Source organism: Vibrio hannami (assembly GCF_029589055.1).
GTDB lineage: Bacteria > Pseudomonadota > Gammaproteobacteria > Enterobacterales > Vibrionaceae > Vibrio > Vibrio hannami.
Genome location: NZ_JARQZP010000007.1, coordinates 691,508 through 749,178, shown reverse-complemented (window position 1 = coordinate 749,178; position 57,671 = coordinate 691,508). Strand labels below are relative to the sequence as shown.

Here is a 57,671-nt window from a genome sequence, read left to right as displayed (position 1 = left end):
CGCCAATGAAGAAGAAATCATTCGCCTGATGACTTTGGCCAGCGATCTTAAGTTGCCTATCACTTTCAGAGGATCAGGCACCAGCTTATCAGGGCAAACCATCACCGACTCTATTCTTCTTTCTCTTACTCCTGACTGGAAAGACTATGAAGTTCTAGAAGGCGGTAAGCAGATTCGAATGCAACCTGGTGTGTTGGGTGGAGACGCAAACCGTTATCTTGCTCCTTTTGATTATCAACTCGCTCCTATGCCAGCTTCAATAGATGCGGCGTCTGTTGGTGGTATAGCCATTAACAACGCTGCTGGTATGAACTCGATGGACACCTACGGTGTGATGGAGTCGGCAAGGATTGTGTTCCTGGACGGAACGGTACTTGATACTGGCTCTGAATCAAGCCGTGATGCGTTTAGAAAAAGCCACGCAACCATGATTGCGGAGATTGAAGCGTTATCGAATGATCTGCGCAGTAATGAAGAGCTTGCTAAGAGAATTCTTCGTAAGTACGAAATCAAGAACACCACTGGTTATGGTCTGCGCTCACTGCTCGAGTGGGACGACCCAATCGATATGATTTCTCACCTTTTGATTGGTTCAGAAGGCACCCTTGGATTTATCTCTGAGATAACCCACAACACCATTCGCAAATATCCACTGAAAGCTTCTGCGTTTATTGTATTCCCGGACATACGTACTGCCAGTGTTGCGGTTACACGTTTTAAACTGAACAAAACACCAGTTTCTGCCGCAGAGATGATCGACTACTTTGCAATGAAAGCCGTTCAGCATATGGATGGTGTACCCGATTACATTGCGGACGTACCAGAAGGTGCAACTGCTATTCTGGTGCAGGCCGAAGCGGATGAACAGGAAGAACTAGAAAGCCATATCGCGACTATCTTGTCGGAAATAGACGACCTTGAACTGGTTGTTCCGGCAAGCTTTACCGATAAACCAGAGGAGTACGGTGCCTACTGGAACATCCGTAAAGGTATCTTCCCGGCGGTAGGCGCAACTCGCCCTAAAGGCACAACAGCACTGATTGAAGATGTCGCCTTCCCTATTGAAACCTTGGCTGATGCGCTGTCCGACCTGCAAAATCTGATGCAGGATTATGGCTATGACGACGGGGTTATTTACGGTCACGCTCTGGACGGAAACCTGCACTTTATCTTCTCTCAGGGTTTTGGTAGCTCAGAAGAGATTGCACGATACGAACGCTTTATCGATGACGTATGTGACATAGTAGTAGATAAATACGATGGTTCTCTGAAAGCCGAACATGGCACTGGGCGTAACATGGCTCCATTTGTACAAAAAGAATGGGGTGATGAAGCGTATGCGGCAATGCTGAAAATCAAACAGATTTTCGACCCAGAATGCATACTAAACCCGGATGTAATGATCACCAAAAACGCGAAGCTCCACATTAGCAACCTTAAACCAATGGAAGCGGTTAGCGACATTGTTGACCAGTGTATCGAATGTGGATTCTGTGAGCGCATGTGTCCTTCCCGCAACCTGACACTAAGCCCGAGACAACGTATTATCGGTAAGCGTGAGTTAGCTCTTCTGGATGGTGAAAACCATGATACGTTTGCCGATGAATACGACTATATGGCTATCGATACCTGTGCTGGCTGTGGACTATGTTCAACTGTATGTCCTGTTGGTATCAATACCGGAGACCTTGTCAGACAGCTACGCCATGATCGCCATGCAAGCAAAGAGAATGTATCGAAATGGATTGCAAATCATTTCGGTACGGTCGCCGGAGCTGCAAAAACAGCATTCGGCGTTGCTAACGTAAGCCACGGCATCTTAGGCAGCAAAGCAATGGGCGCGGTCACACGTACAGCCAGAAAGATCTCGGGTAACAAGATAGGTTACTGGAGTCCTGAAATGCCAACCGCTGCACCTAAGATTATTGTTCCTGAGAAGCTAGGCGAGCCTAAATCAGGCTCAGAAGAGAAGCTAAAAGTTGTCTACCTTCCAAGTTGCTCAAGCCGTACTATGGGCCCGGCAAGGGGGGCCGAAGAGCAAACATCTCTGGTAGACAAAACCGAAAGCCTGCTCCGTAAGGCTGGTTTTGAAATTATCTACCCACAGGGGCTAAATGATCAGTGTTGTGGTATGCCATTTAAGAGTAAAGGTATGTTTAATCAGGCAGAAGCAAAAGCCATCGAAACCGTTAAGATGCTTCTGGAGGCGAGTAATTACGGCGAGATTCCTGTCTATTGTGATACCAGCCCGTGTACTATGCAGTTGAAAGATCACCTGGATGCACGCCTGAAACTTTATGAACCAGTAGAGTTTATCCACGAATATATGATGGATAAGCTAGAGTTCAGCCCAACAGACGAGAAGGTCGCACTACACATCACCTGCTCTGCTCGTCGTATGGGATTAGAACAAAAAATCACTGATGTCATGAATGCGTGTAGCAACAATGTGGTTGTGCCAGATCAGATTACATGTTGTGGTTTTGCCGGTGATAAAGGCTTTACTACACCGGAGCTGAATGAATCGGCATTAAGTACCCTGGCAGATCAGGTTGAAGGTTGTAACAGCGGTTACTCCACCAGCCGTACATGTGAAATCGGTCTTAGCCACCACTCCGGTATCGACTATCAATCGATTGTTTATTTGGTTGATCAGTGTACGCAGGCGAAAGCGGACTAAGCACCAAATCAACCATCGACAAAAGAACCAACAAAAAGCCCTCGTCTGTTTCAGGCGAGGGCTTTCTTAGTTTCATAGCAAGCAAGTATGAGCGATATCAGGCAACCTGTTCTTCTTTTTGTTTTTCGCCTTCCACCTTCTTAAACTCACGGGCAAAGTACACCAGTCCGTCTTTGTACTTCGTTACTTCAATATTATCGATTGCGACAAAGAACACAGTATGAGTACCAACCTCTGCGATATCAGAAATATGGCCTTCAAGACTTGCCAAACAACCGGAAAGTACAGGTACACCTTTATCATTTTTCTGCCATGCTGGATTAGCAAAACGCTCTTCCATCGTCATATCTGTCATTCCGGCAAAATCTAAAGACATCTGCTGATGCTCTGCTGCACACACATTGATACACACATGACCGTTAGTTTTCATAATCTCATTGGATGCACTTTTACGGTTCACACAAACCATTACTGTTGCTGGTGAATCCGTTACGGAGCAGACAGCTGTCGCAGTCAGGCCAACCGTGCCAGCTTCGCCACCAGTAGTAATAATATTAACTGCAGCTGCCAGGTTCGCCATTGCATCTCTGAATAAAGGTTGGTTAGACATTTTGTTATCCCTCACTGTTAATGTGATGTTAATTTTCCACATAACAACCACTATTGAACATAGACGAAAAAATGGAACACTTGTACTTTTCATTGACCAATCAAATTTCAAAGAACTATTTAATTTCATAGCCTAAACGTATAGCCATTGCACTTATCAACGCCAAACTTGCACTAAACAAAGTGTGAAATTTTGCATACGGAGGAAATTTTGTGATCAAAGCCTCAATTTAGTTAATAAGTAAACAACTTTATCTCCCAACCTGCAGGAAAATTCCGCATAACCCTCTATTTTTATTACGTTTAAGTCAAATACATGCAAACAAAAAACTGCTGGCATTTAATTAATATGTTAATTATTATACTTAATATCTTAACTAGTTCGTTTGGCTTTTAACCAAATATGTAAACAGGAAGTTAATGACAGAGGAAGGTCACCTTATGCTATCGCCAGAACAAATAGAACATGCAGCGGAACAACTTTATATAGCCGAAAGAGAGCGTTGTCAGATCCCTGCTCTTACTTTGAAGTACCCAGAAATGAACATGGATGACGCATACGCTATCCAGAAGAAATGGGTAGAGCGCAAAATAGAAGAAGGTGCAGAAGTAAAAGGCTATAAGATCGGTTTAACATCCCGAGCGATGCAGATGGCTTCAAACATTGACCAGCCAGATTACGGCGTATTGCTTGATGATATGTTTTATGAAGATGGCGCACAGATCGTTGCAGACGATTTCCTTGATCCACGCATCGAGGTAGAACTGGCTTTTATTCTGAACAAACCACTTCAGGGCGAAGACATCACCATCTTTGATGTGCTAAATGCTACCGATTACGTTGTGCCAGCTTTGGAACTGATTGCTGCTCGCTGTCACCGAACTGACCCGGAAACAGGCTATACGCGTAAGGTATACGACACCATCTCGGACAACGCAGCCAATGGCGGAATCGTTATGGGCGGCCGCCCAATCAAACCAACTGAGCAAGATCTTCGCTGGGCTGGCGCAATGCTCTACCTCAACGGCCAAATAGAAGAAACCGGACTTGCTGCTGGTGTGCTTGGCCATCCTGCGAACGGCATTCGCTGGGTATGTAAGCGTTTTGCCCCTCACGGTATCGGATTAAAACCGGGACAGGTCATTTTAGCTGGGTCATTTACCAGACCAGTTGCAGTAAAAGCTGGCGACACTATTCATGCAGATTTCGGCCCACTGGGCGGAATCTCAGTCAAGTTTGTTTAAGGAGCCAGATATGACGACATTGCCTGAGAACAAGTTCAAAAAAGCACTAAAAGGCGACCAGCCATTATGGGGCTTATGGCTTGGCCTGCCAGACACTACATGCGCAGAAATTTGTGCTGGTGCGGGTTTCGACTGGCTTTTAATCGACGGAGAACACGCGCCGTTTGAGCTAAAAACCACCATGCACCACCTTCAGGCAATGGCTCCATACGATGTCTCTCCTATCGTCAGACCTGAAGACGGCAATGTCGCAACCATTAAGCGATTACTGGATGTCGGTGCTCAAACACTGTTAATCCCTATGGTGAACACAGCAGATCAAGCCAGAGAACTGGTTGGAGCGGTTCGATATCCGCCAGAAGGCATTCGCGGAATGGGCAGCTCTCTAGCCCGTGCTGCTCGCTGGAACAAGGTGCCAGAGTACCTAAAGAGAGCAAACGAAGAGATTTGTCTTCTGGTTCAGGTCGAAACTCTGGAAGCGATGGATAATCTTGAGGAGATTGTTCAGGTCGAGGGAGTGGACGGTGTCTTTATCGGCCCGTCGGATCTTTCAGGTGCAATGGGACACGTTGGCAACCCCGACCACCCGGAAGTCGCTGAGAAGATCGAATGGGGAATGTCGGTGATTAAGAAGTCAGGCAAAGCTTCCGGCATCTTGTCACTGAATCTGGAAAAAGCACAACACTACGCAGAATCTGGAACTAAGTTTGTTGGCGTTGGCGTCGACACTTTACTTCTGAGATTAGGAGCAGAACAGCTGGCGAATAAAGTAAAAAACAAAGGCCAGCAAACTCAGTCAGCATCGAGCGGATATTAACGCCCGCTTTAACAAAATAATTTATAAGCATTCAGGAAGGATTTCTGATGAATACAAACCAATTAGTAAAAGGAAAACTGGTCTGTGTCGCGCTCAACGACAAAGCACAGCTGGAAAACCTGAAAGAAACGTTTAACGAAAAACCGTATCTCAACGCACCAACGCAACCTGTGCTTTATTTTAAAACACACAACACCTGGTCGGTTGATGATGCGGATATTGACCTGCCTTCTGACTTTCAACCTCTTGTTGTTGGTGCCAGTATCGGCGTGGTTATCGGCCAGCGCTGCTGCCGCGTATCAAAAGAGAAAGCTCTTGAATCAGTTAGCGGCCTTACTCTGGTTCATGACTTCTCTCTTCCGGAGACCAGTTACTACCGCCCGGATATCAAAGGCAAATGCCTTGATGGCTCAGCGCCAATTGCACAAAACGCAGTACCATTATCTGATATTTCTTCTGTTAGCAAACTTTCAGTAGAAACTTCAGTGAATGGCACGTCACAACGTAACCTAAAAGTAAGCGACCTTGAGCGAAGCATAGAGCAGCTGATAAGCACCATTTCGCACATTATGACATTAGAAGAAGGTGACGTAATTGCAGTTGGCTTCCCTGGAGAGCGAGTCCCACTGAATCCAGGTGACAAAGTGAGCTCTAACCTTATATGCCTAACAAATAGTCTTCTTACATTAAACAACCAGGTCAAGGGAGAGTAATAATGAAAACAGCACGTGTACTCTTTCAGGAAAAGACTTACGACATCACAATCAACCAGAACAACGAGCTGGTGACAAACGATGGTCAAACCCTAAACGAAAACGAAGTGACCTGGCTTAGCCCGGTTGAGAATCCGGGAACCATTTTTGCTCTGGGTCTTAACTATGCAGACCACGCATCTGAGCTGGCGTTCGAGCCACCAAAAGAGCCACTGGTATTTATCAAAGGAGCCAACACACTAACGGGTCATAAAGAAAACTCGTACCGCCCGGATGATATCGAATTTATGCACTACGAGTGCGAGCTTGTAGCGGTGATTGGTAAAGAAGGCAAAAACATCTCTCGCGAAAATGCGCTGGACTACGTTGAGGGTTACACCATCTGTAACGACTTCGCGATTCGCGATTACCTTGAAAACTACTACCGCCCTAACCTGCGGGTGAAAAGCCGGGATTCACTCTGCCCTATCGGCCCGTGGATTGTATCTAAAGACGAGCTACCAGATATCAGCAACCTGAAGCTGGAAACCAAAGTGAATGGAGAAGTGACTCAGCAAGGTACAACCGCAGATATGATTTTTGATGTGCCGTTTTTAATCGAATATCTGAGCAAAATCATGACACTGAAGCCGGGTGACATGATAGCTACCGGAACGCCGAAAGGGCTTAAAGATATGCAGCCGGGCGATGTGGTTCACTGCTCAATCGAAGGTGTCGGTACTTTGGAAACACACATGGTATCGGAACAAGAATATTACGGAACAGATTATTAACAAAGGATGGGATTATGAGTCAGGAACTTCAGAACAATATTGATAAAGCGTCAACCTACCTTGCCCGTTTTAAGGAAAATACGCTGGGTCATTACATCAATGGCGAATGGACACTAGGCAGCGAAGGTGTCACTTTTGACAATACGTCTCCAACTGACAGCCAGTCTCTTGGGCAAGTAGTAAAAGCAACCAAAGAAGATGTAGATGCAGCATGTCTTGCTGCACAAGCCGCACAAAAAGAATGGGCTGCGATGAGCGGTGCGAAACGCAAAGCAATCCTTCACAAACTTGCGGATAAAATCGAAGCGCGCGCCGAAGAGATCGCAATGGTCGAGTCTTCAGACTGTGGTCAGCCGCTACGCTTTATGCGTCAGGCTGCGGTTCGCGGTGCAGCAAACTTCCGATTCTTTGCAGACAAAGCGCCTGAAGCTCGCAATGGCCTGGCTCTTCAGCAAGATCAGCACACCAACTTTACCGTTCGTTCTCCAATCGGCCCTGTGGCGGTGATTACACCATGGAACACACCTTTCATGCTTTCAACATGGAAGATAGCTCCTGCATTAGCCGCTGGTTGTACTGTGGTTCACAAACCTGCTGAGTTCAGCCCGCTCTCTGCGGCTATCCTTGCGGAATGTGCACAAGAAGCAGGCCTTCCACCGGGTGTGTGGAACATGATTAACGGCTTTGGTGAAGTGGCAGGTAAAGAACTGACTCAGCACGATGCCATCAAAGCAATCGCCTTTGTCGGTGAAACCTTGACAGGCTCAATGATTCAGAAGCAAGCGGCAGACACACTAAAACGCGCTCACTTTGAGCTTGGTGGTAAGAACCCGGTTATCGTATTTGACGATGCCGACTTCGACCGAGCACTGGATGCAGTTGTCTTTATGATATACAGCCTGAACGGCCAACGCTGCACCAGCTCAAGCCGCCTTCTTATTCAGTCTGGCATTAAAGATAAATTTATCGCTGCACTGAAAGAGCGTGTTGCCAATATCAAAGTGGGCCACCCACTAGACCCGGAAACCGAAGTTGGCCCACTGGTACACAAAACTCACTATGAGAAAGTACTTAGCTACGTAACAGCCGCTCAGGAAGATGGCGCAACGGTTGCGGTTGGCGGCGAGAAGATTACCGACCTTTATGACGGTAACTTCCTGACTCCAACTCTGTTTACTGAGGCAGACAACACAATGCGTATCGCTCGTGAAGAGATCTTTGGCCCAGTCCTAACCGCCATAGAGTTCGACACCGAAGAACAGGCAGTAGAAATTGCCAATGACACTGATTATGGCCTTGCCGCTTACATCTGGACGAAAGACACAGGCCGCTCACTAAGAATGGCGCACAGTGTTGAAGCAGGTATGGTTTGGGTGAACTCTGAAAACAACCGTAATCTTCCATCACCATTTGGCGGCGTGAAGATGTCTGGTATTGGCCGTGACGGCGGAGACTGGAGCTTTGATTTCTATATGGAAACCAAGAACGTTTGTATCGCCTTTGATACTCATACGGTTCCTGTCTTAGGTAAGTAGATAAATAGGTAGATAGTAGAAAGAGCCGGGAAAATTAACTCCCTTTCGATCCCGGTTCTTCTTTTTCCAGCCGTATTAAGGAAGAGAAATAAGGAAGTGAGATGCCTCATTTGATTGTTGAATACTCTGCCAATATTGAAGATGAACTGGATGTACCAGAACTGCTGAAAGTCCTGAATGAAACCGCCGTCTCAACTGGTGTGTTTCCACTAGGAGGAATCCGCAGCCGTGCAATCCGCTGTGAACACTTTCGTGTGGCGGAAGGTGATCCGGAAAACGCTTTTATTCATCTCACCACAAAAGTTGGTAATGGCCGCCCTGAAGAGGTTTTAAAACAGGCCGGAGACACCATCTTTGAGGCATTTACCAACTTCCTGGACCCAATTTTTAACAGGCGTTACCTGAGTATCGGTTTTGAACTGACCGAACTGCATCCAACGCTGAATTACAAAAAGAACAATATCCACGAGAAGCTGAAAGCTAAACGTTGAATTAATCTGATAACTGACAAGGAGAGGCACAATGGGTGAACTTGTTGTTGCTGCAAAAATTACACATGTACCTACCATGATTATGTCCGAGGATCCGGAAAGCAAACTTCATGGTTGTCGCCAACATGCCATTGACGGGCATAAAGAGATCGCCAAAATCGCAAGAGAGAAGAATGTCGATACCGTGGTTGTTCTCGACACTCACTGGCTGATAAACGCCGGCTACCACATCAATGCAAATAATCACTTTGAAGGCCTGTTCACCAGTAACGAGTTCCCTCATTTTATTAAAGACCTTCCGTATCAATACGAAGGCAATCCACAACTGGGCAACCTGATTGCAGACGTAGCAACAGAAAAAGGGGTATTTACCCTATCGCATCAGGTAGATTCACTTGCATTGGAATATGGCACACTTGTTCCGATGCGCTTTATGAATGAAGACAAGCAGTTCAAAGTCGTCTCTGTCGCTGCACTATGTACCGTTCATAGTCTTGAATCCTCACGCAAACTGGGTGAAGCGATCCGAGAAGCGATTGAAGCGAGTGATAGCCGCGTTATGCTTCTAGCGTCTGGTTCCCTTTCTCACCGAATCTGGCCGAACGAAGAGTACGCGGCAAACAACGGAACATTTACCATCTCGAAAGAGTTTAACCGCCAGATGGACATGCGCGTTCTTGAAATGTGGGAGAATGGTGAGATTGAAACCTTCCTGGAAATCCTGCCGGATTATGCTGAGAAGTGCGATGGTGAAGGTGGCATGCACGACACCGCAATGTTGTTTGGTGCATTAGGCTGGGACAAGTACAAAGGTAAGGGTCGCATTGTTAGCCCATACTTCCCAAGCTCTGGTACTGGTCAGGTTAACGTACTGTTTGATCTATAACGTGACACAATAATAAAAGATGAGCAGAGAAACCCTTCTTACCCTGTTTTTGATATTGATGGCGATGGTTAGCCCTGTCGCTCTCAATATCGTTGCGCCAATCATGCCAACACTGGCAGAAGAGTTCTCTGCATCCAGTAACGTTATTCAACTCAGCTTTACCCTCTATCTTGCCACCCTCGCCATCGGGCAACTGTTTGGTGGCCCTATTGCTGACCGTTGGGGAAAGCGCCCTATCCTTCTGGCTGGCTTTGGCTTGCACATTGCAGGTGGAGCTGTAGGAATTTTTGCCACCAGCGTAGAACTGATACTGCTTAGTCGTATTATGCAGGCCGCTGGCGGTTGTATCGGCATGATGCTGGCACGCAGTATTCTTGTTGACCTTTACCCTTCCGATAAAGCGGTGGAAAAACTCAGTTATATCACTATGGGTGTGGCAACTTCTCAGGCCATCGCACCAACGGTTGGTGGCGTTTCAGCCGAAATGTTAGGCTGGCATTCTGTTTTTTATCTGCCCATGCTAATGGCGTTTATCGTCTGGATTGGCGTATTTCTCCAATACCCTTTTTCATTGAAAGAAACCGGAGAAAGAAAAAAGCGCTCCTTCTTTGGAACCTATAAAACCCTACTGGCCAACAAGCTGTATATGAATCTGTCGGTATCCAGCACTCTGATCGCTTGTGGCTTTTTCTCTTTTGTCACATGCGCGCCATTTATCGCCGCGAGCAAAATTGGCTACGACCTTACGGCCTATGGATTCTGGTTCCTGTTCGTCGCACTTGGCTTTATGGCCGGAAGCTTCACCAGCGCGAGGCTCGCTGCGCGACTAACTCATTCCTCCATGGTGATCACCGGACACAGCCTGTCTCTGCTTGGCGCATTGCTGATGTTAGGTGGAATGCTCTTTTCAGAGATCACATTCGAATCTCTTTTTCTGACCATGGCGATGTTTACCTTTGGCCGGGGAATTAGTCAGCCTCACCTGCAATCACTATCTATCTCTGCAGTACCGGACAATCGCGCGTCCGCTTCTGGTCTGCTTGGTTTTATCCAATTACTACTTGGTGCAGCAATGGCTCAGCTTGTTGCTGCATCGGTTGAAAGTTTAGGTGCCACTTTGTTGCCAATTTATCTGGTTTTGTTTGGCATCATCTCATTGACACTCTATCTTTATAGCCACTATCAATTAATGAAGCCGGACGAAGATACCGCATTAACAAACAGCTGATGAGTTTAAGGAAGCGGCCGTTTACATAAGGAATAATCACAATGAAGCTCAACGACAACACTCTTTTCAGACAACAATGTTACTTATCCGGTCAGTGGGATGACGCTGACAACGGCAGTTGCACAGAAATCACTAACCCATTCGATGGCAGTGTTATCGGAACCGTGCCAAACCTGGGAGCAAAAGAGACCCTTCAGGCGATTGAAGACGCTCAGGTAGCATTCAAAACCTGGAAAAAAGAAACAGCCGAACATCGCTCTAAGATACTTCGCCGCTGGTACGAGTTAATGATGGAAAACGCCGATGATCTGGCAACCATTATGACCACAGAGCAAGGTAAACCTCATGCTGAAGCAAAAGGTGAAGTGGCCTACGCTGCCAGCTTTGTGGAATGGTTTGCAGAAGAAGCTCGTCGTGCCTATGGCGATATTATCCCTACGCACAAGGGCGACGCTCGTATTCTGGCAACTAAAGAGCCTATCGGTGTTGTCGCCGCAATTACACCATGGAACTTCCCGGCAGCGATGATCACCCGTAAATGTGGTCCTGCATTCGCGGCGGGTTGTCCGGTAATTCTAAAACCAGCACCTGAAACACCTTATACCGCTCTGGCACTGGCTGAACTTGGGGAGCGAGCAGGCCTGCCAAAGGGCTTGTTTAGCGTAATAACCGGCGATGCGATAGAAATAGGTAAAGTGTTAACCGAAAGCAAAGCGGTACGAAAACTCTCTTTCACTGGCTCCACCAACGTGGGCAAGATTCTGATGCAGCAGTCTGCCAGCACAGTGAAAAAACTCTCACTTGAACTCGGCGGCAATGCTCCTTTTATCGTATTTGACGATGCGGATATCGATGCGGCTGTAGACGGCGCTCTTATCGCTAAGTTCCGCAACGCAGGCCAAACTTGTGTCTGTGCCAACCGTATATTTGTTCAGGAAGGTGTTTACGATGAGTTTGCTCAAAAACTGACAGCAAAAGTAGCTGAGCTTAAGGTCGGCGACGGATTCGAGCCGGGAGTGAAGATTGGCCCTCTCGTGAACGATGCTGCCGTGAACAAGGTTAAACAACATATCGAAGATGCTTGTGCAAAAGGTGCTGAGGTTAAGTACGGTAAACTACCAGAAGAAGGAAGCCGCCTGTTCGTACCGCATGTCTTGACTGGAGTAACAGACGATATGCTGGTCGCATCGGAAGAGACATTCGGCCCTATGGCTCCGTTATTTAAATTCAAAACTGAAGATGAAGTGATTGAACGCGCTAACAACACCGAATTTGGCCTTTCTTCATACGTTTATACTCAATCCCTTGCTCGCGCCTGGAAAGTAGGTGAAGAGCTGGAAACCGGTATTGTCGGTATTAATGAAGGCATTATCTCTACTACCGTTGCCCCATTTGGTGGTGTGAAGGAGTCAGGCCTGGGACGTGAAGGTTCTTACATCGGCCTGGAAGAGTTCCTGGAAACCAAATATATGCTGATGGGTGGACTGAAGTAATATTCTCGTCTAGTTTTATTGGGCAGCATCATTTGGTGCTGCCTTTTTGTTATGTCCGTTACCGCTAACCACGAATAGAAAGGAAACGAAGATGAATCGCTCCGCAAAGTTTTGGGACAAACTCGCCAGGAAGTATTCCCAGATGCCCATTAAAGATGAAGAGAACTATCAGAAGAAACTAGCTGAAACACAGGCCTATTTTTCTCCCGACTCCCGTGTTCTCGAGTTCGGTTGTGGTACGGGTTCAACGGCCATAGCACATGCACCGCACGTAAATCATATCGACGCCATTGATATCTCAGAAAACATGATAAATATTGGGCGTGAAAAAGCGAAAGAAGCCGATATAGAAAACGTTTCTTTTCATCAGGGTACGCTCGAACAGTTTAACGCTGACTCTTCAACTATGGATGCGGTATTAGCACTTAATGTTGTTCACCTTCTTCCAGACAGACTCGCTGCAATGAACGAGAGTAACCGAATCCTAAAATCCGGTGGTGTATTTATCACAAGTGCGGTTTGCCTAGGTGCCTCACACTATCGATTTATCAAATGGGTAGCACCTATCGGTAAGCTTTTAGGATTATTGCCGGATATAAAGGTTATGACGGTACAAGAGCTAAATAACGAACTGGCACAGGCCGGCTTTACTATTGAAAGTCAGTGGCAGCATGGCCCCCAAGATATCAGTGTGTTCACTATCGCGCGTAAGATGGCATAACAAAGCAAATAATTCGTCTTATCAAAAATAAATAATACAAATATGCATTCACCTCAGATATAATTTTCCGGTACTTATCCGTTGCTGAAATTTGAATTGCTGCTCTGTTTCAATAACTCCTGAACGACAGTAAATTGATAGGGGAAGGCAGCCCCGCTTAGTAATGATTTAAGAACGGTTTAGGGGAGACGTTAATTCGTCTCCCCTTCTTCCTTTAGTTATCTCTTTTCTTATCCAACCTCTTCTATCGTTAAAGTCAGATATCCACGGTTGTTAGCGTAAAACGCCCAGGCATCGTTGGCATAGCAATATAGATAACCCGACTTTTCTACTTTGTGAGTGTTGTGTTCACCAATCATAAAGGACTCCATTGAAGCAACCGTTCCATCAAGCTTCGGATTAGCTCCATTGGCAATCGCGCCCACGAGACAAAACCAGGGGTATTCATCATGTCGTTTACTGCCAACAAAATTAGCGTTTTCTCTGCCCAGTAATTCATGGAATACGGTGTTTTCAACCTTCCCTATAAGCGTACCAAAAGTTCTTAAGATCTCTTGAGCGTTAAACGCTTCCCCGCCTTCTCCCTTAGGGCCACAGGCTATGGTTGAATCGGCCCATGCCCCTTCTGCACTAAATCGATACTCCTTACCTGCTTCAAGGTAAATGCCTATCCAGTTATATTGATGGCGGGCATAGATATCTATAACCAGCTTTTCGCCCGGTAATAGTGTTCTGATATTCAAATACTGCCCCTGCTCTCTTGGCGGGTCATCGTGCCGAAGCAAAGCAGACACATGGTACTCATCTTCCCGGCTACGGATATTGGGAATTGTCCTTGGTACGGTAATCAGAGCTTTCATCACTCCTATGTGTGAATCGTGCAGCAACGCCTGATAATCCGGCTTGATTTGCTTAATCAGATTCTCATTCCAATTTATATCTGGCGCGGCTTTCTGTAATTCCTCTATCATCCACATTAGCGCACCGTCAGAAAGACCGTTCTGCTTGTACCCTCCGCCTACATCGCTATGCACGCCAGGAAACCATTTCTGAAGCAAGTCAGAAGTAGTGTTGTTGCTATCTTTTTCCCAGAGAGTTGGCGCAAAGCTGCCTCTACGTTCATCAATGGCTAGCGCCTGACGGGCAAAACTTACCGATGGACTCAGTGTTGTGTCATGGAAAGCGTAGTGTTTTGGATCATCAAACAGATCAAGCAGAGCCTTATCGTCGGGAATACCAAGCGCACCAACCGTGTCCCATACACCGATAAAAAACACCTTGTCTGAATCTGGATAGAAACGAATATTCATATCCAGCGATAAAAGCATCTCTCTAGAGCCCTTCTCCCGGTATCCTTTTGAGTAAATCTCGCTGACAACTTCTTCCCTCTCCGTCGCATCACAAACAGAAAAATCAGCCAGACCATACCGACAGATCATTCCCGCTAAACTTCGAGCAGAAAATGCGCCTCGGCTAAAACCGAAAAGAAAGATTCTGTCTCCAGAACGATATTTATCGCTAAGCCACTGGTAGCAATCCCGAATGTCTTCACTAATACCTATACCGAGAGCCCCACCAAGCACTTTATCGAAGATACCGCCTGTACCTACTCCCGACTGATAACGAGTTTCCTGCTCTCCGGGGATAGCTTGCAGACAATTAAATATCTGCCTCACATTTGTCGGTACTGGCTCTCCATTGTCTTTGTTATCTTCTGCATTCCATGTACCGTCGCAACATACAAGTAAGTTAGCCATAACTGTTGTCCTTTTTCTGTATAGCTATCTTGAACATAGTCAGCCATCAGAATTTAGGTGTGAAGCATAGCCAAAAACAAAGATTTATATTAATCTTACGCCGTCCGAATAAGGACAACCTTTTATTTTGAAATTCTCAGGGCGGGGCGAAATTCCCCACCGGCGGTATGTTCCTAATAATTAACTTAGCGAATGAGCCCGCGAGCGCTCGATTTATCGAGGTCAGCAGATCTGGTGAGATGCCAGAGCCGACGGTTATAGTCCGGATGAGAGAGAATGGAAACACACCAGACTTACGGCGGTTCTGCGCCCGAAAACTGGTGCTTTTTGCTTTGTGTTTTTTCCCTCAAGAAACTGCCCTGATTCTGGTATTAATTAATTGGAGTAAACCATGAATCAGACCTCACTACTTGCCGAATTTGGCGACCCAATCACTCGCGTTGAAAAAGCTCTGGCTGCACTAAAGCAAGGTCACGGCGTAATGCTATTAGATGATGAAGACCGCGAAAATGAAGGCGATATCATCTATTCAGCCGAGCATCTTACACCGCAACAAATGGCCTTAATGATTCGCGAATGCAGCGGCATTGTTTGCTTGTGCCTAACCGATGAGCAGGCAAACCAGCTAGATTTGCCTCCTATGGTTATAAATAACAATAGCCAAAACCAGACAGCGTTTACTGTGTCTATCGAAGCCAAAGAAGGTGTAACAACCGGCGTTTCGGCAAAAGACCGCTGTACAACAGTGAAAACAGCAATCCAGCCAGATGCAAAGCCAAACGATCTTGCCCGCCCTGGTCATGTTTTCCCGCTACGTGCTCGCCCTGGTGGTGTTCTTGAGCGTCGTGGCCATACTGAAGGCACTGTCGATCTAATGAAGCTATCAGGGCTTATGCCTGCTGGTTTGCTTTGTGAGCTAACCAACCCGGACGGCACAATGGCAAAAACACCAGAAATCGTCACGTTCGCAAAAGCGCATGATATGCCAGTTCTAACCATTGAGGATATCGCCTTTTACCGCAACCAGGTTATGAAGAAAACGGCTTAAAAGTAGCTTAAACAGCTATTTAATGAGCAGTTAAACCTTAAAGTGGCGTTTTTCTATGATTTGCCCTTGACCTAAGCCATAAGAATCATTAAATTAGCGCCTCGTTGCCCAACGTGGTAACGAAAACAATTTGGTGAGGTGTCCGAGTGGCTGAAGGAGCACGCCTGGAAAGTGTGTATACGGCAACGTATCGAGGGTTCGAATCCCTCCCTCACCGCCATATTATCGAATCAAGACGTCCTGGGACGTCTTTTTTTGTGCCTGGAATACTATAAAATCAATAAGTTATCGTCCGGTATAGTTCATCTTCGACCAGTACTATCCGCGACATTAAGTAATATTATTTCCACCCAATATTACTTTCCCCTTATATCAGTATTACTTTTTAGAAGAAATATCTTCCTCTTATACCACTTTTTTCAAGCACCCTACCCTTCACAAGCAATCCATAACCATCTGATATATAATGAAATTGCTACCAAAAGTAATATTCAGACCATTTCATACCCACCACCAAAAGTACTGAAAAATTAGTATTACTTTGCTAGGTAAAATGAATACGTAACAAGTGGCTTTGGAAATCGTATTCGAGTGGTACCTTGTATAAATGACCTGAGTAGAGACGCAAATCTAATTGCTCGTTTGCTCTGCAGTCATCTAGTTATTTAGGCAACTTGAAGGAACTACTTATGAATGAATCCTTAATAGGACCGTTTCTATTAATTAGCTACGCAGTAATGACTATGCTTTGCGCGGTGATCATTGGTAGAGTAACTGCCCGACTTATAGCCACTAATACAAGTTCGAAACGAAAATGGTTGCTTTTAAGTATGTTGATAACTGTCTTCATCGCCAGCGGGGCATTAAGCGCATGCGTTGTTTCTCATTATTCAAAAGACGTCATACACGCAGATGATCTAGTCCTACTAGTTTTGATGATACAAATATCAACTATTGCCTTGCTTGGGCTAATAGAAAGGAAAGGCGCCAATAACATTTAGTTCCTCAGGAAAAACAGTAACTTTGTTAGCTACTAAACAAAATTGGCTTATAAATTTACCGTATATTCGAACTATGCCAATGTTTTAAAAGACAAATATTCTATCAGCCCCTCTTCACATGATAGTTTTTCACTGCAATTGAGTAATTTTTATCACCACAGGATATTATCAATATGAAACGTCTCGGCTTATTATTCATTTTATCTACTATATTATCCGGTTGTTCTTCAACTAGTATCTCACCAAAAACAGAAGTTAAGCCCGTCCCTTTCAGTGAAGAAAATAGCCTAGCATTAAATATCGCTAACCAAACTTTTCTGACACAGCCATATAAATGGGGCTTAGAAACTTATAGCAGTCCTCTAAGAGATTTTTCTGACCAAGAAATAAGCTCCATTGAGAAAGCATTTAGCGATCAGCGAGCTTCTGTATCATTTGCACATGCAGCATTTTCACTTGTCACTCACGACTTCACTGGTGCTGCGATACACGCAACAGGTGGCACCCTAGAAACAATGTTCATCAGCGATCATATTGCTACACAACCAGCTTGGCTCGTCGCAGTAGACGCTACCAAATATAGTGATGGAATAGAAGCCAACATAGCAGCTAACGAGCTCATCAAAAGCGCAATACTAGAGACCTTACGAGATAAGGGTAATGTTCTCACTGAAATAGTGATAACCCCAGAAGGAAAAGCAACATTCGGAGGGAAAATATATAAAAAGACTGCTTACGCTCTCGGTGAAGATAAGTTGACAATATTTGGCCTATGGAACGATGATTTCGAACTCGAAAACGGTATGCAACTAGGCCGAACAAACCTTATTAATGCAGAGTCTCAATACGTAAAAGTTTGGGATAGCCAGTCCTTTGGCCTCGGCTCTATCTATCTCTTTTTGGATGGAAAAATTAAAGGTTATGAAGGTATGAATGGCTGGGAGCAATACGCTAAAGATGTGACAGCTAGGTTGCCCGAAGGTTTTTCTTACTACATGCCCCCCCTTCCTAAAACCAGATTGACCACTGTTGACCGTGTAGAAGACTGGCAATGTTCCAAGTGCAGAGAAAGTCAGGGGTACACTGTCACGAGTATCCTGATTCCGCATATCTACACGCAAGGACAAAAGTACGAGTTTAGAACCAAAGACTAAATATATAGAGGTTATCATTGAACCAGATGAAAGCATGAGGATACTGGGTTTTCCAGATAACAATTTAATAGAAGCACTACGAAAATAACTCGATAAGTTAGTTGATCAATTAGCAAGGGAATAAAAATGTCAGAGGCAGGAAGGTTATTTGAGCAATCGATTACAGATGCAGAGGAAATGCTTGTTCGTTTTGATGTAGAAAAAGATAAGCAGCAAGGTCCAAATGCTGAATCCCTGAAAAGAGCTGGTATGGTGCTCGCGCTGGCTTCCTGGGAAACATACGTTAAGGATCGATTTAAAGAAGAAATCAATGTATGGCTTTTGTCGGTGAAGGGTAGTCAGTTAGGTAACTTTGTACAAAAGCGCGTTGATGAGGACTTAAAGCGTTTTTTTAACCCTAATACAGATAAGACAAAGCAACTATTCAAAACGTACTTTGACGTTGATGTGACAGAAAGCTGGAAGTGGGATAACTATCACCCACCTCAAGCTAAAAAAGTACTTAACGAGTTTATATCTAAGCGTGGAGATGCAGCCCATCAGGCTAATACATTAAATCGTCAGAGCCACTTGATAAAAAGAGATGAGTTAGAGAAAGCGATACGATTTCTAAAAGGATTAGTGCGTGCAATGGAAAAAGTAACAATAGCAAAATAGTTTACTTTAACAACATATTTTGACCACACGTAAGGGGATAGCTTTTTTAACACAACTAACAGCATCCCCAAACGCTGTAATACCCGACTAAAATCTTGACTCCAACCACTTTAAAATCATATCGGCGTATATGACGAACAACCCTAAAATCATCCCAGCGCAACCAATAAATAACAATACCGGATTCATGACTCACCTCCGTTGGTCTTACGAAACCAATAAACAATGTAGCTTAAAAAGACAGTCTCGATTAAAAGAATGAGCGTTGGGATCCACAACCACAAAGCCCCCTCACCTACCGTCAACTCGATGAACATAACAAAGATCACTACACCTGATATTTTCAATGGTGTAAAACCTTCATCTTTTACATTTTGCATATTCCACCCTCATCACGATTAAGACTACATTATATTTCCCTTTCCAAATAACCAAACTTACTAAATTAACGAATATACAGCATTAGTCCCAATATCTTATATACGTAAATATTTTCGATAAAAAATTCACTCGATTGTGCTTGGTCAGAAAATATTACATTTGGCATTACTATCCATAATCCGTAATTGACTAAACACCATCCATCTATTTTCCGTCAGATGTTAAATTATCTGCATGCTGGTGTCCGAATAGAACACTACGGCTACCTAAATGAAAATGCTTACATCTATTTTTACGCTATTAGCCACAAAACAGGTCATCCATTTTTTCCAAACACGACGAATTTAGTAAAACCATTGCCTATATTGTAAACAAAAATCATTAACTGTTAACTCCTCACCTCAGCATAATAACCAGCACACACGCAATATATATCAAAGCATTACAACAAAATCCAAATGCCTAAATAGCAAGTCCCAACTCTCAATCAACATGTCAAGTGTTATTTTTATGTTACAAACTTTGGAAATTTAATTAGCTGTGTATCGTATTTAGTAGGCGACTAAATAAGGAGACGACATGGCTGCACAAACTCGTGGAAGACCAAGGCACAAATTATCAGCAATGCAGGTAAAGAAGGTTATGCCTAGAGATAAAAGTTACAGATTGTCTGATGGCGGTAATCTATACCTGCTCATAAAACCTAATGGAGCGAAAACATGGGAGTTCAGATACATAAGAAGCACTACGGGGAAACCGTCAAATTTAGGGTTGGGCTCGTACCCTGATGTTAGCTAGATTGAAGCGAGGGAAAAAGCACACGAATTTCGCAAATTAGTTTCTGCAGGGGTTGATCTCAAAATAATGAGAATTCAACAGAAAGCTTCCATACGAGAAGAAAACTCTAACACATTATACGTAGTCGCAGTCATGTGGAGAGATTCTAAGAAAAACCGATTGAAGTTAAAAACACTCCTAGGAAATTGGAGAAAGTTAGAGCTTCATGCATTTCCGGTTTTGAAGGATATTCCGATAACTCAATTAACAGCTCCCATGGCGATCGAAGCACTTAGACCTTTAGAAAGAGCAGGTCACCTTGAAACCGTTAAACGTACAGCACAACTGATGAACGAGATAATGAATTACGCGGTGAACTATGGATTACTCCAAGCAAATCCACTAGTAGGAATCAGAGAAGTATTTCAAAAACCCCAACCAAATCATATGGCTGCTCTTCAACCACATGAAATCAAAGAGCTACTACAAAGAGTTTCTATGGCAAATATTCAGCTTGTTACGCGATGCGCAATTGAATGGCAATTACACACCATGACAAGGCCGAGTGAAGCCGTGGGAGCTAGATGGGCAGAGATTAATTTGGAGAGAAATACATGGATGATCCCAGATACAAGGATGAAGATGGCTCGACCACATGAGATCCCACTAACTAAGCAGACACTCAGTATATTGGAAGTGATGAAACCAATTAGTGGACATCGAGTATTTGTCTTTCCTTCGCCGAGAGACCCTAAGAAACACCTGGACTCAGAAACCCCAAATAAGGCTCTTGGGAAAATGGGATTTTCTGGGAGGACTACTGCACATGGATTGCGTTCATTAGCTTCAACTACTTTACATGAGCAAGGCTTCAATACGGCAGTTATCGAAGCAGCTCTATCACATTCAGATACAAATAAAATTCGAGCCGCATATAACAGAACAACATACCTAAATGAAAGGAGGGAGCTAATGGAATGGTGGAGCAATTACATATACGAACGCTCTTTCGGCAATTTTTCTATTGTAAAGATGAACAAGGATTAGAAAATGAATATTAAAAAACAAACAAAGCAACTTTTTTTGACGGAATATAGCACTCTTGAACAAGTTACAGAATCTTTTAGCGATTTTGATTTAAGCCTAGAGAAAATAATTCAACTTGGAGAGACTGGAAAAATAAAAATACACATAAGAATCAAAGATGAAACAGTGGCTTATTTTACTCTAAAGCTAGATGAGATAGATGTAGAAACCTTTATAAGTTCAGTCTCAGAGTTTTCAATTATAGAGCAAATAAAAGAATACAACAGTTTGGTGATAAATGGCGAAGTTAGAGCGATAACTTATGATGCTGTTATTTCCGACTACTGGGTATTACCTTCCCATCATTTGAGAAATCATATATTTGAAGAAAACAATCCTACCATGTTTCTAGAAGATAGAAATACACAAACAGGTTTATCTGTGCGATTTGAAGATGCTTGGCTTTACAACGAGCAACATTTGAGTGTAAAAAATCTATTTCTATCAAAGGAAGATATTAAAAAAGTTCATGACTATTTTTATCATGATATTCCGATAGATAGTGATAATACAGGACAGAATAATAGTTCATCAAACAAAAAAGAAAAACTTCCTAACATGATGGAGCATCATACTCTATACAACAGCCAAAAAATATATGCCATCCTATGCTTTGCTATTCATATCATGAGTCGTGAACCAAATATAACTTCCGATAGCAACCTTTGGGCAACCAAAGTACTCGATTTAATTACACAAAAGTGGAAATCGATACAAGAGCCAAGCCTCCATATTGAAGATATAGATACATTTTTAAACTGGTGCGTAAATGATACGTGTTTCTCCGGTATAGATAGTATTGCGGATTTAACAGAGAAAATTGAGGGACCGAGATATGAATCTGAAAATCACGGCCGATTTAACTCAAGAAACCAAAGAATCACAATTCTTATTCCCGCGGTATACGTAAAAACAATGTATCCGGAAAACTGTAACAAGAATGCCAAATGGGCTCGTGAAATCGATGATAAATCTCAAATATGGTGGCCAAAAGAATACGGTATTCCCGGTGTAAACCTAGAAACGGTTTCGAAGTGGTTGGGCAGGTGTGTCTCCGAAAAACTGATGCTGCCTAAAAAATTTTGATGCGTTTTTTTTCTGAGGAATTTTTGTAGTCTTGTTTCCAACGAGTGAGTTCATACAAACACAGAGAGGTACGCATGAGTAACATAAAAATCATCAGGCTTTCTACCGTAAAAGATATGACTGGAATAAGCAAAAGTAGCATTTATCAACGAATATCAGAAGGTCAGTTCCCAAAACCTATCAAGCTAGGAAGAGGAGGTGGAGCTGTCGGCTGGGTTGAACAAGAAATAATAGAGTGGATTGAACAGAAAATAAAAGAACGTGACTGCACAATGTTCTGACCTAACTATCAATGTAGAAAGCTCGGCCACCAATATAGTGGTCGAAAAAAGATGTTAATAGAAGTAAAGACTTTCAGCAGTTTATTTAGACCCTGTAATTTCATACAGCAATGTGGCGTAGTACAAAATACTAAAATACCCAAGCCTTATACAATAGTACTAAAAAAACCATAAGCATAAGCTTATACATATAGTACATAATTGGTTGGTTTCTTGTTACTACATTTGTTAAGTAATGAATTAAGAATTTAATGCATTTCTTATTGTATACCAGAGGAAATTCCATGAAAGAAATACAAAAATTAATATATGAAAAGATAGACGAACTATTTGAAGAAGCACAAATGTTTCAAGAAGGCTGGATGAATAGTATTGCACGTAGAGAGATCAATAGAAAATACGGACACAATGTTAAGAAGGAGCATACAAGATATCAATTACGCTTAGAGTTTTCGGGCTCTTCATTCAAAATACGGTGGTACCTAGTAACATTTGTTAAATATCGTGATAAAGTTCATCGAACAGTAAAGTCCGTATCAATACGGCCAAACGGGAAGCCTTATGATACAAGCTTTCATCACGCAGATCCATGGGAGCATGAGTTGATATTTCAAGTAGAGAAATATCTATCAATTATTAGACATAAACTTAAACACTTGATGAAAGCTCATTATAACTTATTAAATGCAGCTAAGGGGACTGACGAGGAGATAAAGGCAATTGCAATAAAGGACCGAGTAACACCAAGGGATATATCGATTAAAAGAATAAAAAGAAAACTTATTGATAATCAGTAATAATTATTATCAAGTCAACATAAATCAAGATATAGTCTTTCAGCTTGATTTAAATATAGAATTCATCATAACGTTCTTGAGTAGAAAATCTTATTATAAACTCGGTACGATTTAAAACCTACTAGTAACTGTCAGATTTGGAATATTCAAGATTTCGATATAATGCACCTACATATAATTTATTGTAGGTGCATTTGTATATGTATATTAAGTCATATTTTAAAAACTATTTAAATAAGTTGTTGATTTGTGCTTTCCTAGTTATCTCTAATCAGGTCAATTCAGATACTGAACTAATACAGGAAACACCCCAACTCGTTAAACTGAGAGTGACTGAGGCACATACCGTTGGTGAATTTGAGTCCATCGCATCCGCGAAAGAAAAAGCAGTTCAGCTAGCCAAAAACAGTGCCGTTGAGTATGCCGGAACCTACGTTCAAACCCGGATGCTAATTTCGGACAAAAAAATGCTAGTCAATGAAATACAGAACCTTTCCGCCGCTCTGATTAAGGTGAATAGCGTTTCCACTAAAACCAATATTGACGCGAACGGCAACTTGATTATTTACGTTGATACCGTATTGGTGCTGTCTAAAAAGGAAATAAGCGAAGGATTAAAACGCCTTGGCCAAAATAGCAAGCTAACCGATGAACTCAATAAGCTACAAACCGAAAACGAACAACTCCGAAAAGAGCTATGGTCATTAGCCGGGATAGGCAATACCTCAAGAATAAAGCGCCTAAAACAGTTCATATCCCTCTATCAAAGAATTGAAGAAAACAATACCAGCATTCAGCGCCTATTCTCCGAAGGTGAACTCCTCTTCATGGCTAAGCAAACAAGTAAGAAAAACCAGGAGTTGAAGAGGAAGTTCGTTCAAGATTTTACTCGTGCAATGATGAAAACAGAGGTTGCTGTAGGCGAGCTTGAGTTTCGTTTGAACAGTAGAGGAAACCATAACTTATTAGTGCCAATAAAATGGAAGGTGGACAAAGAAGCCATCAAGACCGTACTCGACCCGTATTTGAAGGTGAAACTAACGTACAGAGGTCACATGCACAATTATGGCGGTGCATTCGCAGTTCCAACAAAACAACCAGCGAAATATACCAAAGCTGATATTTTTGTTGGTGAGCTGGCAAAGCATAGGTTCTACATCAAAGTATCAATAGGCAAAAAGAGCCAGCTGCTCCCCATCACGGCACTCCACCGCTCTTTCGGCAACGAAACACCCTATCTTAAGCTAGCGAGTTACTACGTAATTCATGAGCGCGGTGACACTCGCACCAAAGACTACATTTCGGAAAAAGTGCTCAATCCGGTATTAATAGAAGACGTAGATGAAAAAACTCTTCAAACGCTAACAAACATAAAAGCCGAGCTCGTAGAGGTGACCCAATGAAAATAGCACTACTCATTTTGACTTATGGTGTTTCAACAATAGCCAAAGCGGCACTTCCAGTGTGGCTTGAGAATCAAGCTCACCCTGAGTACCAAATTACAAAGTCTACTTGCGTTGTGGTTAGTGGAGACAAACTGCAAGACCAAACTCTCGCCGTAGCACTTGTAAAGGCTGCGATTGTTCAATCCTTGAGTGCGACCGTAACAGCAACAACCACACTTGAAATTAAGGATGATGTAGAAGGCAAGAGCTTAAGTGAAGAGCAGTTTAAGCAAAGCATAACTCTTTTGAGTAAGGGCGAGATAAGTCGCCTGCAAAAAATTAAAGCAGGCTATTTTAGTGATGGCGGTACCAGCAATTATTGCGCCTGGTATGGATACAACCTATAAAACTATACAATTGGAGAAACATAACCATGAAAAACAATATGTTATCAGCTGCATTTGTAAGCCTAATGTTTATTGCTGGATGTAGTTCAAATTCGACATATGAAGACATTACTATGGCGGAAAACGAAGCAATGAAGGCCAGGCGGGAAGCAGCGCGCAAACTAGAGTCCGAGCAACAAGAAAAAGCTGTGGAATCAATCGCTGCTTTGCCAGACTGGTATCTAACAACACCTAGTGCTGACCAGGAGGGAACATACGCCGTTGGCTTGGGAAGCAGTAATAAAGTCGATATCGCGCTCTCTAAGGCCCATATACAAGCTCAATATGCGTTGGCGAAGGCATATGCACAAAAACTCTCTGGTCATGAGAAAAGCTTTGTTAAAGACTCTGATTCTGGCACATCTATAAACCAATACACAAAGGCCATTGAAGCATTAGTAAATAAAGTTGATTTGGTAGGCTTTAGAGTCGCTAAGCAAGAGCTCGTTGCTGTTCAAGGCAAAGTGAATGCATACGTTCTGATGAAACTACCTTATGACTCCTACACCAGTTTGCTTCAACAAAAAATTGACGCTGCTGAAGATGAAGTTGTTAAACAAGCCTTTGTTGAACTGAGAGAGCGCCTTGAAAAAGAAAGGTCTAACGATGCCTTGCCTGGCACCAATCATCAAACCTATTGATTATGTAGTACATTGGGAGAATAGTTAAAATGCAAAAGACAGTATTAGTAAAGGCACATTTTGAAATTGAATACGAATATGTAAAAAAGCGTGTCGCTACCGGAGAGTATGAAAGGACCTTATTGGGAAAGAAAGAAAAATATAAAACTGTCATGGAAAAGGTAGAAAAAGGCATATCCAAATCACGCATAGATTCCCTAAGGCTGGCGGAAGATCTACAAGATGCGATAAATGAGCTTAATAATACTGGATTTAAAGTAACGCAGATTGTTCCAGTAACCAGTGGCGACTACAACTATTTGTACTCTGATGATGGTGTTTCCAGCTCATATAGCTTATTTACGAAAACCGAGTCAGTCTCAGGCGGTGGTAGCTTTGGGCTAGGATATGGGTACTCATTTACAGATAGTTTAATCATATTGGCAGAAACAAGCTTGCCGGAATACTAGGACCTCATGCTATTTAAGTATCTTAAGAAACAGCAATTACTCGTACGGCTAGGTAGTTATATGTAATGTGACATCAGTAACAAAGTTGAATGCGTAGTATTAATAACGAGAGCATTGTCAGTAAGTTAGCACTGCTCACGATAAAAACTAAGTGTTTCGCAATCATACTGACTGTAAACAAAGCCTTCTGCTATACATACAACATCTACTTTAATTGACTCAGACAATACCCAGTCCATATGAGCAGTATTAAAGCGAATGTCCGTTATATGAAGATGCTTAAAATTTGCTCCTGTTTAACTGAAGTCTACGAGCAAAGGCTCGTTTTCTATCATGGTAGGCCTCATAACGCCGTATATTTTGACTTAAATTGCGACATTTTCTGTCGGTGAGATTTAAGTAATTATAAAGGAACACTATTACCAATAGCTTCTAGCTAACACTATCAATCTAAACACAAATATCTATATTCATCAGTAATTTACAGGCAGTGCATATTGGCATATTATTGTTCCGATTAAGAACAAGAAAAACAAATATGAACAACGTCATAGTACTGATAGCGACCACACCCAGGCTGCCTCTTCTACTTGAAAATGCATTGCCTTCTATCGTTAACCAAACTCACACACCAGCAGCTGTCGTTCTTGTTTCAGACACTCGTCTGCTGAATCGAAAAGAAAAAGCACAACTGCAATCGGAACTTAAAGGCATTCCCTTTTTCACATTGAATAATTTACGCTTTTCTGGTGCCGCCGGGAGTTGGAATACCGGTATTAACTATATCTCCGAACACTTTCCGAATAGCTACATTGCCATAATTGATGATGATGACATGTGGCACCCGGAGCATTTGTCGTCTTGCATAGCCAATAGCAACTCCGGTAAAGCCGATATCGTCTTATCCGGTATCAATGTAAACATTAACCAAAAAACCGTTGCCACTAATATCCCCACCGATATTTCAGCTAGAGATTTCTTGATAGGTAACCCTGGTTGGCAAGGTTCAAACACCTTTATAAAGTCTGAACTCGCTACCAATATTGGCGGCTTCACGGATGGTTTAATCAGTGGGAATGACCGAGACTTTGCTATCAGAGCTTTGGAGTCAGGAATAGCAAATATCTGCTATACTAATAGGGCGACCGTTGACTGGATTTGTAATCAGTCACCAGATGCATTGTCAGCGCCAGGCTCTAAACAAAAACTCAGAGGATGTGCTCAGTTTCTACAACTGCACGGAAACAAGATGTCTGAACACGAAATGAATGTCTATTTCCAACGTGCACGTGAGCTTTTTTCTCTTTCCAAAGAAGAGATTTTTAGCGAATTAGAACAAATGGAGAGCGACAATGACTAATTTCAAAACACGGGCACCAAGCAAATATACTGAGATACTCTGCGACCGCAACTTGCAGCTCATTCATACCTGTGCAATCGAGTACCAAAAAGCAGAGCTGGTGGTAGCAATCGCTCACAAAAATCAAATCCAAGCCCTAAACAAAGCACTGAAAAGTGCGTTAAACCAAACTCTAATACAAGAACAGATTGCGCGTATAGTTGTGTTAGACGATTGCTCAGACATCACATGGTCATCAGAAACAGAAGCTTTACTCCATCATCCTTCTGTTTCCCTTCTAAGTGCTGAATGCGGCTCTCCAGCCAGAGCTCGTAACCTTCTGCTAGATTGGGCAGATACACAACCGAATTTGCAGTGGATTGCTCGACTAGATGCTGATGATGAGCTATTCGCAACGAATAGCCTAGAAGGACTTTGGAACTCTGTTTGCGGAACAGAGAAAAAAGCAGCGATTGGAAGCAATAAGTTACGAAAATATGGAGCATTTCTACCTAATGACAACATCGCAGATCCTAAGGAGTTGACGGACCATTTAAATCTCGCAGGGCTTATTGAGAATTTTGCATCCGGTAAGCAACTGCGAGAGATCCCATCGTGCAATTTGCTGCTAAGAACAAAGCTGGGCCTTAGGTACCCTAATATCAGAAGCGCAGAAGACCACTGGCTGGTAACGAGATTATTGATGCTATTCCCATCGGATATAGTGATTTGCCCCTACCCTATCTACTCCATCTACTCTTTGGATGGAGAAGACACCCAGCTAAACAAGTCCAACAAGACTTGGCAAAATCAGAGGAACAGGTTGGCATATGTTGCCAGAACGTGGAGCACCCTACTTTCAACCAAACGACAGCTGCTTGGAGTAGGTATGGAAGGTGCCGTATGGTTACAGCACAACCAGGTCAATAAAGAGTTCTACCCATGGGCGATTTCCAATACTGAAGTACAAAGCCTTAGATCTTTGCTAGCCGGTAAAGATGTTCCTATCCCTCAGGTAACATGGAGAAAACGGGATGGATTATGGCAGTACCACACAGACTACAAGAGCAGTACTATACCTGGAGAAAAAATCACAAAACAGGCGATAGTTCGATATCTAACAAAGCTGTATCAAGCCCGTATAGCCACACTCAATATCAAAAGAGACAACCTAATAATTACTGCGGATGGAGAGCTGCACTACATTGATATTGGTAATGATATAAAGCCCCTAACCTCTTCGTACTTTCGTGACATGTGCGCTCGTCTCTATTCTATTGGTATTTTGGGCAATAACGACGAGGAATTAGTACGTAGAAAAAGTTGGCGCAGACAAGACGATGCACTAAAAGCTCTTCCAGGGTTTGAGCAGTTCTACAGCGAGCTAATGGCCCAGCTTCACCCTCAGTGTGTTGAACCAAATAATAATCCTATTCCCGTTGCATCATTTAAGAGTGGTTCTGTGACCCTAATGATAAAAGTCTGCGGACAAGATGCTAATGTACTCACTGACCAAGTGACACATATCGTTACTCAACTTAGCTATCCGGTTACTTTTTACGAGATAATACTTCTCATTGATCCTTATAGGGGAGAGTTTCTACGTCAGTATGCAGAGGCAAATCTGGCCTCCGTTATTGAACAGGCAGACAAGCTAAAAAATCAAGGACTTATCGACACAATACTAATTGCTCCTTCAGATTCAAAAACCATAATAGCAACCTATAAAAAATGGTTTGCCCAAGCAGATTGCACAGAGACACACACACCGAAAAACGCTCCTCTTTTCCCTCAGGTTTGGGGGTTCGACCAAGTTACAACCTCTTACGTGTTGCAGTGTGATTTGGACGTGTTAGTCGGTCGGCGCAATTGGCAACATGACTATATCGCAGATATGATTTACGCCTGTGAACCGGAAGATGTGTTAGCGGTTGGATACAATATTCCCAAAAGCAGTTCTGACTTTAATCCCTACCATGGTGTACCGGGTGAATATGCGCCTGAGGTTCGTTTTGGCCTTCTGGATCTTGACCGAATATACCATCAACTACCGATAGATAACCCCCTATCAGGAAACAAGCTCACTTTAACCTGGCATCGAGCGCTGCAGGCAGCAATGAAACTCCGGGGGCTGCGTGCGGTGCGTGGTGGAGATCCACAGAGTTATTATGTCCACCCACGCAATGAGCATAAGCACCTACCCGAACTTTCAATAGCAAGAGATTTGATTGCGCAAGGAGTCGAGCCTGTAGAGCAGCATGAGAAGTTTGATTGGGTTCCTGGCAGACACTGGAAATATGAGCCAAGGCATGAAGCGATTGTCTTCCTGCTTAAAGGCAGGTTTACCGAGCACGCCCTGCTTAAACGTTGCCTGGACTCATTACGAAGCCAAACAAACCAAAACTTTGGTGTTATTGTCATTGACGACGCTAGTGGTGCAGTTCACAACTGGTGTTATCCAATGTTACTCGGTGAACTTCTGGCTAAAACAACTTTGGTGAGGCGCGGTGTTAACACCGGCAGGATGCCAAACTTCTTATTGGCAATAAAAGAAATCTGCCAAGATCCTAACACCTTAGTAGCCGTTTTAGACCAAGACGACTGCTTAATGCAAACCAGTGTCGTGGACGCTTTGCTTACTGCCAAACAACAAGGCGCAGATCTAATTCAGATGCCAATGTTCCGTCCAAACAAACCAATAAACTTATACGGTCCCGATTATAGAAATCCAAGGGCAGCTGCCGGCGCAAATGTATGGAGCCACTTACGAGTATTTACCAAAGGGCTCTTCGAGCTAGTTCCCGAGGATTATTTTAAACGTGCGGACAGCTCTGACTGGTTTGACACGGTTACCGACTATTTAACCATGTTGCCTATGGCCGAACTGGCTAAGAATCCTGTTTACTTGGACTCCGGTTACACATACTGGCACCTACGAAAAAACTTTGGTCCGGACGACAGAAAGCGAGAAGACAAGTTAATTAAGGAGTTGCTATCTATGCCTTCACTCTCTTCGAGAAAATATAAGCTTGTTGAACGAGAGCCAGAATCTTTTGAAGGTGATTGACATGGACAGACACTTGGTTGTCATACATCCACCAGTTTGGAGAAATATGCCTGTCTCTTGGAATGTAGAACAATGGTTCGACAGTCTTTAGACTGAAGCCATCGGCCTGCTCGAGCCACGTGTGATAGCTAACCTTAGATAGCTTTTCCCACAGTTGACTCGCTTCTTTTCGAGATAAACTTGGCAGTTGTTTCAGCAGGTGAAAACAGTCCATTGTGATAGTTGTACTAGCCCCATTTTGAACCGGGGCCTGCAATAGAAATTCTGGCCAACAGAGCTTGTCTATCCAAAGTAACGCAAGCTGTCTCTCTGCCAACCAGTTGTGATAAGCCGCTGGTATTGCTTTGTTCTCAGGGTATCCTTTTGGTCTTTCCAATGAGGGCAACAAAGCCATACAACTAACATTTACCACGACGTCGTATTCAAGCATCGTCTTAATGGTGAGTATACCCAGTGAAGGCTTGCACCCAAGCAGGGGCTCTAACTTCTTGCTGTTAATTTCTAATCTTTCAATAAACTGTTCATCTGGTAGTTCGCCTTGAACAAGAAAACCGTTCTTAAGGCCCGCCACCTTACTATTAGTAATGGTCAGGTTCGTACCTGCATTAAGGGTTAAAGGCTGATTAAACCTGATAACTCTTTCATTTTCTCCGACTACCTGTTCACCCGGACCATTGCCGACAATATGCCATATGTCCACTTAAACCCCTCATTCATACCGAAATAGCACTACTGATTTCTATCAGACTCCCACTCCTGATAAATCTTTGCCCATGTGTTTGAAGTATATTGCTCTAATATTTTAGGACGTAATTTAGGTGGTACGTAATGCCCATCTCGAAATCGGCCACATAACCCACAAGCATTTTTCATGAGGTCACGCATCTCATCATCACATGCAGGTATGCGCTGCCGACCATTTTTTTGGTTTAAGACTCGATCGATACCTCCAGCAACCGCGCAAGGATAATAACCTCGAGGGGTAAGACCCAAGCCACAAGTACGCGCAATATCACAGCCATTAGAAAAATCACTAAATCTGTGATACCAGCTATCAACCGGTGCCAAGTTAAAAGGGCCAAAATCTGGTTGAACTGAGTCTGTTTTAGTTGAATTTTCGATATACAACCATCTTGGAAGCTCTGATAACACCTTATTTACGCGGCGGCCATACCCATTAGTCACTAACTGAATGGATAAGTCAGGCTGAGTCTGTTTGAGCCGGTATAACTCAGCTAGAATTTCACTTAGCTGGGGGTGTAATGTTGGCTCTCCACCTAAAACGCGGATTTTCCTCCAACGCCGACCCTCGCTCAGACTATCTTCAACAAACTGAGATATATAGTCCAACCCGATATGAGTTTTATCCGGAGCTTGAGCTGATGAGCGGTTACAGTTATTGCACTTCAAGTTACATTGATAAGTTATATCTATTTCTATCAGGTCATCGGCAACCTGATACTGATACCCCATCAGTCTAGTTACTGGCTTTTGAACACGAAACCATCGCCACAATGCCTTTAGGTGAAACCACAACTTGGCTAAACGAAACCATCTTTTTGGGTAATCATGTGAATAGGTAAACGGCTCTTTATTGGTACTTAACACTACCAACTCCCCTTTAACTTTTTGTTTTAATTGATTTAGGAATTACTTTGATGCTCTAGCGTATAGTGTACCTGTCCGCCTCACGGGACAATCCAATTGCGGATCGTATTCGCGCTGGCGAACGACTGAAAACCCAGCTTTATAAAGAACATGCTCCAATGTCTCAAAATCGTAGGCAAACTTGTGGTCATGATACTCTCGAAAATGCTGATTAATATGCTCCATCCGAGTTACGCACCATTCGGGGTGCCACTGCTTCTTCGCAATGTCAAAATAACCATCATTTCGGGTACCAAGGTATTCAGCGATAGGCCATTCAGTATCAGGTACCGCGACACTAAACTCTCCTCCTGGCTCTAAAACGCGAAAGCACTCTTTAAGAAAAAAATATGTCTGTTTAGGGTACTCAAGATGCTCTAAAAAGTGCTCTGAATAAATAGCACTACATGAGTTATCAGAAAAAGGGAGAGGCTCACGTGCATCCAGGGTCAAGTCTGCCGAAGGTTTAAGGTCAATATTGACCCACCCTAGTTTCGGCTTTTTCCCACATCCGATATTAAGCTTAAGTTGCATCTGATTTTGGTACTCTTTTGCCATTCGAACACCTGTATAGTGCCGAAGTGCAAAAATGAATTCTCGCTTTAGGTTTATAAACGCGGAACGTAAGCCTGATGTTAAAATGATATTAGGCATTTCTTTGTACTTAAAAATGAGTTGATAGCTCGCTAAACAATGTGCATTGTAATTGCTTTCTTGTTCTTAGTCCTTCTAATCTTTTAACAATCAAGGTAATAAGCTTCTAAACGCTTCAATTACTTAATACATAAAGTTTTCAGGTATGCCTTCAGTAGTTCCTTGGCACCAATTGTCGCATAGGCTGCTGGCTAACCTAGGTAAAGTGTTTGACCGAAAATTTATCTCTTTTGATGACAATGGAACAGTTCTTCTATCCGATGACTAGAAAAAACCAGTAGTATTCGGGCTAAACACCAGACATATAAATTCAGTGTTTTACTGCATAACCAGCTGCACATTCAGATGAATTATAAGACGAATTTATATATTTACTTTATCGCTAAAGTTGCGATTCGAATCACCGAAATTTGTTGATTAATGCCTACACTTCCATAAGCAACAAGACTTCTATCGTGAAGTCTCTTCATTCTGACTAAGTAAGGCATACATGCTGCAGTGGCATTTCAATACAAACTTTTTGGCTCGTCTGTTTGGCAATCGATGGAGTGGAAGCGAGAAGTACATAAGCAGCACGAAACTGGTTATATCGAACTGTTTTATTTTCAGCATAGAAATGGTCAACTGACAGACTCTTTACAAGATCAGTTATTTGCCAACGATGTGCAGCTAAATCCTATACCTGATGAAGAAATGCTTTCTAGCTTAAAAGATCTGGGACAAGTTACCGAACTTGCGAAGATTTTTGGTGCTTTAGTTGATATGTATAAAGCAGCGTGCCTGGATAGTACTCGTGTAGACAATATCATTCAAAACTCACCAGACCCTAAACAAACTGAAAAAGCTTTAGGGTTACTTTATCCACTGTATTACCGTTATGAACGATACCTTCAAGATCAAGGTGTCATTGATTTTAATGACATGATCGGTAAGGCCCTTCAATATGTTCAAACTGGCCAGTTTATCTCTCCATGGAAGTACCTACTGGTTGATGAATTTCAGGATATATCAGAGCCAAGAGCGAGATTAGTAAAAGCGCTTCGAGACTCGCTCCCCGGCTCCTCTCTCTTTTGTGTTGGTGACGACTGGCAGGCAATTTATCGATTTAGTGGTGCGGACGTTCAACTAACGACCAATTTTACCGATTATTTTGGTCCCACTTCTACCACTGCACTCGATATGACATTTCGATTTAATAGCTCGATAGGCGATGTCGCTACTAAATTTGTTACTCGAAACCCGGTACAACTTAAGAAGAACATCCAATCTCTGGTCAAGGTACACAAGCCCGCAGTGTCGATTTTAAGGCAAGGCAAGAACGAACCTGGAAGTACACCATTAGACAAAGCGCTTAATGCTATTGTGAGCAGAGTCAAGGTATCCGGGAAATCAAAACAGAATACAGTGTATTTGCTGGCTAGATTCTGGTTTCAACTACCCGACAGGTTCGAGTTGCAAAAGCTGAGCGCTCGATATCCTACGCTTGATATCAAAACACTGTCATTTCACGCATCTAAAGGCAAAGAAGCAGATTATGTCGTCGTAACTGGCTTAATAACAGGAAAGAACGGTTTTCCTTCACAAAAAGTCACTCCCCCACTGGTTGATGCCCTACTCCCTCAAGGCGATAATTTTGAGTTTGCCGAAGAAAGACGTCTGTTTTACGTAGCTATTACTCGTGCGAAACACAGGGCTTACCTGTTAGCAGACATGACCGACGCCAGTGAGTTTGTGATAGAGCTACTGCGAGACAAATATCCGATAGAAACTGGTGAGTTTGGTGAAATTACTTATGTTCAAAAGCTGTTTGAACAGATCTCGTGCAGTAAATGTAAAGCGGGAATACTCAAAGAGCGTCGAGGGCCATATGGACACTTTTTATCTTGTTCTCATTTCCCAAGGTGCAAGCACAAAGAGCGCCCTTGTGATCAATGTGGTAGCACGATGAGTAGTACCATCCAACCAGGCTATCAGGTATGCATTAATGAAGAATGTGGAGATATCCGTCCGCTATGCAAAAAATGCGGTGGTGAAATGAAACTACGACAAGGTAGATATGGCACATTCTGGGGCTGCACGAACTACCGGAAAGGAGCTCAGCGGAGTTGCAATAGCACAATCAACATCACCAAGGACAGTCACTGATAAAGCGGGCACCCATACTACATTGCAGTGTAAATCCTTACTAATCGTAGTTTAACTCAACTGGATTGGGGTTAAACATACGTTAACATTGGTTTCAAAATGGGGCTAAGAGCTAAACAAATAATAAGGAGCATTCAATGAAACTATATATCGCATATATGTGTGCCAAAGAGTTCGATATAGACGAGAAGTATGAAGAGGAAGCATTGGGGTTCGTCATCCGGACTGAATCTCCTGCTTCATGCGGAAAGTTACTCGATAACCTTGACCTTGATTTACCTGATTATATAGGCCCCTTCGTATGCTTAGCTCATGAAATTGGGGAGCCTACCTATTTCAGCACTCCCTCGAATGAAGAAAAGGTCATATTAGGACCTTTCAAGTGTAGTTTTTGGGACGCACACCGATGTGATGAAGATATTGTTATTTGGCACAGAATGACTCCTGAAGAGGTTTGGTTCAACAGAACCCGAGTGTTGACAGCCAAAGGAAGACCTATCGCAGATGAAGACATCCTCTATCAAGGTAATACACCACACGACTGAGATATTCGAAATACAGTAGGTATGTTTGAGGTGCCTGTCCTTGTTGTTTTTTGTAGTGGAGAGTGATAGCTCCTTCTGCCTAATGGATAAGAAGAACATAAAGATCGGTGGTCCTTACGATAAGCTGGAACACTGCGATCTTATAAGAAATGGGAACGAGTTTGTTCACGTGAAATTGTATCGAAGTTCAAGTACGCTGAGCCACCTTTTTTCTCGAAGGTGACCTTAAAAAACGCCTTAAAAACACTTGTTGCGTTAGATTAGCAGGTTTCCTTGGCTCAGATCGATGTAGACCCTATGCTTTTACTAAAGAAAAAATGCAAACCGAATAAAGAAAGACGAACCTGAATCAACCAGACATTGATACATATTATCAATTTATGCGTATATATAACCCAGCTACCAACTTGAAATCACAGATTCGTGTATCAAGTAACCAGACCGACAAACTATACGAGTTTAATGATTGTTCATTCCCCAATTTTCCCATATTCTCTCACTATCAATTCTGATGAACAAAACCAACATGAGATAACACTCTGAATGGTAGACCAAATTTTAACCTTGAAAGAGGTGGCTGCTTACCTAAAGTTGGCCGAAAAAACAGCATATAGATTAGCAAGCGAAGGCAAGCTACCGGGCTTTAAAGTCGGTGGTTCTTGGCGCTTCAAGCGTGAAGACTTAGATGCATGGATTAATACGCAAATCCAACAAACTGATCGGTGAGGCTCTCAGTGGACCAAGAGATTCAGAAGGCAAAGCTAAGCCAGCTGTTAGTACAGTTAAGAGCGGAGCCGAAAACGGCTGAAGTTATCTTTGATGAGCAGCAAGAACTATGGCGCGCACTAAACTTCAGTCAAGCTCAAGTTAGGCTGTGGCTTGCTTCATTGCGAGTCGACAACGAGATTAATTATCCAGGCGCAGATTACAACGTCACACCGGATATTTCTTCGCACCTTATTGAGTTGTTGCAGAAAGCAGGTGGGAGGATACCTTTGGCGCAAGTGTTGAAAAAGCTTCCAGCCGGGGTAGTGACCTCAGAACAACAAATTCGCAAATTGGTACAGCAGCACAGCCAGCTTCAGGTAAAGGGACCATTTTTGGTCCTCGATAATTAATCGCTGCATACATCTCAAATGATCATTAGTGAATAGATTTTAAGAAGACATCATGGCTAAACAAAAAAGATAGACCCAACCATTCTGCTCGAAGAGCAATTTCAAAAGCTGGTGGCGCAGCATATCGAGTTCACTCAACCATTAGTAGAACTGCCGAATCATGATTTCGCTAAAGCGGGCCTTATTCAAGGTTTGGTCGAGGGTAACTTGACGCCACCTGTCATGCTGGTTTCCCTGCTTGAAGGTCATTGGGAATATGCTGCTGATACTGCAAAGTTTGATGATTTAGCGTATCAGTTGTTAAGTGATATAGAAGGCGACTGGCCTGTATTTGCCGTCGTGGCAGACGGTAGCAACCATCGTATCCTTGCCCTTTTCGGTGCAGATGGTTCAGACGGTACTCATGGCGTTGATGCACTCCCAACACTTGAAGAGCTGCGTAATTTTGACCGCCTAGAGCGCGATCCTACGTTTCGTTGGTCCATGCGCGTTTACACCCGTTTGATGCAGCGTTTTGATGCTTTCCATGAAAATGTCTATCGTGTTACCAAAGATAAGGTGAACGACAAAAACGACATCATCGAAGAAGTGGCTAAATTGCTATTTCTGGAGAGCTTCCGCGTGCACCACGATGAAGACCTTACCTTTAAAGATAGCGAAGGAAGTACTTTACGTTTCCGTGATGTGTTCGACTGGCAATACGTGGAAAAATACGGTGATAAGGCCGTTGCCCAAATTAAAGGCGCCTTTGAAGCCTTTAAAAGCCATCAAGACTATGTGGTGATTTCGGATGATGGCTCGCGCAATGCCATCTTCCCACCGGAATCACACCTGCGCTTATCGGTGGCTAAAAACTATCAAGATTTGCTTGAAGCTATGCAAAACCTTGGGCCAGTTAAAACCAACGATGGCAAAACCGTGAAAGAGCAAGGCACCTTGGGCGATGTGTCAGGTGATTTGCTTGGTCGTGTCTTTGATGTATTCCTGCGCGCCAACTTTGAATCTAAAGGTGGCCTTGGCGTATACCTCACACCAAACCCAGTGAAACAAGCCATGCTCGAAATCGCGATGCATGACATCGACGATGACGATGAAATGCGCTCACGACTGGCAAATGGCGATTTTCGTTTTTGCGATCCGACCTGTGGCTCCTTTGGTTTTGGCTCGGTGGCACTGAGTCAGATTGATAAATGGATCGACTTTAAGCTGGTCTTGGCCGACGACAAAAAACAAGAGCTTAAACGACAGCTTCGCGACAGTGCCTTTACTGGTGCAGATGCTGCACCTCGGATGGTGATGCTGGCTCGTGTCAATATGGCGTTGCAAGGAGCACCCAAAGCACAAATTTTCTATACCGATAACTCGCTCACGACTCAAGCGCTGAAGCCAAATAGCTTTGACCTTATTTGTACCAACCCACCATTTGGTACCCCTAAGTTTGGTAAAGACAAAAAAGGCCAAGAGTCGAAAAAGAACTACGAAGCCAATATGGAGCAAGTCCTCGGTGGTTTCCGCCCAGCCGAAAAAGTGGTCGATAGTTACAACCCCTATTACGATCACTTAAAAATGAAATGGCAGGATACAGGTGATCTAGAACTAGATGCTAATGGCAATCCAAGATGGGCTGGTTACCGCACCGACTTACGTAATACTGGTGGTACAGATGCCAACCCGATTTATAGTTTGTCACCTTCGACTGAAGGTTTAGCCTTAGGTAGTAAACCTGATAAAAAAGGTAACTGGAAGCAAGTCGGTGCCACCATTGATCCCGCTGTGCTGTTTATTGACCGCTGCCTGCAGCTGCTTAAGCCTGGTGGCCGTTTAATGATTGTCTTGCCCGATGGCATTTTGTGTAACTCTGGCGACCGTTATGTGCGCGAGTACATTATGGGCAAAAAAGATGAACAAACTGGCGAGTTTGTTGGCGGTAAAGCTATCGTTAAAGCAGTAATTTCTCTACCAAGCGACTGCTTTAAGCTCTCAGGTACAGGCGCAAAAACCTCGATTTTGTATTTGCAAAAACGCCACGCTAACCCAGACCAACCCGAGCAGTTTTTGCCCGAGCCACAAAGCGAGGTGTTTATGGCGGTGGCCGAAACCTTGGGTTATGTGGTGAAAAACAATATCGAAGACTACAACGCTGGTGTGGAGAACGATCTGGATAAGATTGTCTCGGCTTATAAGCGAGGTGAGTGATGGCTACAATTTTTAAGAGAGCGCCAGCACAATTAAGTGAAAGGCGGATTGATCCTTGGCACTATCAGCCTAATTTTGAAAAACAAATTGGTAAAATTGAGAAGAACTTAGGTGCTTTATCCCTGGACGAGATTATTGAAGCAAAGAGAGGTGTGGCTGGTGGAGCTACCCCGTTAGGAGCCAACTATTTAGAGAATGGTCGAGTAAAGTTCTATCGTACCTCTGAAGTTGAAGAAATGTTCCTACAAGCGGAAGATGCCGTATTTATTAGCGATGACGATGATGAAAAATTAAAGCGCAGTCGATTGGTTGATGGTGATGTTTTGCTAACAATTACTGGCGCAAAGTTCGGCAAATCTGCCGTTGTTTCTTCGAAGCATTTACCCGGGAATATTAGTCAACATTCAGTTAGATTCAAACCTGACTCGAAAAAGATTGATGCTCATTTCTTAGTTGCTTTTTTAAATGGAAAAACGGGTCAGATTACAATCTGGAGGGAGGCATATGGAGCTACTCGACCAGCAATTGACTTCCCCAGCGTTCGCTCGCTTGTAGTTCCAAAAGTTTCGCCAATTGCCCAAAAATACATTGGGGATAAAGTTCGCCAAGCCGAGCAATTGCGCGCTTGGGCGAAGCACCATAGGAGAATGATTCAAGACTACTTTGATGGTTTGTTCGACGGCATTAGCCTTGAAAGGCCGGAGCATCACCATACAAGAGTATCCGTTGATATTTTAGTGCCTCGATTAAATGCCGAATACTACTCTGATTATTACACACAAGTCGAAAAAGGGTTAATTAGTCGCTTTGGAAGGTTGACCACACTTGGTCGCTTAGCCCCAACAGTGAGAGCGAAAATAAAACCATCAGCTGACTGCGTTTATAAAGAAATAGGTGATCTTGATGTAGGCAAAGGGGCTTTTGGTTCTGGGAGCTTCTATAAATATGGAGAGGCTCCTAACAATGCGCAAAGAGTATTTGATGATGGTGATGTGGCTGTTTCTACGCGAAGACCCAACAGAGGGGCAATTGCAGTTATTGAAGAGTCTTCAAGCACAACTTTTTATTCTGTATTCCTTGCTAGGCTGAAGCCTAAGGATAAAAACTTCGGGTATTGGCTCAAAGAGTTTTTGAGGCATGATACTGGAAAATTACTTCTACTCCAACGATGTACGTGGACGACATATCCTGTAATTTCTGAAGATGACATTGAAACTATACCAGTTCCCGAAACTCCTGATGACTGGGATTTCGTTGCTCGTTTATCTAGGCAGTCGGTTGAATTAGAGGCTTTTGCAACGAATCTAACTACAAGCGCCAAAACCCTCGTCGAAGCCCTGATCGAAGGTCAACTCACCGAACACCAGCTAATCCAAGCTCAGCAAGCCTTGGAAGATGGTGATAATGACTTAGACCAAGCCATTTTAAGCAAACTTAGCAGTGAAGGTTACGCCACTGACGGTGCCAAACCGCTATTTTGTGATATTGATGAGTTGTACCGCTTGCTGGAAAGCGCCGCCCAAGCTGAGACTGAGGAGTAACTATGGTGGCGAGCAATATGGATAGTAACGCGCAAGTCAGTAGCGTGTTATCTCAAGATGTAGCCCAAAGCAGTTGCCAATTACTTAGCAAGCTTTGGTACAGCGGCGGCTTAGCAGCTAATAAAGCTTCACCGTTGTTGATTGCCATTCCTGCGCTTAAAAACTTATTACAGCCGATTGCTGATGCTGTGGAAAGAGTTGCAGAAAGCGATTTAGAGGGAAAAAGCAATGCCTATTGCCTAAGCGCACCATTGCTGAATGCTTACAGCGAACTCAGCCAATTAGGCGAATGGCGATTGGCGCTGCTCGGTTTAAACCCAGAAGTGCGCACGCATTGGATCAACTTAGCCGCTGCCCGATGCCGTGAAGCGGGGGCCATGAGTGATCCACTGGTACTGGTTAAACTTATCCAACAATTGGGCAATGCCAGTGAATGGGTGTTCACGCAGCTGGAAAACACGAGTGTTACCACAGGGGCTGCGCCACAAATTGCGGCGGGACCCTTGGCGCAACTAGAGTGTGACTTACTCGGCCACAGCATAAACGATAACGCCGCTATACCGGCGTTATGCCGCATATTACGTGCCTGTTTTAAGTTACACACTTTAAGTGAGCAAACCGAAGCCTTAACGCCTATCCAACCGGTAGATACTAGCGCAAAACAGCTCGCCAACAACTGGTGCCGAGGTCGTTTGCTGGCACTGCCAGACGCTTTGCTTAGCGAATACAGCTTTAAGCAACCAATCAAACCCAATGGTGATTGGTTGTTGGTGTTTCGTCCTGTCAATGATGAGGCGAAGCTCATTGAGTGCTTCGCCCACCAGCCTTGGTGGTTTTTATTAAGCCTTGTGAGCTTTGTGCAAGATGCGTGGGCCGCTGAGCAGCGCGGCGGTTTATTACTGACGCAGCCAGCCGGACAAAATGCCTTTGCCCCAAGCCAAGTGAACGTGGCGGTGCAAGGCATTGATGGTGATGAAGTCAGCCTAGACAGTTTGGCCGAGTTTTTAAAACAGTTGCTTGGCGAGTTGAATATCGCGCTTTACCCCGAGCTAACTAATAGCTCAGAAGATATTCAGCGATTGAATCGTGCACTTAGCCCATTAATTGCCGAGCTACTGGCAAACAAAATCTGGCAGTTCACTGAAGCAGGCCGAGGCGAACCAGGTCACTACCGTATTCACCCCGATTTTAGCGATGCCTGTTATAGCCTGCCGCTAGCGCCGCTGTTTGGCTATAAAAGCCAACATTTACAACAGGCGATTAAGCAACTGGCGCAAACCAGCTATGCCAACAAAAAAAGTGCCAGCTCGGCTAACAGAATAAACAGTTAAAGGATTTTCGTGATGAGTTTTGAATTAGATGATGTCGTCGTCGATAAGCTAGCCAAGCAACACCGCTGGGCGGCGACGGGTGTGTCGGACTATCCACCGCGTGATCCATTGGTTGGTCAAAGCCGTTTTTTTAAGCGCTTTCAAACCTTTTTACACACGGTTGACCATGACGATGATCGCTTTGCCCATGTATTTGCTGTTGAGGCGGAATGGGGGCGTGGTAAATCCCGTCTAGGCCATGAGCTGGTGGCGCAAATTAATGACTGCTCCAAAGGGTGGTTTGTACGTGACGAACAAGGCCAATTGCACGATCAGCAGTTGTTTAACGCCGAAGCGCAAGATAAATACTTAGCGCTGTATATTCGTTATTCGCAAGTGGCATCAGACTATCAAAATTCCGATAACTGGTTTGCTTTTGGTTTGTATCAGGCGCTATTACCGTTGGCGACCCAATCCTTTGATGGCTCTATTCAAAGTGAAATCGCTAAACAAGCCTACGAACGCCTAATGCCGTTTGGCTTTACTTCTGCACTATTGGCAGAGGCACTGCAGCTGGACAAACAGCACAGTGAAGAAGACCTCTACACCGACCAAACCCTGGTGGTTGAATTAGTGCAAGCGGCCTACGAGGTGCTAAAACGTTTTGGTGTACAGTATGTGTTGGTCGTACTCGATGAGCTAGAAACTGTGGCCGAAGCCGCCACCTTTGGTTTGGAAGATGAACAAGATAAACGTCTCGATGGCCAAGCCATTCGCTTAATTGGTAAAGCCATTAAAGAAGAAGACCCACGCCGTAAACTGCCTTGGTTACGTTATGTCGCGCTATGTTCGCCACTTTTGGGTCAGCAGCTGCGTGAAATTCAATCAGTGGCGCGCCGCTTTGAATTGGTCGAACTTGAGCATAATGCGTTTGCCGATGTATCAGATTATGTCGCCAGCCTACTTAAAGATGGCAAACTGTGTTTTGATTACCCAGCGGGTTTAGTTGAAGCTGCTTATGCCATGAGTGGTGCGAACTTCGGTTGGTTTAACGTGGTGATGGCCAATGTGGATGCAATACTCAGTCAATATCAACAAGCTGACCGCACTATTGATGATGTGGGAGAATTGTTTGAAGCGGTGTTGGCTGGCTCTGGCCGTGTTGCCAAACACGTGCTGGATAAAGGCGCCATTGAAGGGATTCAAACTCGCGATAGAGCCTTAATAGGTCAGTGCCGCAGTTTGCTTTATGGCCAGCTACCTGCGCGTTTGGCTGAGATGAGCCAAGCAACTGAACTTTTGGCACTGAAAAACGAAGACCAGGAGCCGATAGCCGCGCACTATCGAAAACTGAGCATCGACCGCTTGCAGTGTCGCCAAGCGCTAGAGCAAGCTAAATTTCGCCGCGACAACGATGAATGGTACTACCCTGCGGTAGACCAAGCGCTCAGTTTAGATACCTTGCTGGATAACCTGCGTACGTTCTCGATTAAAGAGCAGGCTGCCAGTGGTGATAAAGGTGCAGTGTTATTGCCGCTGTCTAAAGGTGAATTTAAGTACTTATTGAGCTTATTGTACGATCACTCCGCCATTGAATTTGCCGCGGATGCCCTATGGCACAAGTTGGTCGGAGAAACCGCCGAGCTAGATGCCAGCGAAGCGACCCACATTGGACCGAGCGTGGCCATGTTATTACGTTTGGATTTACGCTACCGAAGTGCACAACAGAACTCGCTGATCTTTAAAGAACCAAGCATGGGCGATGGTCACGAGCAGGCGATGGCGGCGCTGAGTAAACAAAGCAGCCAAAAGCCAATCATAAAAGCGTTAACCCGAGTAACTGGCTTTGTGCGTTTGCTGGACAACAACTGGGGCTATGACGAGAGCCTGTTGGACAACAAAGCCGGGCAAGACGATGCGCCACTGGCGATTCTAACCGAACCGCGAAGCCGCCAAGGTGGCCTATTCACACTGGAAGGGTTTAAGTTGCACCCAGAAGGCAAAGCATTGTTTGCATGGGTGAGCAACCTAAACGAGTTGGAGAATCTCCATTCTTTTTCCACCGAATACTGCTGTAAATCTGGACGTATGCCGGTATTGGCACTCACCGCCTCTGCGCATTTAACAGAGCAATATACTCGTCTAGAAGAAAACAACGAATTGCGCGATGCGATACTGCTGCACTACGTGAACCCAAGTGAGGCGGACCAGTTAGAGCGTATTGGTTTAAGTGTGCAGATCTGCCAACAACATGGCGTGTCTTTGAGTCCCGAGAGTTTCACGGCTAAATTTAAAAACAAGCTGCATGCTCTGAGTACTTTTGCCAACGAGGCAATCCATAAATGGCGCCAGCGTTTGCAAAAGCGCGGTTTAATTGCATGGCCACTAAAAGTGGACGGCAAGCTATCGCCAAATGATCGCGATTTGTTGTTCAAAGGTTGGTATCAGCTAGCTATCGCACACCCAGAACTTAACGGTGTGTTGGATTTGCAGCAGCAACATGGTGTGCCGGTGGATGAGCTCAGCGGTTTGCTGGATAAACTCAAAGTGCCAGGCAGTTATATGGCGAAGGGCTATACCGCTGATGAGCACGCTGGACTGTTTACAGAGCTAAATAATGTACAGCGCAGCCAAGCACAAATCCCGCTGTTTTTGGCGCGTATTGCTCACCCAAACAAACAGCATAAATGGCAGTTCGAACGATTTAAACAGCAGTTCTATTTTGCTTATGTTGCTGAAACCAATATTACCGCCAAAGGTGTATTCAACGACTGGATGTGGTGGTGTGGCGAGCTGAATTTACTCACTTTAACCAATCCAAACGAAAAACAAGCAACGTGGGAAAGCTACCCTCGTTCCCGTTTAGAGAATGCGATTACCGAGGCGCAAAACTGGTTCAGTGGTAACGACCAAGACAGTTACAAAGCCAACGTAGAAGTAATGAGCCGCGTGTATGGCTATGGCCGCATCAATGAAGTCTTTGCGCCGCTAGGTAAAAACCAACTGGGTTACGCCACGGTAGAAGCCAAAGAACAGCTGGAAAAAGCACAAGCACTCTTTAGTGCTCTTAAGCAACAAGAAGAACAGCTGGAAGAGCTTACCCAGGTGGGTGAGGCTCATATTTTAGCAGGGCTGGTTAATAAGCGCGCTGAAGTGTTGGACTTGGTAGCCAAAGTTAAGCCATTGAACAGTAGCAAACCTACGCTTAAAGATGCGCATATTCTGGATTTGGAAGACAAAGGCACCTCGCTTTACCAGCGAGTTGAACAGGCTTGTTTATTTGCTGAGTTTGTTGAGCGAAGCGCTGATCGCATCAGTAATCGGCTCACAGATCTAATCAATGATGTTGACGCAGATTGTGCAACACTCAGCCATTTCCCTAAACGTTTGTATACCAATACATTGCGCACCGTTGGTCATATTTTGGACGGTGCATTAAAAGACGATTCCAGCAGTGCAACGGGCCAAAAGGAACAGCAAGCGGGCAGCGATACCTTATTGCACTACCTGCGCAAACTGGATCTAGGTAAAGCGCAAGATAAGCTTTCTGCCCTTGCTACCGAAGTCGGTTTAAATCTGCACACGGAACAGCAGTTACCGATGGCTGAAATTCAAGGCCATATTTTATCCAGCTACCGAAATTGTAAAGAGCGCTTTGAGAAGCTGATCAATAACTTAGATGAGCAAAGCCAACGTGCTCAAAAACTACAGCAACTGCTCAGTAGTGCAACTGCTGCGTATGAATATGCTGATGATATTGCTGAACTTCCCAAACTGGTAATGAAGTTGCAATTGATTGAAGATGCAATTGCTGATTTACCGGTTGATGCGGAAAGTAAACGTCAAAGCATGCAAGCCAGTTTGCGCAATGGTCAGTTCGTGGGATTACGTGATTTGCCGGAAGAGCTGATGAAATCGGCACGTGGACAAATTGCGCCTATTCAAGGTCGACTGAACAATATTGAAAATAACCTTGCAGCTGTAAAACGCGATGCCATCGTTCAGGTAAATAGTTGGTTGCCTCTATTAAAACCACTACTGGTTTCGCAGCAACAACCACTACCTGCTGAGTTAACACTTGCTGATGTGGACAAGTTAGGAGTCAGTGAGCTTGTGATGGTGTGTGATAAAACCCTATCAGATTGGCAAAGCCAAGGTGAAGCGATTTTACAAGGCACTGGGTTAACACTGGCACAGTGGCAGCCGGTTTATGAAGCACTAAGCCAAAACCAAGAGCCGATGTTAACTCCTAAGCAGCAACAAGGTTTAGTCAATAACGGCATCGTTAAAATGCGCTTAACCTTTGCTTCAGTATTGTAGAGGTCATGCGATGAGTATTTATCTGTCGTCGTCATTGGCTAGCAATCGTAAAGGGCGCTTTTTACAAACAGTTGCGGGAGCAATACCACTTGAGACGGAGTGGCTTAGCTCGCCACCAGCCAGCGGTTTGTTGTTGGTTCAAGCTGAAGAGTTGAACGAGAAACAGACGCTAAATAGCTTGTTCCAATGGGCCATGCAAACGGGTTGTTCGGCTTTAGTTATTAACCCGCAGCCTGAACAGCATGTTGAGTTTGCCGAACTGCAACCAATGCTGGATTGGACATTTGCACCCGCTAGCCTGATCTCTGAAGACGCAGGATTGACGGCAGTGCTGGCAAGTGAAACCAACCAAGCTGTTGTTGGATTTGTTGGTAGTGCAGATCACAGGCAACATATGGCTGGCGATGTGGTACATACTCGTTATGTCCGAAAACACAGCAACAGCGGTTTGTTTGCAGTCACGACGTTGCCTTTGTGGTCGCTAAATCTGCTTGATAATGCAGAGGCTTTAGTCGCCTGGCTAATCTGGTTCGTTGATCATGCTGGCGTCGCAACACCTATTGTTGAGGAAAAAGCAGAATTGGCGGCGTATTTGCCCGACAAATACGATTTGGTTGTTCTGTTGTTGCTATACGCCGGACACGGTAAGAGCCTGGCGGCACTTGTTGCCAATGACACAGTTAAGTTGATGTTTGATGTAAATAGTCTTGATGCCATCAAGCGAAGCGAAACATTGCAGCGGTATGGTTTTATCAACGAAACAGGATTAACTGAATCGGGCAAAGCCAGCTTACAAGCCTCGCAATATTGGGCTTATGCACCGCTACTCAGCGAGCAGTTAGATACGGGAGCGCTATAAGTATGAATGAAAATAAGACAATGAATTTAGCGCAATCACTTGCCATAGACAGCCAGCTTCGCTTACCAGGCAGTGCGGGGCGTTTGCTCAAGCAAATTCGCGATATTGAGCAGGTAGCACCACTGTTTCGTGATGCTGGTCTAGTTAAGGCTGTGCCTAAGCCCACGGTAGTGAATTTAAGCGTGGCAGGTATAGCCACTAAATCGTGCCTAGATAAAGCTCTAGGGGGATTTATTTATGCCAGCGCAGCTGTACGAACAGATTTGTTGATAGAAGAAAACAAGGTCAGTACTTCTGGTAGTGATTCAGTATCTGAACTGGATGATATTGATTTCGAAGCGCAACGAAAGCGGCTTGACCTGATTGAAATTCGCCAAGCGTATCAGCTGGTTGAGAAACAACTGTTGAGCCAAGAGCGCTGTGATTTAATTTTACTTGATACTCCTTTGTTTTTAGCGCGCGATATGGCACCACTGGAGCGGAATGTTCGCCATAAACAGGAATATGACAAAACCAAGCGAGCAATAGAATCCTTTTGGCAAAACCACCGTGCAAAGCTGTTCCCATGGAATAAGACGGGGGCGGTGTTAGCAAGCATTTTGGCCGAGCGTTTTAGTGCCATTGTGAGTATTGCCAAACAAGATTTACGCACTGAGCAAAGGCGAAAGCAGATTTTAGATTCGGACGGTTTCTCTAGTGAGTTAATGCAAAATTTGGCTGGACTGGACGAAAGCTTAGTGGGTGTTGGGGACTTACGTTTTATTAATGGCATTTTAGGCAATTACTCGCGGACCATTGCGTTTCGTTTATCTGAACAAGAGAACCGCATCGAACCAATTGTCGAAGCGAAGCAAGGCCTAATTGGCTTCCATTTTCGCAGCGCGCGTGGTGGTCAAATTAAAATGGTGCAGCTAGCAGGTGATGAACCTGATTGGCAGAGCGCAGATCTTGATTTAGTGGCATCTCGATTGATGGTGCTTGATATGCAGAACAAAGGAAATGCCATGCCATTGCCGCAATTACTAGGCTATCAGCAGCTTGGCATTTTGCCGAAGTTTGCCAAGTTTTACCGTCAAGGTTTGCACGGTGCACTTAAGAATAATGATATTGAAGCAGGCTGGTTGGCTGGCTTGGATGAGGGATTGAACAATGGCTTATAAAGTTTTAGGTAAATTAGTTGGCAATACCGGCGATGCCAGCCAGTTAACTATGGTGGTGCAAGATTCGTTTTCAGTGCGTCGTGGTGAATTTGTGCGGATTATGCACCAAGAGCGTAAAGACGAGGGGCAAGTGGCCGTATTAGGTCGTGTGACGAAGATCAGCCGAACCAATATGCTGTACAATGCAGGCTTTGGTGATGGCGTGACTGAGCTGGAGCTCTTGCCAGGTGCGAATGTGACTGGTGAGAACATGTTTGCGCAGGTAGAGCTGGTAGGATACCGCGACCCTGTTTCTCGTCAGATCAAGATCCCGCGTCGCCCGCTTAATCCCGGGACTGCTGTTGAAACCGTCGATTTTCAGTTTTTGAGTGACTTTTACGAGTTCAATGAGCACTCCAGTTTGCACTTGGGTAATTTGGTTGGTTACGACAAAGGTGAAAATACGGTTCCGGTCTTTATTGATGTAAATAAGCTAGTGACTGAGCACATGGCTGTGCTAGCGATGACAGGCTCAGGTAAGTCTTACACAGTTGGCCGTATTATTGAGCGCTTGGTTGCCGTTAACAATGGTACTGTTGTAGTGTTCGACCCTCACGGTGAATACGGCAAAGCCCTGGCAGGTGGGAATCTGCAATTTTCTAGCCTTTTGGATGCATCAGACGATAAGCGCGATCAAGAAGCATTGCCTCTGATTAAACATACTTTTGAAAAGTTACAAGCTGCAGGTGCGGGCATTAAAGTTTTCTCGCCACAGCATGAATCTTTTAAACACAAATATGCCAGCAAAAACACATCACTGGCGCTTCAATTCGACCAATTTGAAATGGATGATATTGCTGAGATCTTACCTGGGCTAACCGAGCCGCAACAGCGTGTGTTGGATGTGGCTATTCGCTATTGGCGCTCGGTGGATAAAACCGAACCACGTGATATTAACCGCCTACGTTACTTTTTAGGTGATGGCATTGAAGAGCTAAAAGAGTGGGACGATCTCTCTGAAGCGGAAGCCAAAGCCTTGTCAGGTCGAAGTGCAGCTGTTGCTTCAATGAAGCTCTCCCGCGTGCTAAATGAAGCTCAAAGCTTTTACAGTGCAACGATGGCTGAACCAACTGATATTTATAAAATGGTCGGTCGTCCAAGTAATCAACAAGGCCGGTTGGTCGTTGTCGATTTACAAGGCTTGAGTGATACCGCGAAGCAAGTTGTTTGTGCTCTGCTCTCCAGTGAGATTCTAAAAGCGGCTTCAAGCAAAACAGACCCACTTCGCCCTTGCTTTATTGTGTACGAAGAAGGCCATAACTTTGCGCCAGCTGGTGGTAACGCAGTAAGTCATCGGGTCATTAAGAAAATTGCCGGTGAAGGTCGTAAGTTTGGTGTCGGTTTTGGCATTGTGAGTCAGCGCCCATCCAAATTGGACTCAGATGTTACCTCTCAGTGCAATACGTTGATTACCATGCGTTTGAAAAACCCAGACGATCAGCGTTTTATTGCCAAAGCTTCCGATATGGTCAGCAAGGCCGACCTGGATGAGTTACCGAGTTTATCAACCGGTGAAGCTTTAGTATGTGGTCGTTCTATTCCGGCCCCATTACTTGTTAAGGTCGGTAGCAAGGCACTTATTCATGGCGGTGAGTCTCCGGAAGTATTGCGAGTTTGGGGGGCATTTAATGGCTAATCTACCCATGCCAGCGCTTTCTTGGGTAGGTGAAGCGTTTCCTCTTATGACTAGCGGAGAGTTGTTGGACCAGGATGTTCTGGTCCATAGTTTGGGCTGCAGTGTTTGGAATACGTATGGTCATGAGCAATCTTATATGGCAGTAGTAGAGTGCCCAGCTCCGGGCACTTCCGGCGCTGATATCCGTTCAGATTCAGGCTGGTTTGATAAAAACGCATCAACACCATTGTGTTTAATTGAGTTTGAACGCTTTGATGGCACTTCCCGAGGCCAGCAAAAACTTGAAGAAAAATTGAAGAACTTAATGGAAGCAGCTCAACGTTGGGACCATTCACCGAAAAGTTTGGTGCTGAGTGCTTGGAGTCAGGGGCTTGTGAACGCCCCTGATACGCAAAAACTTAAAGAGATCTGCCGCTCAGGGTTTACTTCATCCGCGGGAACCCAAGTAAGGGCATCGAACGATGTTGAAGTCGTGTTTAGCCGTTTCCAGTTTGTTAAAAATCTAAACACTATCGCTTTGGATAGAATTCACTACGAGGTGTTGATATGAATGTAAAATCAGCACACTTTTTACCAGGTACAAACAAGCGATTAGGTGATAAATACCTATTGCTCGAATGTCTTGGTGATGGCAGTCATGGCTGGGTATGGCGTTCTGAGCGCTTAAATGATGGTCAGATTGTTGCTGTAAAAATACCTAAAGATATAACGAGGGAAGACCGTCAGCTTGCTGAAGGTAAAGAGTTATTGCAAGTCGAGCCTCACGATAACATTGTACAAATTTTTGATATGGGCCGAATCGATAACGAATGGTTCTATATTGAAATGGAGTATTTCCCTAGTCAGACTTTGGCACAAAAACTTGACGATAGACAGCGCAATTTTGGCCAAACCTATGAAAGGTTGTTCAGAATTTATCGACAAGTGCTTTGTGCTGTTCAGTATTTATCTGAATTGCCTGTCCCCATCTCACATGGAGACATAAAGCCGCATAACATCCTTGTTGGTGAACGTGATCTGGTTAAATTGACCGATTTTGGTAGTTCTGCGTTACCGGAAGAAATATACGTTCGTACTCGGGAAAACGGTGGAACAGTGTTGTATTCCGCACCTGAGTTTTCCAACGTGGATAGCCGTAAAGGGAGTTTAGAAGAGCTATTGCTCGGGGATGTTTATAGTTTAGGTGTTTTACTATATCAGCTGCTGACGGGTAAGTTGCCGCATGATACACCAGCCCAAGTCCAGCGTCATGCACCTTTCAAGCGCCCTACCGAGATTAATAGTTCTATCCATGCGGATTTGGAGCAAGTCGTACTCACGTGTATGCAAAAAAGGCCGGAGGAGCGCTTTTCAACTATCTCGGCTTTGATGTCTGCATTCGATGCAGCGACCCAGAAACAGTTGAAGATTGGAGCTACCGTTCCAGTTTTCCAGGCAAAACCAGATCAAGATTGGTCGAGTGCGGTTCTTGAGGCGATGGCTGAACAGTCATACAAGAAAGCGGCTCAGTTAGCGTCTCAAGAATACAGCCGCAGCAAGGATCTTCAAGCTCTCCACCAGCAGTTGATAGCGCTGTACCGGGACAATAGGTTCTTCGACTTTGAAAAAGTGGTCGAGAACAATAGGTCATGCTTACTTGAGGAAAAGCTTACTCAATCTGCTGAGTTGTATGAGCTGATTGTTAAGGCGAATCTGCAGTTAAGAAATATTAATCAAGCTCAATTTTGGTTGCTTCAGAGAAAGCAAGTCGGAGACGAAAACTCCGCGACCATGTATCTAGAGTCTTCCATTCTTGGTCTTGAAGCCAAGTATCCAGAAGCGAGAGCATTGTTAGAAAAGGTTAACCAAGCCACGCCAAGAAAGCTTCACGTGCTTACTCAATTGATTCAGGTTTGTGAGCAAATGCGCGATTACTCTGGAGCGGTCGGTTATCTCAAAGCTACGCTGCGAATGTTCCCCGATTGTGCGCAACTGGCTGATAAGAAAAAACTGTATTCGAACCTAGGTTTACTCTAATGCGTTTTTAACTCACGTTGAGCATTGAAACATACCGAGGAGGAGGCTTGACCCCTCTTCGGTGTACTTAGGCTGACTTCTCATACTCAATACCTCTTCAAAGGAAATTGCCTTGTTAAATCCCACTGATGTTCAGCGAGCTATAAATCAAAAATCACTTGATGAAATTGAGGCTTACTTATCAACGCGTGGTAAATCTCGCGTTTATGAAGGTGCTAGAAACCTGTCTCTCAATGTATCAGACGATTACGGTGAGCGCTTCTTAGTTGAGCTCATTCAGAATGCTCATGATGCACATGGTAAATCAGACAAATTAGGAGAGATAGCGGTTGTTTTTGACCCAGAAGAGTCAGACTTTGGTTGTTTATATGTCGCCAATAGGGGGGATGGATTTGCCAGCAAAAACTTTGAAGCGATAACTAATATTGCATTGAGTAGCAAGTCAGTTAATGAAGATATAGGGAACAAAGGACTGGGCTTTAGGAGCGTTTTACAGATATGTGAATCTCCAGAAATTTATTCTTCACAGCATAGTGGATATAGCTTTGATGGATATTGTTTTCGCTTTGCAAACGAGGAAGATGTTCTTTTTCTTCTAGCTGACGAATACAAACATTTAGCAAATGAAATTATCGAAAACATGCCTTGCCTGTTTCTTCCTATCTTTCAAGAAGCTCGTCCTGGTCTTATTCCTTATTTTTCCGACTTGGGGTTTGCTAGCGTTGTTCGGTTGCCCCTTTCTTCAAGAAAATCTCAAGAGTCAGTTGTACAGCAGATGCAGGAAGTACTCGATAGAGAGGAGCCCCTAAATTTATTTTTTGAGCGCATCGAGAAATTTAGCCTAGAGTATAAAGGCCGATATAACAGGATTCTTGATCATAAAGTGCTCGACTTTTGGGGCGTCAGTGAGCAGGTTAGTATCAGTAGGGTTGAAGTCGCTGGTGATATCTATTTGCATGCTAAAAGGGTTTTCACTAAAGAAGAGTTTGAGCCCGAACTTAACGCGAGTATAGAGCTAGGTGAGCTCCCAAGTAGTTGGAGCAACTGGAAAGGACAAGCATCTATTGATGTTGCGGTGAAGCTGGACGACACGAATGTCGATAACGGATTGCTATACTGTTTCTTACCACTTGGCTCAGATGGCGTTTCCCCATTCTCTGGCTATATTAATGCAAACTTCTATACATCCATGGATCGTCGGACACTTAATTCTGATGTAGGACTAAACGAATTCTTTATTAAAACGGCAGCTGATTTATGCGGAACGATGATTGAGTTTCTAGTGAATCAGAACTGGAGTGAATCTAAACACGCTGTTGTAAAGCTATTGTGTTGGAAATATCCCTACAGAGAAGCAATGCTTGATGCTTTAACGAAGGGCGATTCACCTTTGATTTCCGGTAAGTTGTTACCCATCTCGTGTAATAGTGATGATCAGGAATGGTGTTCAATAGACTCAATACGGATATTCGGTAAAGACAATTCTTGTTTAACACCAGCTTTTTTGTCGTTCTCGGCTTCAGCATCAATCCTTGATGAGGCTTTTAGTGAAGAGCAAGTTAACGTAATTCGTAATTTTTTTATAGGAAAACACGATTTTAAACCTACATCTGTAGAACTGGCCGAGTGGATTGAGGCTGTGGCTAAGAATCTTTTGCAGTCTCATGCCTCTCCTACAGAGTGGGCTCATTTTTATAACGAGGTCGCTGCAGCTTTTGATAGCTCTCCCGAGGGGTTATGTGGCTGTCGTTTCTTAGTTAACTCAAAAGACCAGTTAGTTTATGCCTCACATCAGAACGAGAAGAACAGTAAAAAGCAAACTAAAGATGTTTATTTCCCACCAGTCAGAGTAAATACCAATGAAGATGATGCAGAGTTAGACCTGACAGAGTTCCCGGTTGAACTTCAAACTAGCTTTACCTTGTTAAGTAAAACAGTCCCATGGACATTGAAAGATGGTGGTTGCAGAAATGCTAGATCTTTTTTGATAGATGCTGGTTTAGTAAAAGAATATGACAAGCGAGAGCTTTTGCGAACTTTAGCGAAAGTTACAAGAGAGCAGAAAGATGAGTTGGTACGTTATAAGGCGTTGGTTTGGGCTTTTAAGCTTTGGGGGGCTGGACGCGCGTTAGCATCCAAAGATACAAGGTCTGCTGGATTCAATGTTCCGACTCAATCAGGATGGATAGATGCGGATCAGGCGATGTTTGGCCTAGGGTGGTCCGATGCAATCAATGGAGTTAAGTTAGACCAATTTTTTAAGCGAGCTAAAGGGCAGTCAACGGAAATCATGGATCGCTTCGGTAATTTTCTCTTGCCGTATGAGCAATTGAATTTGGAGACGGGAACTGAGAGGGATTGGTTTCGCTTTCTAGAAGACGTAGGGGTTCGGGATCACTTAAGGCTCTTTTTCTCCGAACGATTGTCAGAAAATGCTACCGTGGCTTGGCTACCTGCTGCGCTAGCAAACAAGCTAAAACAATCAGACTTAGCCAAAAACATGTGGAAAAGTGAATTAGAGGAGCTTTCAGAAAAGGCCTGGTATAACTCTGTTCCTTATAGTGCTAGATGTGATGTTTGGCTCATTCCCGGTTTAATGGAGAACTCTCAACTAAGTGAAGAAGTTAGAAAGCTATATTCATATCAATTAGTTAAAGCAATTAATGACATACCTTCGAACCGACTACGTTTTAGAGTTTCTAGGAAAGGAACAAATATTATCGAGTTGTCGTCACCTCTGTCTACTTTCTTGAAGTTAATGCCTTGGATGCCAGTTGCCAGAAGAGGGGCTAAACCATCGTTTGTTTCTCCCCAAGAAGCTTGGTTTTTTAACGTAGATGATGAAGCCAGCCCAAGATTTTTAACTCTCATTATTCCCGCAATTTCTAGATTTTTAGAAGTGGGGAACATATCTGAATTCCAAAGGCTATTGAGATTTAGAGGATTAGCAGATAAGCAGTACGTGCAGGATTCGGTAGAGTACTTGTTAGATACCGTCGAAAATGGCTTGGTTGGTGAATCAGATACGAAACGATTTAAATCACTTTTCAGTATCTTATGGCAAAAATTGGTAGCTTCTGGTGTTGAAGAAAAAGGTATATCTCGCTTGGTTGCCAATGTAGGAGAGCGAATTGAAATTGTGGATTTCACTTTGTTCGCAGATGATCAAAAGTGTTTTTATGTTGATGAAGATGATCCATCTAAAGTTTCTCTACTAGGAAACCTAGAAATACCTTATTTCGACTTTGACCGACGTTTTACCGATAACTCATGGTCCTTAATTAGAACTGTCTCTCCTTCAATTAAGAAGTTGTCATGTGAAGACCTATATGTGATTGTCGATGGCGAAAAGATAGATACTGAAACAGAAATGTTTTCATTAGAAGAATGCTTTGGGAGCGAGTTTTTAGATCTTTTAGTTTTAATCGCCGCTCACAAAGGTCAGCATTTCTTTTCAGCAACAAAGAGTCCTCTTGTTAATTTACGTGCTCAAGCAAGAAAACTCAGAATTGTAATCTCAAGCCAGGTTGAAGTTTCAATTGCGGGCAAAGTCTCAAGCTTACCATCGTCATCAAATGGTGCTGTGGTGACGAGTATGGGTGAGGCTAAGGTTTTGGTTATTCAGACGGGTGAACCAAATGTGTCTATAAGTATACTCACGGCGGTATCTGAGCAATTTGCTCACGCTCTGAACTACGCGTCGCTGTCCAATGCTTTTGAGGCTACTTTTTTGAGGTTATGCCAAGAATCATGGCAGTTGGAATCTGGGGATAAACTATCTGATCTATTTGAAAAGTTGATTGGTGTACCGTCAGATGGATTAAACAATACTCTAAAAGAGGTTAGAGGTAGTCTAGAGCTCTCATTAAGATTGGCGGCAGTTTTAGCAGGGGTGCACAACAATAATCAGTTAGTCGACGAGTTGAATCAAATAGTAAGTGATGCTGAAGAGGTTAGTGATGACGAAGTTATCGATATACTACAGCCCTTAGCGAATCAACTTGAAATAACATCTAGACAGTTACTGGATAAACTAGCAGACACGTTTGACTTGCGCAGTCTTCAGGAGATGTTTGATATTTCTTTATTAAAACTAAATACTGCGGTCAAGTATTGTGATGGTTTTGTCAAAGAGTCCAATGAAAAAAGGCATCGGCAGCAGTTTTCCTCTTTTCTCTCGGAAAACAAGGGAGAAATCGTAGATCGATTGAGGAAGTTATATCTCAACGATTTTGATTCACTATGTGCTTTGGATGACTACTCTGCTTTAAAGCAGGAGATAGGTGAAATCGAGCCTAGTTCCAACTGGTTTGATGTATACGATGACTTATCAGAAGAGGTTATGGAAAGTTACTTATGGAACTGGTTGGACGAAAGGACTTCGGAACTTGCCGTTGCCGATGAAGAATTGCTACCTATGGATGAGCTTCGAGAAGTTAACAATAAGATCTTACGTGAGTTCTGGAAAGATATCGGGCCAGTAGTTTCAACTTGGGTTCATAATACTGATGAACCAGTGAGCGAAGAAATTGCGGGAGTTTGGTCTGATCCTGTTGGTAGCTTAAGCCAATCGATAATTAATGTGGGTAAAGAAGGCTGGTTAGATTTTAGGAAACTATCTTTTGAAAAAATTGCGATGTGGTTGTCTCTGTATGGTTATTGGCCAGCAGGCAAAGAACCTGTTTCTGACCTGTCAGCATGGGGCATTAACGAACATGAAATAGCTCGCAAAAAAGAGTTATTGCGCCTTGAGAAGGAACAGCTCAGAAAGCAGAGAACAGTGGTTATGATAAATAGCACTGAACACTCTGCAGAAGAAGAGGGATATTTAGACCTCTATGACACTATCAAGTCAACATTTTCGGAGACTACAGCTTTTGAAAATGCAGGCAAGCGAGAAGCCAAACTCGAAGAGTTTGATAGACATGTGAATACAAAGTCAGGGGGGAGGGGAACTTTTGCCTCTTCAAACTCAGCAACAAAAATGTCTAATGAGCAAAAGGCAGCGATAGGTTTAGCCGGAGAAGCTTTTGCTTTTGAGTGGATCAAAAGACATCATGACAAAATGAAGATCAACAATGAATGTTGGGTATCTGGCTATAGGAATCATATATTTGCAGATGACAACGGAGATGATTCCTTAGGGTATGACTTTATAGTAAAGCTCAAAACAGTAACTTACTATTACGAAGTGAAAGCGACTCAAGGCCAGAATGAAGCATTTGAGATGGGGCCTACAGAAGTAGCTGCAGCTCAGAAGTTTGCTTCTGACAGGCATAATAAGTATCGCATACTGTTTGTTTCAAATGTCATTGAACCAAAGTATGCTCAAATTAGTTTGTTGCCTAACCCTTTTTCTGCTGATGGATCCAAAGTCATGAGGTTAGTTGGGAGTGGTAGTATGAAGTTTTCATTTCATAAAACAGCCCCCAACATATAAGCAGCAGTTCTTTTTGGAAAGCTCGGCCTTAGTGAAAATAAATGTGACATGGTTACCATTTTTAACATGTATGACAGAGTGTATACTCGTGAAAATCGACTTGCTATAAGTTATTAAATTTCAAATATATAGGATTGTAATTCGACTCCCTCCCTCACCGCCACATTCGAAAAGGTCTGATTTATCAGGCCTTTTTTCGTTTCTGCTCCAAAAACTTCAAATCTACCCTTCCTAAAAACACAACCTCCCAACAAATTTAAATTCATACAGGCACTTCAATCCGTTTTTGCGGAAAGAGAAAGTGTAACAACTCGTTGTTTTGCCGAGATTTAGCTGGTACCGTTTTGGAAACAGATAAGACAAGGAACAGTCGTGTTGTCAGGAAAAATTAAGTTCGCTTTAGCTCAAATAACCCCTGCTAAAGGTAACATTGCTGAAAATTTGAAAATCCACCAGCGATATAGTGAAGAAGCAGCAAACGCAGGTGCTGATATCATCGTAT

General features: G+C 43.8%; 45 protein-coding genes, 1 tRNA gene, 1 pseudogene and 1 riboswitch (2 of these 48 running past the window's edge). Of the genes and pseudogenes, 41 read left to right on the top strand and 6 right to left on the bottom strand.

Translation table 11 applies throughout. From position 1 onward, the window contains the following. Window positions 1-2,680: the 3' portion of an FAD-binding and (Fe-S)-binding domain-containing protein gene (locus tag P7F88_RS17845; protein WP_277826894.1), read on the top strand. 149 nt of this gene lie to the left of the window's left edge; 2,680 of the gene's 2,829 nt are visible here — the last part of the coding sequence; its start codon lies beyond the left edge, outside the window; its stop codon occupies window positions 2,678-2,680. Window positions 2,681-2,777: 97 nt separating this feature from the next. Here P7F88_RS17845 and hpaC read toward each other — a convergent pair whose 3' ends face one another. Then, window positions 2,778-3,290, bottom strand: a complete 513-nt coding sequence (gene hpaC / locus P7F88_RS17840; protein ID WP_277826892.1) for a 4-hydroxyphenylacetate 3-monooxygenase, reductase component — start codon at window positions 3,288-3,290, stop codon at window positions 2,778-2,780. 419 nt (window positions 3,291-3,709) lie between these two features. Here hpaC and hpaH point away from each other — a divergent pair, with 419 nt between their 5' ends. The 10 genes from hpaH (at window position 3,710) to P7F88_RS17790 (ending at window position 13,191) form a co-directional block, all read left to right on the top strand. Beyond that, window positions 3,710-4,534 (top strand): 2-oxo-hept-4-ene-1,7-dioate hydratase, encoded by an 825-nt coding sequence (gene hpaH / locus P7F88_RS17835; protein WP_277826890.1) that lies wholly within the window; start codon window positions 3,710-3,712, stop codon window positions 4,532-4,534. Window positions 4,535-4,544: 10 nt separating this feature from the next. Continuing rightward, entirely contained in the window at window positions 4,545-5,351 is an 807-nt protein-coding gene (gene hpaI / locus P7F88_RS17830; RefSeq protein WP_277826888.1) for a 4-hydroxy-2-oxoheptanedioate aldolase, read from the top strand. A gap of 47 nt (window positions 5,352-5,398) precedes the next feature. Further along, on the top strand, window positions 5,399-6,064 hold the full coding sequence (locus P7F88_RS17825; protein WP_277826885.1) for a fumarylacetoacetate hydrolase family protein: 666 nt from the start codon (window positions 5,399-5,401) through the stop codon (window positions 6,062-6,064). Window positions 6,065-6,066: 2 nt separating this feature from the next. Beyond that, window positions 6,067-6,837 carry a fumarylacetoacetate hydrolase family protein gene (locus P7F88_RS17820; RefSeq protein ID WP_277826883.1) on the top strand — a complete coding sequence of 257 codons (771 nt, stop codon included), beginning with the start codon at window positions 6,067-6,069 and terminating at the stop codon, window positions 6,835-6,837. Between the two features lie 14 nt (window positions 6,838-6,851). Continuing rightward, the gene (hpaE, locus tag P7F88_RS17815) at window positions 6,852-8,372 is read left to right on the top strand and encodes a 5-carboxymethyl-2-hydroxymuconate semialdehyde dehydrogenase (RefSeq protein ID WP_277826881.1); all 1,521 of its coding nucleotides are present in this window, start codon (window positions 6,852-6,854) and stop codon (window positions 8,370-8,372) included. A gap of 101 nt (window positions 8,373-8,473) precedes the next feature. Beyond that, window positions 8,474-8,863, top strand: coding sequence for a 5-carboxymethyl-2-hydroxymuconate Delta-isomerase (locus tag P7F88_RS17810; protein ID WP_277826879.1), 390 nt, complete (start codon window positions 8,474-8,476; stop codon window positions 8,861-8,863). Window positions 8,864-8,894: 31 nt separating this feature from the next. After that, window positions 8,895-9,749 carry a 3,4-dihydroxyphenylacetate 2,3-dioxygenase gene (gene hpaD, locus P7F88_RS17805; RefSeq protein ID WP_277826877.1) on the top strand — a complete coding sequence of 285 codons (855 nt, stop codon included), beginning with the start codon at window positions 8,895-8,897 and terminating at the stop codon, window positions 9,747-9,749. Window positions 9,750-9,768: 19 nt separating this feature from the next. Continuing rightward, complete coding sequence (locus P7F88_RS17800) at window positions 9,769-10,977, top strand: multidrug effflux MFS transporter (RefSeq protein WP_277826875.1); 1,209 nt, start codon at window positions 9,769-9,771, stop codon at window positions 10,975-10,977. Window positions 10,978-11,018: 41 nt separating this feature from the next. Beyond that, a complete protein-coding gene (locus P7F88_RS17795) occupies window positions 11,019-12,470 on the top strand; it encodes an NAD-dependent succinate-semialdehyde dehydrogenase (protein ID WP_277826873.1) in 1,452 nt (483 codons plus the stop codon). Window positions 12,471-12,561: 91 nt separating this feature from the next. After that, entirely contained in the window at window positions 12,562-13,191 is a 630-nt protein-coding gene (locus P7F88_RS17790) for a class I SAM-dependent methyltransferase (protein WP_277826871.1), read from the top strand. Window positions 13,192-13,421: 230 nt separating this feature from the next. On the opposite strand, the gene P7F88_RS17785 is transcribed toward P7F88_RS17790, so the two are convergent. Next, the gene (locus P7F88_RS17785; protein WP_277826870.1) at window positions 13,422-14,948 is read right to left on the bottom strand and encodes a DUF2235 domain-containing protein; all 1,527 of its coding nucleotides are present in this window, start codon (window positions 14,946-14,948) and stop codon (window positions 13,422-13,424) included. A gap of 128 nt (window positions 14,949-15,076) precedes the next feature. After that, window positions 15,077-15,230: riboswitch (FMN riboswitch) on the top strand. A 109-nt stretch (window positions 15,231-15,339) separates the two neighbouring features. On the opposite strand from P7F88_RS17785, the gene ribB reads away from it, so the two are divergent. The 4 genes from ribB (at window position 15,340) to P7F88_RS17765 (ending at window position 18,808) form a co-directional block, all read left to right on the top strand. Beyond that, a complete protein-coding gene (ribB, locus tag P7F88_RS17780; protein ID WP_277826868.1) occupies window positions 15,340-15,996 on the top strand; it encodes a 3,4-dihydroxy-2-butanone-4-phosphate synthase in 657 nt (218 codons plus the stop codon). A gap of 132 nt (window positions 15,997-16,128) precedes the next feature. Continuing rightward, window positions 16,129-16,216: transfer RNA gene (locus tag P7F88_RS17775), tRNA-Ser, on the top strand. Window positions 16,217-17,170: 954 nt separating this feature from the next. Beyond that, entirely contained in the window at window positions 17,171-18,151 is a 981-nt protein-coding gene (locus P7F88_RS17770; protein ID WP_277826866.1) for a hypothetical protein, read from the top strand. A 126-nt stretch (window positions 18,152-18,277) separates the two neighbouring features. Beyond that, window positions 18,278-18,808 (top strand): HEPN domain-containing protein, encoded by a 531-nt coding sequence (locus P7F88_RS17765; protein WP_277826864.1) that lies wholly within the window; start codon window positions 18,278-18,280, stop codon window positions 18,806-18,808. A gap of 185 nt (window positions 18,809-18,993) precedes the next feature. Here P7F88_RS17765 and P7F88_RS17760 read toward each other — a convergent pair whose 3' ends face one another. Further along, window positions 18,994-19,188 carry a hypothetical protein gene (locus P7F88_RS17760; RefSeq protein WP_277826862.1) on the bottom strand — a complete coding sequence of 65 codons (195 nt, stop codon included), beginning with the start codon at window positions 19,186-19,188 and terminating at the stop codon, window positions 18,994-18,996. Between the two features lie 580 nt (window positions 19,189-19,768). On the opposite strand from P7F88_RS17760, the pseudogene P7F88_RS17755 reads away from it, so the two are divergent. The 10 genes and pseudogenes from P7F88_RS17755 to P7F88_RS17710 all read left to right on the top strand — a co-directional run bounded on the left by P7F88_RS17755 (window position 19,769) and on the right by P7F88_RS17710 (window position 30,543). Then, a pseudogene (locus tag P7F88_RS17755) lies at window positions 19,769-21,013 on the top strand (tyrosine-type recombinase/integrase). Window positions 21,014-21,016: 3 nt separating this feature from the next. Beyond that, window positions 21,017-22,138: a hypothetical protein gene (locus tag P7F88_RS17750; RefSeq protein ID WP_277826860.1), complete on the top strand. Its 1,122-nt coding sequence runs from the start codon at window positions 21,017-21,019 to the stop codon at window positions 22,136-22,138. Between the two features lie 74 nt (window positions 22,139-22,212). Further along, window positions 22,213-22,419 (top strand): helix-turn-helix transcriptional regulator, encoded by a 207-nt coding sequence (locus P7F88_RS17745; protein ID WP_277826858.1) that lies wholly within the window; start codon window positions 22,213-22,215, stop codon window positions 22,417-22,419. Between the two features lie 284 nt (window positions 22,420-22,703). Continuing rightward, on the top strand, window positions 22,704-23,216 hold the full coding sequence (mobI, locus tag P7F88_RS17740) for a conjugative transfer protein MobI(A/C) (RefSeq protein WP_277826856.1): 513 nt from the start codon (window positions 22,704-22,706) through the stop codon (window positions 23,214-23,216). A gap of 200 nt (window positions 23,217-23,416) precedes the next feature. Next, window positions 23,417-24,619: a hypothetical protein gene (locus P7F88_RS17735; RefSeq protein ID WP_277826854.1), complete on the top strand. Its 1,203-nt coding sequence runs from the start codon at window positions 23,417-23,419 to the stop codon at window positions 24,617-24,619. Beyond that, window positions 24,616-25,008, top strand: a complete 393-nt coding sequence (locus tag P7F88_RS17730; protein WP_277826852.1) for a hypothetical protein — start codon at window positions 24,616-24,618, stop codon at window positions 25,006-25,008. The genes P7F88_RS17735 and P7F88_RS17730 overlap by 4 nt, the downstream gene beginning before the upstream one ends. 26 nt (window positions 25,009-25,034) lie before the next feature. Next, window positions 25,035-25,688 carry a hypothetical protein gene (locus P7F88_RS17725; protein ID WP_277826850.1) on the top strand — a complete coding sequence of 218 codons (654 nt, stop codon included), beginning with the start codon at window positions 25,035-25,037 and terminating at the stop codon, window positions 25,686-25,688. Window positions 25,689-25,717: 29 nt separating this feature from the next. Further along, a complete protein-coding gene (locus P7F88_RS17720) occupies window positions 25,718-26,137 on the top strand; it encodes a hypothetical protein (protein WP_277826848.1) in 420 nt (139 codons plus the stop codon). A 538-nt stretch (window positions 26,138-26,675) separates the two neighbouring features. Further along, a complete protein-coding gene (locus P7F88_RS17715) occupies window positions 26,676-27,497 on the top strand; it encodes a glycosyltransferase family 2 protein (RefSeq protein WP_277826846.1) in 822 nt (273 codons plus the stop codon). Beyond that, window positions 27,490-30,543, top strand: a complete 3,054-nt coding sequence (locus tag P7F88_RS17710; protein ID WP_277826844.1) for a glycosyltransferase family 2 protein — start codon at window positions 27,490-27,492, stop codon at window positions 30,541-30,543. The genes P7F88_RS17715 and P7F88_RS17710 overlap by 8 nt, the downstream gene beginning before the upstream one ends. Here the strand turns inward: P7F88_RS17710 and P7F88_RS17705 are convergent. Genes P7F88_RS17705 through P7F88_RS17695 form a run of 3 tightly spaced genes read right to left on the bottom strand, consistent with a single transcriptional unit; the run spans window position 30,473 to window position 32,748 of the window. Continuing rightward, window positions 30,473-31,243, bottom strand: coding sequence for a hypothetical protein (locus P7F88_RS17705; RefSeq protein ID WP_277826842.1), 771 nt, complete (start codon window positions 31,241-31,243; stop codon window positions 30,473-30,475). The genes P7F88_RS17710 and P7F88_RS17705 overlap by 71 nt on opposite strands. A 29-nt stretch (window positions 31,244-31,272) precedes the next feature. Next, the gene (locus P7F88_RS17700; protein WP_277826840.1) at window positions 31,273-32,151 is read right to left on the bottom strand and encodes a radical SAM protein; all 879 of its coding nucleotides are present in this window, start codon (window positions 32,149-32,151) and stop codon (window positions 31,273-31,275) included. A 42-nt stretch (window positions 32,152-32,193) separates the two neighbouring features. Continuing rightward, a complete protein-coding gene (locus P7F88_RS17695; RefSeq protein ID WP_277826838.1) occupies window positions 32,194-32,748 on the bottom strand; it encodes a class I SAM-dependent methyltransferase in 555 nt (184 codons plus the stop codon). A 594-nt stretch (window positions 32,749-33,342) separates the two neighbouring features. Here P7F88_RS17695 and P7F88_RS17690 point away from each other — a divergent pair. The 16 genes from P7F88_RS17690 to P7F88_RS17615 all read left to right on the top strand — a co-directional run. After that, a complete protein-coding gene (locus tag P7F88_RS17690; RefSeq protein ID WP_277826836.1) occupies window positions 33,343-34,989 on the top strand; it encodes a UvrD-helicase domain-containing protein in 1,647 nt (548 codons plus the stop codon). 137 nt (window positions 34,990-35,126) lie between these two features. Further along, on the top strand, window positions 35,127-35,534 hold the full coding sequence (locus tag P7F88_RS17685) for a hypothetical protein (RefSeq protein ID WP_277826834.1): 408 nt from the start codon (window positions 35,127-35,129) through the stop codon (window positions 35,532-35,534). Window positions 35,535-35,616: 82 nt separating this feature from the next. Further along, window positions 35,617-35,757, top strand: coding sequence for a TIGR04141 family sporadically distributed protein (locus tag P7F88_RS17680; RefSeq protein WP_277829219.1), 141 nt, complete (start codon window positions 35,617-35,619; stop codon window positions 35,755-35,757). Between the two features lie 320 nt (window positions 35,758-36,077). Next, entirely contained in the window at window positions 36,078-36,260 is a 183-nt protein-coding gene (gene mads1, locus P7F88_RS17675) for a methylation-associated defense system helix-turn-helix domain-containing protein MAD1 (RefSeq protein WP_132699715.1), read from the top strand. Window positions 36,261-36,268: 8 nt separating this feature from the next. Continuing rightward, window positions 36,269-36,652 (top strand): hypothetical protein, encoded by a 384-nt coding sequence (locus P7F88_RS17670; RefSeq protein WP_277826832.1) that lies wholly within the window; start codon window positions 36,269-36,271, stop codon window positions 36,650-36,652. Window positions 36,653-36,859: 207 nt separating this feature from the next. Continuing rightward, the gene (locus P7F88_RS17665) at window positions 36,860-38,848 is read left to right on the top strand and encodes an HsdM family class I SAM-dependent methyltransferase (RefSeq protein ID WP_277826830.1); all 1,989 of its coding nucleotides are present in this window, start codon (window positions 36,860-36,862) and stop codon (window positions 38,846-38,848) included. Further along, the gene (locus P7F88_RS17660; RefSeq protein ID WP_277826828.1) at window positions 38,848-40,389 is read left to right on the top strand and encodes a restriction endonuclease subunit S domain-containing protein; all 1,542 of its coding nucleotides are present in this window, start codon (window positions 38,848-38,850) and stop codon (window positions 40,387-40,389) included. The genes P7F88_RS17665 and P7F88_RS17660 overlap by 1 nt, the downstream gene beginning before the upstream one ends. A 2-nt stretch (window positions 40,390-40,391) precedes the next feature. Beyond that, on the top strand, window positions 40,392-41,720 hold the full coding sequence (locus P7F88_RS17655) for a hypothetical protein (protein ID WP_277826826.1): 1,329 nt from the start codon (window positions 40,392-40,394) through the stop codon (window positions 41,718-41,720). A 12-nt stretch (window positions 41,721-41,732) separates the two neighbouring features. Then, a complete protein-coding gene (locus P7F88_RS17650; RefSeq protein ID WP_277826824.1) occupies window positions 41,733-46,019 on the top strand; it encodes a hypothetical protein in 4,287 nt (1,428 codons plus the stop codon). Window positions 46,020-46,029: 10 nt separating this feature from the next. Beyond that, window positions 46,030-46,878, top strand: coding sequence for a hypothetical protein (locus P7F88_RS17645; protein ID WP_277826822.1), 849 nt, complete (start codon window positions 46,030-46,032; stop codon window positions 46,876-46,878). A 2-nt stretch (window positions 46,879-46,880) separates the two neighbouring features. After that, the gene (locus P7F88_RS17640) at window positions 46,881-48,038 is read left to right on the top strand and encodes a hypothetical protein (protein WP_277826820.1); all 1,158 of its coding nucleotides are present in this window, start codon (window positions 46,881-46,883) and stop codon (window positions 48,036-48,038) included. Beyond that, complete coding sequence (locus P7F88_RS17635; protein WP_277826818.1) at window positions 48,028-49,713, top strand: helicase HerA domain-containing protein; 1,686 nt, start codon at window positions 48,028-48,030, stop codon at window positions 49,711-49,713. The genes P7F88_RS17640 and P7F88_RS17635 overlap by 11 nt, the downstream gene beginning before the upstream one ends. After that, window positions 49,706-50,263 carry a hypothetical protein gene (locus P7F88_RS17630; RefSeq protein ID WP_198596168.1) on the top strand — a complete coding sequence of 186 codons (558 nt, stop codon included), beginning with the start codon at window positions 49,706-49,708 and terminating at the stop codon, window positions 50,261-50,263. The genes P7F88_RS17635 and P7F88_RS17630 overlap by 8 nt, the downstream gene beginning before the upstream one ends. Continuing rightward, entirely contained in the window at window positions 50,260-51,729 is a 1,470-nt protein-coding gene (locus tag P7F88_RS17625) for a serine/threonine-protein kinase (RefSeq protein ID WP_277826816.1), read from the top strand. Before P7F88_RS17630 ends, P7F88_RS17625 begins: the two co-directional genes overlap by 4 nt. A gap of 112 nt (window positions 51,730-51,841) precedes the next feature. Beyond that, window positions 51,842-57,169 carry a sacsin N-terminal ATP-binding-like domain-containing protein gene (locus tag P7F88_RS17620; RefSeq protein ID WP_277826815.1) on the top strand — a complete coding sequence of 1,776 codons (5,328 nt, stop codon included), beginning with the start codon at window positions 51,842-51,844 and terminating at the stop codon, window positions 57,167-57,169. 372 nt (window positions 57,170-57,541) lie between these two features. Next, on the top strand, window positions 57,542-57,671 hold the beginning of the coding sequence (locus P7F88_RS17615; protein WP_277826813.1) for a carbon-nitrogen hydrolase family protein. It continues 638 nt past the right edge of the window; only the first 130 of its 768 coding nucleotides appear in the window; it begins with the start codon at window positions 57,542-57,544; the stop codon falls past the right edge of the window.

Coding starts and splice junctions, on each gene's coding strand:
- hpaC (WP_277826892.1), bottom strand. CDS start 3,290: ATGTCTAACCAACCTTTATTCAGAGATGCAATGGCGAACCTGGCAGCT.
- hpaH (WP_277826890.1), top strand. CDS start 3,710: ATGACAGAGGAAGGTCACCTTATGCTATCGCCAGAACAAATAGAACAT.
- hpaI (WP_277826888.1), top strand. CDS start 4,545: ATGACGACATTGCCTGAGAACAAGTTCAAAAAAGCACTAAAAGGCGAC.
- P7F88_RS17825 (WP_277826885.1), top strand. CDS start 5,399: ATGAATACAAACCAATTAGTAAAAGGAAAACTGGTCTGTGTCGCGCTC.
- P7F88_RS17820 (WP_277826883.1), top strand. CDS start 6,067: ATGAAAACAGCACGTGTACTCTTTCAGGAAAAGACTTACGACATCACA.
- hpaE (WP_277826881.1), top strand. CDS start 6,852: ATGAGTCAGGAACTTCAGAACAATATTGATAAAGCGTCAACCTACCTT.
- P7F88_RS17810 (WP_277826879.1), top strand. CDS start 8,474: ATGCCTCATTTGATTGTTGAATACTCTGCCAATATTGAAGATGAACTG.
- hpaD (WP_277826877.1), top strand. CDS start 8,895: ATGGGTGAACTTGTTGTTGCTGCAAAAATTACACATGTACCTACCATG.
- P7F88_RS17800 (WP_277826875.1), top strand. CDS start 9,769: ATGAGCAGAGAAACCCTTCTTACCCTGTTTTTGATATTGATGGCGATG.
- P7F88_RS17795 (WP_277826873.1), top strand. CDS start 11,019: ATGAAGCTCAACGACAACACTCTTTTCAGACAACAATGTTACTTATCC.
- P7F88_RS17790 (WP_277826871.1), top strand. CDS start 12,562: ATGAATCGCTCCGCAAAGTTTTGGGACAAACTCGCCAGGAAGTATTCC.
- P7F88_RS17785 (WP_277826870.1), bottom strand. CDS start 14,948: ATGGCTAACTTACTTGTATGTTGCGACGGTACATGGAATGCAGAAGAT.
- ribB (WP_277826868.1), top strand. CDS start 15,340: ATGAATCAGACCTCACTACTTGCCGAATTTGGCGACCCAATCACTCGC.
- P7F88_RS17770 (WP_277826866.1), top strand. CDS start 17,171: ATGAAACGTCTCGGCTTATTATTCATTTTATCTACTATATTATCCGGT.
- P7F88_RS17765 (WP_277826864.1), top strand. CDS start 18,278: ATGTCAGAGGCAGGAAGGTTATTTGAGCAATCGATTACAGATGCAGAG.
- P7F88_RS17760 (WP_277826862.1), bottom strand. CDS start 19,188: ATGCAAAATGTAAAAGATGAAGGTTTTACACCATTGAAAATATCAGGT.
- P7F88_RS17750 (WP_277826860.1), top strand. CDS start 21,017: ATGAATATTAAAAAACAAACAAAGCAACTTTTTTTGACGGAATATAGC.
- P7F88_RS17745 (WP_277826858.1), top strand. CDS start 22,213: ATGAGTAACATAAAAATCATCAGGCTTTCTACCGTAAAAGATATGACT.
- mobI (WP_277826856.1), top strand. CDS start 22,704: ATGAAAGAAATACAAAAATTAATATATGAAAAGATAGACGAACTATTT.
- P7F88_RS17735 (WP_277826854.1), top strand. CDS start 23,417: ATGTATATTAAGTCATATTTTAAAAACTATTTAAATAAGTTGTTGATT.
- P7F88_RS17730 (WP_277826852.1), top strand. CDS start 24,616: ATGAAAATAGCACTACTCATTTTGACTTATGGTGTTTCAACAATAGCC.
- P7F88_RS17725 (WP_277826850.1), top strand. CDS start 25,035: ATGAAAAACAATATGTTATCAGCTGCATTTGTAAGCCTAATGTTTATT.
- P7F88_RS17720 (WP_277826848.1), top strand. CDS start 25,718: ATGCAAAAGACAGTATTAGTAAAGGCACATTTTGAAATTGAATACGAA.
- P7F88_RS17715 (WP_277826846.1), top strand. CDS start 26,676: ATGAACAACGTCATAGTACTGATAGCGACCACACCCAGGCTGCCTCTT.
- P7F88_RS17710 (WP_277826844.1), top strand. CDS start 27,490: ATGACTAATTTCAAAACACGGGCACCAAGCAAATATACTGAGATACTC.
- P7F88_RS17695 (WP_277826838.1), bottom strand. CDS start 32,748: ATGGCAAAAGAGTACCAAAATCAGATGCAACTTAAGCTTAATATCGGA.
- P7F88_RS17685 (WP_277826834.1), top strand. CDS start 35,127: ATGAAACTATATATCGCATATATGTGTGCCAAAGAGTTCGATATAGAC.
- P7F88_RS17680 (WP_277829219.1), top strand. CDS start 35,617: ATGGATAAGAAGAACATAAAGATCGGTGGTCCTTACGATAAGCTGGAA.
- mads1 (WP_132699715.1), top strand. CDS start 36,078: ATGGTAGACCAAATTTTAACCTTGAAAGAGGTGGCTGCTTACCTAAAG.
- P7F88_RS17660 (WP_277826828.1), top strand. CDS start 38,848: ATGGCTACAATTTTTAAGAGAGCGCCAGCACAATTAAGTGAAAGGCGG.
- P7F88_RS17655 (WP_277826826.1), top strand. CDS start 40,392: ATGGTGGCGAGCAATATGGATAGTAACGCGCAAGTCAGTAGCGTGTTA.
- P7F88_RS17650 (WP_277826824.1), top strand. CDS start 41,733: ATGAGTTTTGAATTAGATGATGTCGTCGTCGATAAGCTAGCCAAGCAA.
- P7F88_RS17645 (WP_277826822.1), top strand. CDS start 46,030: ATGAGTATTTATCTGTCGTCGTCATTGGCTAGCAATCGTAAAGGGCGC.
- P7F88_RS17640 (WP_277826820.1), top strand. CDS start 46,881: ATGAATGAAAATAAGACAATGAATTTAGCGCAATCACTTGCCATAGAC.
- P7F88_RS17635 (WP_277826818.1), top strand. CDS start 48,028: ATGGCTTATAAAGTTTTAGGTAAATTAGTTGGCAATACCGGCGATGCC.
- P7F88_RS17630 (WP_198596168.1), top strand. CDS start 49,706: ATGGCTAATCTACCCATGCCAGCGCTTTCTTGGGTAGGTGAAGCGTTT.
- P7F88_RS17625 (WP_277826816.1), top strand. CDS start 50,260: ATGAATGTAAAATCAGCACACTTTTTACCAGGTACAAACAAGCGATTA.